The following is a 42925-nucleotide window of genomic DNA, read 5'->3' as shown; positions in this document are numbered from 1 at the left end:
ATACTAAACATTGTTACGCTGCCAGCCATCCTAGCCGCCTTTATTTATCATTCCCTTACATCGGGTCTTAATGGATTCTTATTCAGCGGTCAAGGATTTCTAGTAGGGCTAGGATTATTGTTTATTCCTTTTTTAATGGGAGGAATTGGAGCTGGTGACGTAAAGCTGCTCGCTGCCATTGGTACATGGAAGGGAACGATGTTTGTTCTATATACAGGTATATACGGGGCAATTGTTGGAGGACTTATTGCAGTAGTTATTTTACTAAAAAGAAGGCAGCTTGGTTTTACAATTAAAAATATGTTGTTTTCATTAGTATTTTTGAGAGGGGTAAGAGGCTCTTTGGAACTTATAGGTGATAAGCATGGGGCTGTTTCAATACCTTATGCGATTCCAATTGCGCTAGGAGCTCTTTTTACCTTTTTAATGGAGACATACTCATGAAATCACAAAAAGGTCAATCGTTAGTTGAATTTGCACTTGTTGTTCCTGTACTTATATTGATACTGTGTGGAATAATCGATTTTGGACTAATTTTGCATGCGCATTTAAAAATAGATCATGCAGGAAGGGAAGCGGCTCGGGCAGCTAGTATAGGAAAAAATGAAGCTGAGATAAAAAGTATAGCAGAATACTATGGGTCGCCAATTGGCTTACAAAAAAGTAATGTTACTGTCCAACTAGATTCAAATAAAAAGGAAGCAAAAATCACAATACATGATTATCAAGTAACTTTTCTTACACCGGTTATAGGGAATATCGTTGGTCCATTAACATTAAAAGAAAATATCACTATTATGAGGATAGAATAACATGATGAGGTTATTAAGCAACTTAAAATTTCGAGATGAAAGTGGTGGTGTTGTAGTTTTAGTTGCTTTATTCATGGTGATACTACTCGGTTTGGCAGGAGTAGCAATAGATGGTGGAAGATTATATTTTGAAAAAAGCAAGCTACAAAAAGCATTGGATGCTGCAGTCCTTGCCGGAGCACACAAACTTGTATTAATAGATCAAAACGAAAGTAAGAAACAAGCAAAAATAGTAGCCAAAGATATTTCACAAGAAAATGGATATGAACTCTCAGATGCAGATATAAAGGATAAAGATGTAGTTCATAAATCACATATAAGAGTAGAGAAAACAGTAACTGTTCCTCTTACTTTTGCAAAAGTAATTGGGATTAATACGGCATCTGTATCGGCCTCTGCAAAAGCGAAGATTGCTGGTCCATTAATATCAGCAAGGGGTATAGCTCCGATTGCAATAGAAAAAAGTGCAGTTCCAACGAAAGCAATACTTACTTGTGGGGAAGAGGAAAATGAGGAAGAGGAAAAAAAATCAGGAAAAAAAAGCCCTGGAAATTGTGGCTTTATTAGAATAGATGGAAATGGGGCACCTATTGTAGAAGAGGGAATAAAAAACGGTAGTAAGAAAAAAGTTTCAGTAGGTGATGAAGTACATCCAGAACCAGGTGTGATGAATGGACCAATTGACAAGGCAGTTGAAACTGCAGTTGACTCTATAATTAACAGTGACAAAGACAAACCTCACTGTCAATCACCTTCTACCGCTGATAACTCCTGTAAACGAGTTATATATGTAGCCCTTATTGAAACATGGGCTGGAGTAAACGGTGCTAGTGATAAAGTTAAAATACTTGGTTTCGCCCCGTTTTGGGTAAAAGAATATGATAATAAAGGTAAAAATAAAAACATAGTAGGACAATTTATTGATGGGATAACTGCTGGGGAAGTAGGGGAACCTAGTGCTGGTTTTAATTATGGTTTATACGGAGTAAAGTTAGTTGAATAGTACGGAGAGGACAAACGGAGGGTTTTTATGAATACAAAAAAAATTTGGCTGTTTGCCATAGTGTTCGGACTTATAGCTGCTGGCATGTTGTATGTAATGGTCTCTGGAAGTCTAGCATCTTCTACTCAGCAGGCAAGTGTCGAGATTTTGGAAGAGGAAGAACCTGAAGAAAAGGAAGAGGTTGTCGTTGCTACTGAAGAAGAAAAAAGAAATGAGATGTTACCATTTTCAGAAGGAAATCGAGCAATTACAGTAGCTGTTTCAGATGCTCAAGGAGTAGCGGGTTTTATTACATCTGGTTCATTTGTTGATATTGTTGCGGTCATGTTAGTTCCTGATGAGTATAAAGATAAACAGCATGATGCGGCAACTCTGCTACTACAAAATGTTAAAGTTTTGGGGATAGGTCATGCTTCCGATGATGAAGAAACTATGAAGCGATATCAAATGGTAACATTTGAAGTAACTCCGAAGGAAGGACTAGTTTTAGGATTTGCCTCTAAATACGAGCTATATTTAATGCTTAGACAAGAAGGGGACAACAAGGTTGAATCTAATCCAGATGAAACACATATCCATGAAGATGACTTACATGTAGGGGTGTTTAGAAGATGACGAATATATACTCGATTTCTAGCCATGATGATGTGTCGTTTAAGCTTGATGAAGTAATCACATACCTGGGATATAAGGTGGATTGGGCTGAAAATGAATCCAAGCTATTGGACGATCTGTCACTAAACGAGAATCATATTGTTTTTTTACCAAAGTCAGCATCCTATGATGTTTATAGCTTGTGTGGAAAAATTTCAGACCGTTTCCCGTTTGTAACAAAAGTATTAGTTTTTCGTTTAGAAGAAGAGCTGGATATGAAGGAGGCCTTAAGAGCGGGTGCCGATGATGTTATTTTTCTTTCTTCTTCAATATCTAAAGTGAAGGAAGATATTAATCTAGCTGTTTCTAGAAACAAGAACATTCTTCACCAGCAAATTGAAACTGTAAAAAATGCTAGAGTCATAACTGTAGCAAGTACAAAGGGAGGAATAGGAAAAACGACAGTTGCTGTTAATCTCGCAGCCTCCTTTGGGAAAAAATTAGAGAAAGTGGCAGTTATTGATCTTGATTTACAATTTGGAGACGTTGCGATGTTTTTGGATGTGAAACCAAAAAGAACTATTTACGATTGGGTAAAAGAGGATAACGTTGGCACACAAATTAAGGATTTTATGACTCACTATAAGGATGGAATTTTCATTCTTTCTGCTCCTCAAAGACCTGAATTTGCAGAAGTAATAACAGGAAATAATATCAGCAAAGCAATAGAAGTATTAAGAAAACAATTTGATGTTGTGATTATTGATGCATCAAGCCATATGGATGAAAATGTGATTGTTGCTTTAGAGAACTCAGACGAGATTTTGGTTATGACTTGTGCAGACCTACCAACATTAAAAAACAGCAAAATGCTAATAGATACTTTAACTTCATTAGATCTTGATGAAAAAGTAAAGGTTGTTTTGAATCGGCAGATGAAGGTAAAGGGGATAACGATAAATACTGTTAATAAAGTAGTTGGCAGGGGAATTTTCACAGCACTTCCTGTAATGGAAAAGCTGATGATTACAGCAGTAAATGAAGGAAAGCCAGTCGTATACTCAAACCCCAGAACAAAAGTGGCAAAGAGAATTTTTCAAATGGCAGAAACACTTGTGAACCCTGAGAACAGTTCTGGTATCAATAAACAAAAGGTGAAACGTATGGTCCACGCAGGGGGGCATGCATAATGTCTTTATTAAATCGTTTGGGTGGAGATCACCTGGTAATACAAGAAAGGAAAGAGTTGGGGATTAGATCAGCAAGTACTATGAGAAATTTAAACGATTTTGAAATTCGTCTTCACAACTTTCTTGTCGATGAAATCAAGAAGCCTGTAAATGAAGGGGAAGAAATAGAGGTATTAATCGAAAAACTTGCTGATGAATTTTTCTTAAAAGAAGGGGAGCATCTAACGTTTGAGGAAAAGAAGCAAATCATGCATGATATCCCCCATGAACTAACTGGATATGGACCGATCTCCCCTCTTCTTGCGGATCCTCACGTTACAGAGGTAATGGTGAATGGGCCGAGCGATGTTTATATAGAAGTAAAAGGAAAAATTAAAAAAACAGCCGTACAGTTTCGGGATAATTTACACGTACTTCGAGTCATCGAAAAAATCGTGGCACCGCTTGGACGGCGAATTGATGAAAGTGTTCCATTAGTTGATGCAAGACTTCCAGACGGTTCCCGTGTCAATGCGATTATCCCGCCACTTGTACTCAATGGGCCAACATTGACCATTCGGAAATTTTCAGAGACACCATTTACCATTTACGATTTATTGCGAATGGGTACATTAAATGAAAATATGGCAGAATTTCTGAAAGCCGCAGTAGAGTCAAAGCTTAATATTTTCATTAGTGGCGGAACAGGTTCTGGGAAAACAAGTACATTAAACGTTCTTTCTTCTTTTATTCCGCGCGATGAAAGAATTGTGACTATCGAGGATGCGGCAGAATTAAAGCTTTCACAAGATCACGTCGTTTCATTAGAATCCAGGCCGCATAATATTGAGGGACAGGGTGAAGTTACGATTCGTGATCTTGTCCGAAATTCACTGCGTATGCGACCAGACCGAATAATTGTCGGAGAGGTTCGAAGTGCAGAGGCATTAGATATGCTTCAAGCCATGAACACTGGTCATGATGGAAGTCTGGGGACGGGTCACGCAAACTCGCCAAGGGATTTGTTAGCCAGACTTGAAACGATGGTATTAATGGCAGGGTTTGACTTACCCGTACGAGCAATTCGTGAACAAATAGCAGGTGCCCTCGATTTAATTGTTCAACAAGCAAGATTAAAAGATGGCTCAAGAAAAATCATCCGTATTACCGAAGTGTTAGGACTTGAAGGAGATACAATCGTTCTTCAGGATCTTTTCGTTTACAATGAACAGAAAAATATCGTTAGCGGCAGAATTGAAGGGAATTTCTCATCGACAGGAATTCGTCCACATTGTTCCGATCTGTTTGAGCTAGCAGGGCATAATATACAAAAACTCATTAAGGAGGAATGGGTATGAATCATTCCATCCATCTTCTCATTTTTGTTGCGTTTATTTTTTGCACTGTTTTCTTCAAGCTTATCCTATCCCTCATCTTTGAAAAGGAAAAATATGAAAAGCGATTAATAAAGTATGTGGGTGCTTTAAACCTGGATGAAAAGCACAAGAAGCAACACGCAAAACAAAGTCAAAAAAATTCCGTCATTAAATTAATGGCCAAAGGGATAGAAACAGCAATCAATCTGTCGAAACATGAAAATCTTCTTCTTCAATCAGGGGTAAAGCTTTCTCAAGGAGAATTATTCATTGGGAGAATAGTAACAGCCTTACTATGTATGACTATTGGATTCTTATATGAGATACACTTTTTATTTATCATTGTCGCTGGAGGACTGGGATTATACATACCTGTGTGGTATGTGAAGCAAAAACGGAAAAAGCGTCTGCAAAGATGTTCAGAACAACTTGGGCTGGCGCTCGGTACGATGGCAAATTCACTGCGGGCAGGCTTCAGCTTTATGCAGGCAATGAAAATGGTTGCGAAGGAAATTGAGGATCCACTTGGACCTGAATTTCTAAAGGCTTTGCAGGATATTAATTACGGAATCACTGTCGAGGAGGCATTTGATAGTTTATTGAAAAGGCTGCCCGATAAAGAGCTAGAAATTGTTCTGAATACATTAATTATTCAGCGTTCTAGCGGCGGTAACTTAGCCTTTCTGTTAGAAACAATGCAAGAGACAATCATTGACCGATCAAGAGTAAAGGATGAAGTGAAAGCATTAACTGCTCAAGGAAGGATGTCATCAGTCATTATCACACTTTTACCAATAGCACTTGCATTTTATATTAAGGTAGTAAATCCGGAATATTTTCAAATGCTATTTTCTCATCCATTAGGATGGGCTATGGTCATAATCGGTTCTATGAATATTCTTCTTGGGTGGATTTTTATTAAAAAAATTGTGCACATTGAGGTGTAAAATGTGATCACTTTATACTTTGTTCTATTTAGTTCACTATTTTTTATACTTGTCGTTGGGGCTAGTTTAAGCCTTTTATTTAAAAGGGAAATTGTGATACAAAGAAGAACAGCCCACTATTTAGGTATTGAAGAAGGGAGATTAAAGCTTCAAAAAAAGAAGAATCAAGGTGATAATAAAATCCGTTTACTACTGAAAAAGTTCAGTGATAAAGTAAAAGTTGTTATTGATCAAAAAATTCCTTCTTCAAGAAAAAAAGAATTAGAAAAAAGACTGCGGGAAGCTGGGTATCCCCTTAAATTGTCACCCATTGATTTTAGGTTTCTTCAGTTTTTAATTGGGAGTGTTTTGTTTTTTGTTATATATGTTTTATTAGGAAAAGCCGATGCGAATATTTTCTCAACCACTTTATTAGCGGGTGTTGTCGCGGCTTTAGGTATGTATTATCCTTCCTTTTATTTAAGCGTCATTATAAAAAAACGCAGGTTTAAGATTCAAAAAATGATGCCTGACTTTTTTGATATGGTTAACCTGTCAATTGAAGCAGGAATGGGACTAGATGCATCATTGATTAAGGTATGCAACCAAACAAAGGGACCTCTTTCAGAAGAGTTTCTGCAAACGATAGAAGATATGAAACTAGGTAAATCCAGAAGAGAAGCATTTGCAGATTTGAGAAGCAGAGTCCCTGTACCTCAATTTCAAAGTATCATCACTTCTTTAATCCAAGCGGACCTGTTAGGTGTTGGAATGGCAAAGATCCTACGTCAGCTTACAGAAAGAATCAGGGAGCAGCGAACACAATTAGCACGTGAACAAGCAATGAAAGCCCCAGTTAAAATGATCTTTCCAATGATGCTGTTCATATTTCCGGCGATTTTTATTGTTTTATTAGGGCCGTTGGTTATTTATTTTATTCAAAGCGGGTTATAAAGGGAAAGGCAGGTGTTTGCTATGATTCCACAAAAACATTGCAACCGGAACACACCCGCATTCACGTTTTTAGCCTATTTCACTTCTTCTTGATTTCGCGGAAAATAAACCTATCTCAGAGTCTTTAATAATGCTTAAAAAAGAGATTTATACAGTTTTTTTGCAGGTACTAAATGTACAAAATCACATCTAATCCAGGCTAGAAAAAAGAAAACTCATGGCGTGCCAGCGTACTATTTCAAAAAAACCTCTCCCATCGTCATTTGGTGGGAGAAGTTTTTTTGTCTAACCACTATTGACTTGAAAGTAAATACTTATCTAGATGATCTTGTTCTTTTTTTGTAAAGACTGTGGAAGAATCAACCCAATACTTATGCCCAACTCCTCATACATAAACATCTGCTAGCCCAGCTAGTTGGTTTGAAAAATATTCTGGAAATAAGAATAAAAATAATTGATTCCATGTAAGTACCCTTAATAAAATCACATCTAATCCAGGCTATGAAACAGAGTGAAACAAGAAAATTTGTCAGCGTGCCGGATATCGACTTAATTCCGATAAATATTATTAATAAAGACATCAAAAAATAAGTCATCATGAAAAAGGAGCGTATTTAATGAAAAAAAAATTGTTCATTACCATTCTTTTATTAATTCCATTATTCTCCTTTCAAATAATTACGGAAGCATCCACTAACAGTCGAGAAGCATATGAAAAAACAGGGCGTGTTATTTGGGAAGTAAACACAAAGGAAAAGTTAGTTGCCATTACTTTCGATGATGGGCCTCATCCTATTTTGACTCCACAAATACTTGATATATTGGCAAAACATGATGCTAAAGCCACCTTTTTTGTAGCTGGTAATAAAGTAGTCAGATTTCCTGATCTTTTAAAAAGAGAAGTGAAAGAGGGACATGAAATTGCTAATCATACTTTCCACCATATATATGGAAATATAACCCCGGAAAAACTATCATCCGAATTAGAAGAAACAGATAAAATAATTAAGCAATTCACTGGGTTAAAGTCTTCACTTTATCGACCTGTAGGAGGTTTTTATAATGATGTAATAATTAATACTGCTTTTATTTACGGTAAAACGGTCGTATTATGGTCATGGGATCAAGATTCCCGAGATTGGGCAAATCCTCCGGCAAATCGAATGTACAATTACATTAAAAAGGGAGTAAAGCCAGGTAATATCATTCTTTTTCATGATTGGCACGGTAGTGAATATACTCAAACCTGTTCTACAGTTAAAGCATTAGATGACATTTTGGATTATTTAGACAAGAACGGGTATAAAAGTGTAACTGTATCTGAATTGCTCTACCGTTCAACACAACTCATTCCAGAATCTTTCGAAATCTATCCTACAAAAAAAGATAAAAATTCTCAAATTGATTTAATGTTTTAAATGGTTAATCTCGCATAAAAGTATCTAGCTTAGCAGCCAAGTCGGAAGGTAAACTTGGAGTTGGCTCTAGAAAGAATAAAAGTGCTCCTATCTTTTGCTGAGAGCACTTTTTGTGTCTAGTATTTTTACAATTTCCTCAACAGCTAAATCAGTATCATCTGCTTCAATGTGATGAAACGCTCCTTCATAGTCGAGTTGTTTGTGGGCATACCGAGGATCGTAATAATCTTCTAACAAAATTTGAATGACTAACTTATAGTTTTGATTTCTAGCTGCCTCATTTAAAGCAGCTATGGTGTCTGAATTCTTTATTCGCTTATAAATATACGTTAACCGCTCCATTAGATTATCGTGAAACCACTGTTCATGTTGATAGGGCTTCACATACTCACGATAAATCCGCTCGATTCGTGATGATAATGACGCTTGAAGGTTAATATTAAACCCTTGATGTTTTTTGTTCAGCAATTCATCAGGCTGAACGACCTTACCGACCCGTTTACTTTCGGCTTCTACTAAGAAAAATGGAGAGTCCTTTATTTCCCTTAATGTTTGAAAGAGCAGGGAGTCAAAGGTTTTCTGATTATGGCCCTCGAATAAGCCAAATGATCCGAAGATGGAGCCGCGATGGCAGGCGGCTGCCTCTAAATCAATGACAGGCATGCCTTTTTCCTTTAACTTTTTCAGTACTTCAGTTTTTCCTACTCCTGTCATGCCGTGTATGGTTACTGCCCGAGGAGGAATTAGTCCAGGTGTTTCCTCTAATATATATTGCCGGTAGGCCCGATATCCCCCGACTAATCGAGGAATGGATATTCCTGCAAAGGATAGAAAGGTAGCAACCGATTTACTGCGCATTCCGCCTCTCCAGCAATAAACAACGGGTTGTTTCCCTTCGTCAATTAATGCTTTAATCTGTCCTAAAATAGAAGGGAGCTTTGGAGAAACGATCTCCATCGCCCGCCACTTTGCCGTATCTGACCCTTCCTGTTTATAAATAGTTCCGATCATCGCTCGTTCTTCATTCGTAAATAAAGGGACATTGACTGCACCAGGAATTTTGAAGTCGTCATATTCACCAGATGATCTCACATCAACTGGAACAGCATACTTTAATTCAAGAAGCTGAGCTACACTGATTTCTCTCATATTTGATTTCCTCCGAGTCTGCATCTATAAAAATATTTTATCCATTAATTTGCAAAATGAAAAGGCGTTGTTAAATATTGGCTCAGCAAATAAATAAAAGCAGCCTCTACCGGCTGCTTAAGCGATTACTTGTTTTTCCTCAAATTCCCAAGCTCTTCTGCCAAAGCCTGCATTTCGTTCGGACTGAAGCTGTTCTTTTTCATGACGAGATCATAAATATCCTTTAATTCCTCATACATTTCCTCGTCAAAATGGGAAGGCTTGATTGCTCCAAAGTTTAAAACCTTTAATTTTTCTTTAATTTTTTCAATCATGTATTCCACATTTTCTACTGATTTCTGTGCTAAGTCCACCCTAATTCCTCCTCAATAAGTATGCCTCTGCCTTAGTCTATCAAGTATTCCCATCTTTCCATGTTATGAAATAAAAGTCAACCATAATTGGAGCACTATAGAATATTTCAATGTAAGTGTTTTTCCGGTTCACTATCAAAAATGCTAACATAAGGTTCTTCAATGTTAGCGTTTATCCATTCCCCCTTAAAAATGCTAACATTGAGCTCTTCAATGTAAGTGTTTTTTTCGTTTCACTCCCAAAATGCTAACATGAAGTAGTTCTTCAATGATATATATAGTTGCACAACAACAAAATATGAAAGAAAATGTTGTCAAGGAGGATGTTACATAATGATTAACGTATTATTTGTTTGTTTAGGAAATATTTGCCGTTCGCCTATGGCGGAAGCAATGTTTCGTGATTTAGTAAAAAGGGAAGGGTTAGAACATACCATCCATGTTGATTCAGCGGGTACAGGCGATTGGCATATTGGTCAGCCGCCGCATGAAGGGACAAGAAAAATCTTAGAAAAATATAATATTCCTGCTGCGGGGCTGAAAGCGAGACAATTTCAGACGAATGATTTTCAAGATTTCAATTACATCATCGCGATGGATGCTTCTAATGTTCAAAACATTGAAAAGCTGAAAAGCCAGGAAACAGATGCCCGAGTCATAAAGTTGCTGGATTTAGTTCAAGAGGCAACAGATAAAAATGTTCCTGACCCATATTTTACGGGGAACTTTGAAGAGGTGTACGAGCTTATCGGAAAAGGCTGTGAACAATTGTTAAAAGAATTGCGTAAAGACCATAATATATAAGAAAGTGAGTGTGACTAGAATGGGGAAGTCGTTATTTTGGAAAGGCGTATTATACGGAGCGCTTGCAGGTGGTGCTTTAAGCCTGCTTGATCGGAGTACCCGAGAATCTGTTACAGCTAATTGTAAAAAAGCAACGAAAGAAGTTTCATACTATGTAAAAAATCCTGGACAAGCTATAAGTGAGATTAAGGACATGACCAATCAAATTCAATCAACGTTTGAACAGGTTAGCTCAGAGGTTTCTTTTATTATGGAAAAAGTGGATGAATTAAAGGAATCGACAACTGATGTAGTGGAGCTTATGGGAGATACAAAGCAAGCTTTTTTTGAAAAAGATGAGGTTGAGGAGAGTACTAAAATTGTGAATTAATACTCTTAAGAGGTGATGGGATGGGACGAGCCTTTTCGAATTTGTTTTCGCAAATAAAGAAAAGAGTGATGGTAGATGATTTATTTGGGCTCTCGGCACAATTAGCCTACTTCTTCCTATTATCTCTATTTCCTTTACTTCTTTTCTTAGTATCGCTGCTTCCTTATTTGCCAATTACCCAAGAAGATATTCTTGCAGTTATTCGTGATTTTGCGCCAAAGGATAGTATGCAACTAATCGAAACTAACATTAGTGCGCTTTCGAAAAAAAACGGGGGGCTGCTTTCCTTTGGAATTATTGCAACGATTTGGTCAGCATCCAATGGGATCAATGCGATCGTTCGTGCTTTTAATAAAGCCTACGAAGTTAAAGAAACCCGCCATTTTCTTGTAGCAAGAGGGATGGCTATTCTTTTTACTTTTGCCATGCTGTTTGTCTTTGTTATTGCTTTATTGCTTCCGGTTTTCGGGAAAATTATTGGTGTTTATTTATTTGCTAAATTTGGCTTATCCGATGAGTTTATGACCATTTGGAATACGCTACGCTGGCTTGTGAGTTCAATCATCCTCTTCATTGTTTTTACTGGCTTATACTGGATTGCACCAAATACAAAGCTAAAATGTATTACAGTTATACCAGGTGCCATTTTTGCAACGGTGGGATGGGAGCTGTCTTCCTTGGCTTTTTCCTATTATGTGAGCAATTTTGGTAATTACTCAGCCACTTATGGGAGTATCGGTGCCATTATTGTCCTGATGATCTGGTTTTACTTAACTGGAATCATCATTATTCTAGGTGGAGAAATCAATGCTGTATACAGTAAATACAAAAAGGAAGATTGCTAATAGTTTCCTTTAATAAATTTTGGGTAACTTCAAAGAATAAGACAGGGGAAATAATATTGGTCTTTAAAAAGGAGGCTTATATTTATGTCTAAGAAATCGAAGAAGGACGGCGGAACAAAGCAAAAAGGTAAGAACAAACCAAAACAGAAAACTTCAGGTTCAGCTAACGGACAAAATGGATATCATTAAGAAAAAAAATCCCGGGGGCGCCCGGGATCTTTCATTTCTATGACTTCAACAGCCTTAAGCTATTTAAGATAACCAAAATCGTGCTTCCTTCATGGGCGATGACACCAAAAGGTAAATCAACAAATTGCAGGAAGTTGGACGCGATTAACAGCATGATGACTGTTATTGAGAAAATAACATTTTGCTTAATGATTCCATTCATTTTTCTTGAAAGCTTGATGGCTTCTGCAATGCGGGGAAGATCATTTTTCATCAGGACGACATCCGCTGTTTCCAGCGCCACATCTGTCCCTTCACCCATCGCAATTCCGATATTAGCTGTTGCCAATGCGGGTGCATCGTTTATTCCGTCTCCAACCATCCCAACTGTTCCGTATGTTTCTTGGAGTTTTTTTAGATGCTCGACCTTATTTTCCGGCAAGCATTCAGCTATATAATCATGAACATGGGAATCCTTCGCGATAGCCATTCCCGTGTTTTTGCTATCACCTGTAAGCATAATTGTGTAGATGCCCTGGTTTTTTAATTGATCGATCGCCATTCTAGTTTCTTCGCGGACTACATCCTGCAGAGCAATAATGGCTGCAATAACGCCTTCTTTTTGTACGAAAACAACCGTTTTCCCCTCACTGGCCATTTTCCCTGCGGCCCCATTACTAAAGCTTTGTGCCCCATCAATTCCAACAAAAGCGGCTTTCCCAATTTTCCATTCTTCCCCGTCAATATTGGCTTTTACTCCCCAGCCGGTAACATCCTCAATACTCTCCGGACTGATAAGGGATTCAGATAAATGACCCTTTGCATATTTCACTATGGCATTAGCCAATGGATGTGTTGAGTGACTTTCAATAGAAGCAGCTTTAATTAAAATTTCTTCCTTGGAAAGCCCTTCAGCTACAACCACATCTGTCACTTCTGGTTTTCCCTTTGTAAGGGTGCCTGTTTTGTCAAACGCAATGGCTTTTACATGACTTAAATTTTCTAAATGAACGCCGCCTTTAAAAAGAATTCCGTGTCTCGCCCCATTTGAAATGGCTGACAGGGTGGCAGGCATAATAGAAGCAACAAGGGCACATGGTGAAGCAACAACAAGTAAAATCATGGCCCGATAAAAGCTTTCTGTCCAGCTCCATCCTAAAAGGAAATGGGGGACAAACATCATCAGAACAACAACGGCTAATACAATTTTTACATAAGTGCCTTCAAAACGTTCAATGAACAGCTGAGAAGGAGATTTTTCACTTTGAGCAGATTGTACAAGCTGAATGATCTTTTGAAAAAGAGTGTCACTGTTTGGTTTTGTAATTTCCACGGTAATCGAACCATTTAAATTAACTGTGCCAGCAAAGACGGCATCTTCATTTCCTTTCGTAACAGGAATTGACTCACCAGTAATTGCTGATTCATCGATAGTAGATTGGCCTTTTATAATTTTTCCATCGGAAGGAACACGTTCTCCTGGCTTAACAAGAATTTGATCGCCAATACGCAATTGCGATACATGGATTTTTTCCTCTATGCCACGATTAACCCGCAAAGCTTCCTCAGGCTGAATCTCCATTAATGCGGAAATCTCCTTATGGCTTTTGTTCATTGTATACGTTTCAAGAGCACCGCTTACTGCAAAAATAAAGATAAGAATGGCACCCTCCGTCCAATAGCCAATAATAGCCGACCCGATCGCCGCAAAAACCATTAGCATTTCCACATTCAGCTCTTTATTTGCAATGGTTTCTTCGATTCCCTCTTTTGCTTTTGCAAACCCGCCGATAATAAAAGCGAGGATGTATGCTGCAACTGATGGGGCTGCGAGCTCATTTCGATCCAATATCCATCCAGCAGCAATGAGTACACCGCTAAAAAGAGCAGCCATTAATTCAGCATGTGGTTTTATTTTTTCTATAAGGCTTTCATTTTTGCTAACCGGACTTTCTAGTAGTGCTTTCACTTCAGTACTCATTTTTTTCCTCCCCTTAATGATATTATTTTTCAATTGGGCGCTTCTAATTGAGAAAAATAATCAACATCAATACCCCTATAAAACAACGAAAGCTGCCGCCTCAAAGGCGACAGCACAAAACTTAAATTGTAGTGTAATGTTGTTTTCTAGTGTTATTCATAGTTTACTATATAGGGTATGAAATGGGAAGGAATATGTTCCTTTTTTTATAATAATTATTAATTTATTATTATTTTACTTACTGAGAATAAGATTCCTTCTCAGAGGCCACTTGTTTTTGCCCAAAAATGACGACCGTTAAGAATATGAGGAACAGCATCATGCTTATAATATGAAAGAAGCTGAAAGACTTAAAATGCTGGATGAAAACTCCGCCAAGAAATGGTCCCGCCAAGCTTCCGATGCTAAATGCTACACCGCAAAGTAAATTTCCTGTTGGCAGCATATTTTTCGGTGTTAAATCAGCCATGTAACTGATCCCTAAGGAAAAAGTGGAGCCGACAACCATCCCAGCAATGAATAAGCAAATCGTTAATCCAATCATCATCTCTTCTAGAAAACTAGCCGTCATAAAGCTTAAACATCCAGTAAAAAGGATAATCATTAATATATTTCTTCTGCCATACTTGTCGCTTAATAATCCAAGCGGCAATTGAAATACGATAGCGCCAATCGCAAATGCTGTTAAGAGCATGGAAACATTCGTAACCTCAAGTCCAATTCTCAGCCCATAAACAGGAAAGCTTCCATTTATAGATGATTCAAGAAATCCATAACCAAATGCAGGGAGAAAGGCAACCCAGCCGTATTTGATTGCTTTATTAAATCTCTTCATTGTTTCTTTAAACGAATTTACTTCAATCGTTTGCTCTGGGAAATCGTTTTTTAAGATAAATAAAAATACCCATGCAATGAGGCAAAGTATTGATGAAACAATAAAAGGAAGAGCTTCATTAATATTAATCAATGGTGCCATCATAGGACCTACCGCGAAGCCCGCTCCAAAAAACAAGCCATATAAGGAAATATTGCGGCCTCTTTTATGCTCTGGTGAAAAAGAAGTGATCCATGTCTGTGTTCCGAAATGCAAAGCATGGTCGCCAATTCCAATCATTAGACGAAGGAAAAACCAGAACCAAAAGGATTTCCAAACAGGGAATAGCATGAGAGAAACAATAACAATCAATCCGCCATAAAGAATGACTGGTTTATACCCATACCTTCTTAACGGGTATTCCATAAAAGGGGACACAAGTAAAATTCCGATGTACAGCCCAGTTGCATTTAATCCGTTTAAGCTCGAAGAAACTCCTTCATTTTCAAAGATAATGGCTATTAACGGAAGCAGCATACCTTGGCTAAAACCCGAGATTGCAACAATACTAACTAAAATCCAAAAACGCATATTTTCTTTTTTCATTTTTTCAAAACCTCAACTTTTGGACAGAAATTCCTGCATAAAATTAATAAATAAAGACTCAATAATGATGGTATATGCAATCAGAGTTCTTGGCAATAAAAATCATTTTTTTCATTCTTTTGGGAAAGATATGGTGACGCGCTTTTTGTTTTCGGGAAAGTCAGCCTATAGATTTTCAATATATCGGTCGGTATCCAGATATATCGGTTAGTTTGATGATTATATCGGTCAGAAACCTAAATATATCGGTCGGTGCCAAATAATTAGGTCAGTTTACATTCTTATTTGAAGGGATGAGTTATAAGAATGAACAAAATTTTTTCCGCACTTGTATTTATCGGTGTGCCTCTATCTGTCATTGGTACACTTATGCATTGGTCCAGTATTTTAATGTTTATTATTTATTGCGTGACGATTATTGCTCTTGCAAGCTTTATGGGGAGGGCTACTGAGAGCCTTGCGATTGTTGCAGGTCCGAGAATAGGAGGCTTGCTGAATGCCACGTTTGGAAATGCTGTTGAATTAATTATCTCGATATTTGCTCTTAGGGAGGGCTTAGTTGGAGTAGTGCTTGCTTCCTTAACAGGATCAGTGCTTGGAAACCTTCTTTTAGTCGCTGGTTTATCATTTTTTATAGGGGGCTTAAAATATAAACGTCAGACCTTCAATGTGTATGATGCAAGACATAATTCAGGATTGCTTATGTTTGGAGTGATTGTGGCATTTGTCATCCCAGAAATATTTTCAATGACGATGTCAGAGAGCGATACACTTAATTTCAGTGTAGGTATTTCGATTATATTAATTGTTTTATATTTAGCAGCATTATTTTTCAAGCTAGTTACCCATCGCGGTGTTTATCAGACAGAAAATGTGAATGAAGATAGACATGGCGAGGAAGAGCCTGAGTGGGGAAAGGGAAAAGCGCTGCTTATTCTTGCTCTTGCAACCATTGCTGTTGCCTATGTATCTGAAAATTTAGTACACACATTTCAGGCAGTCGGTGAAACCTTTGGCTGGACAGAATTATTTATTGGGGTTGTGATTGTTGCTATAGTAGGGAATGCTGCAGAGCATGCTTCAGCTATTATTATGGCTTACAAAAATAAAATGGATATTGCTGTTGAGATAGCTGTAGGGTCAACCTTACAAGTGGCGATGTTCGTTGCACCATTGCTTGTATTAATTTCTTTAATGTTCCCAGTATCGATGCCGTTAGTTTTTTCGATGCCAGAGCTAATTACAATGGTGACCTCTGCACTCCTCATGATCATTATTTCAAATGATGGGGAAACCAATTGGTTTGAAGGAGCTACTTTACTTGCAGCCTATTTAATAATGGGGATAGGGTTTTATTTATTATAGGAAAACATAAAAACGACTCTGAAATGACTCCAGAGTCGTTTTAAAGTTCAATTATTTTTCGCAAAAGGATGTAAATCTACTCGCTTTTTAGGAATTTACCACCAGCCTTTATATTGTTACTGGACCATAAAACCTTTATTTTGGAATGATGAAACTTTAATAAACTGTCATCCTCCTTTTTAGTAGCGAATCGACTTAGCGGCCCTCCTTTTATTTGAAAGTAAGTTTATTATACATCGGATTTTGATACTTGTAAATATTCAGATTATTAAATCGATATTACGAATTTGTTTTTTGTATTGCAATCACTCATGGGGGTTCTGATAAAAATTTTTTTTCAAAATGGATAATATACTTGAACTCCGAAAAAACTATAAACAAACGAAAGAGATAGTGAGTTGAAAGGAGTCTCACCATGAAAAAATACATGTCAATCTTTATCATAGGTCTAATATTTATGCTATCTTTTCAGAACGAAGCCGCGGGTTTAATGGATGAGAAAAAAACGAATCAACCCCAAAAAATAATAGCAATTCCAAACTCTGTTTTGACCATCACAAAGGAAAATACGTATCCAAACCCGGCACAGCATATGCCCAAACTGGAGCCAAGTGAATTAACACAAAGTTTAATTGAAACGTCTAAAGTTAAAATTGAAAATCCAGATTTAATCCGGATGTTAAATGAGACGACTGTTAATAGCACCCCATTTGCAATCGGGTATCGGGCGATCATATACCTTGGACAATGGCCGTTAAATTATGAGTCATCCGAAACTTCCCCGAATTGGGAGTATCAAAAGATTAACACCAATTACTTCGATAACCGGGGGGGAATTGCGCCCTATCAGATTCACTACGTTCAAGAAGCTCAGAAAGTGGTCAGAGGCGGCCTAACTGCAAAGGTACCAAGCACAGAAGATGTCAAAAAAATGATGCTCTTAAAGGCAATGGATAAATCTGGCCTGCCACTTTCCTTTGAAACAATAATCGGAGCTGGAACAAAAAAGGATCATAAATACAATATCCCGCCAAAAAGATTGGGCTATCTATACGGCTACGCCCCAGCAATTAACGAAAAAGGAAAGGTCACTTACGGGGAAGTCTATTTAATGCTAAAAGGAAATAAGAAAATGATTATTATTAAAAATGTAACATCCCAAGGAGTCGGTGCATGGATTCCAATTCAGGATCACATGTCCTTCGGATTTGTAGCATCAGAGCGGCCGAGATAAAAAAGTGTAATTGAAAACCTGCAGGGGATGGATGCATTTGGCAAATTCCCTGCAGGTTTCCTTGTGTTATTATAGAGTCTTGAAGTGTTATATGGCGCCCATCGATTCGGAAACTTTTAGTCGAAGGTCGTTAAGAGGGGGTCATAACGCCCTTCGATATGGAAACCCATGGTTGAAGGTCGTTAAGAGAGGCTTAAAACGCCCTTCGATACAGAAAACCATGGTCTAAGGTCGTTAAGAAGGGTCCACAACTCCCTTTGATACGGAAAACTATGGTCGAAGGTCGTTAAGAGGGTGTCATAACGCCTTTCGATTCGGAAACCTCTGGTCGAAGGTCCTTAAAAGAGGTTCATAACGTCCTTCGATACAGAAACCCATAGTCGAATGGCGATATGAGCCCTTCAAGCCCCACATTGCCGACCTGATCCCTACTAAAGCCGAGACAACTGACTAGTCAAATTCGTAAAATTAATATCCTTGTAGTAACTATTTTTTACCAGTACATTAGGTCCTAGGCAGCGTACTTCAGGACAGTGGCAATTTAATGATCGGGCTAAATCGGTATCAAGCCATTTGTCGAAAATGTCCGAGAGTTGATCAGTTTGGACATTCCCCAGTGCCGGAGTATCACCAAAATCCGTCACAATGACATCTCCCGTAAAAATATTAATGTTCAATCGGGAACGGCCATCTGGATCATTTCGAACTGTAACATTTTTCGCAGCATATAAGCGTGTCAACAACTCCAAATCCTTTTCATTGCCACTGCAAGCGTAAAAAGGCAAGGTACCAAACAACATCCAAGTATTTTCATCTCGAATGTCCAATAAATGATGAATCGCGGAACGAATCTCATCTAAAGTCAGCGTTTCTAAATTGGATGCAAAATCAGATGGATACATTGGATGAATTTCATGGCGCTGGCATTTCATATCCTCCACAATTTGCTTGTGAATTTTCTCGAGGTAAGGCAGGGTCCGCTTGTTTAACATCGTTTCGGCTGAAACCATAACACCAGCTTTAACTAATTCCTGACTATTTTCAATCATGCGTATAAAAAGCTTCTGTCTTTGCTCGTAAGTTGGCTTCCGTTCCATCATGGCAAAGCCACCTTCAATAAATTCTTCCTCCGTACCCCAATTGTGCGAAATATGTAGGACATCTAAGTAGGGGATGATTTCCTCATATCTAGCTAATTCCAGCGTTAAATTGGAGTTGATTTGCGTTTTGACCCCACGATTATGTGCGTATCGAAGTAAGGGGACTACATATTCCTCCACGGATTTCCTCGACAGCATTGGTTCTCCGCCTGTAATGCTTAGAGCCCTCAAATGTGGAACCTCTTCAAGCCTTCTAAGTAATATATCAACGGGAAGTCCTTCAGGATCCTTTGGCTGTAAAGTATATCCAACTGCACAATGCTCACAGCGCATATTACATAAAACTGTTGTTGTAAATTCAATATTGGAAAGAGTAAGCTTTCCAAACTCATCCATATCCCGATAGGCTTCCCATTGATCGTTTGCAGGTTTTACCTGCAGCATATTTTTAATCATTTTGCTCTCCTTTAAAATAAAATCCATTATCATTCTAAAATAAAATGCTCTTATGTCAAAGATAAGCTTACAACTTATAAGAAATGCCTAAAAGAGTAGATTCGTTTTTTTATAAAAATAAATTGACGGAATGCCTAGGACAGTTTATTATATACCATATTAACGACTATTTAACGACAATTAAAAATAGTCGAAAAATTGGTTTTGTTTGGAAAAACGATAAAAAAGGGAGATGACGTTTGGTCTTGCCATTATTCCGCTATTGGTAATGATTGTGGTCATGGCAATAGCGGTAGTTGTATTAGAACAAGGGCCGCATATTCCGCTTATTGTGGGAACCTCAACTGCTGCTATTGTAGCATGGCGTGTAGGATTCAAATGGGATGAAATTGAAGAGATGATGTATAAGGGGATACGTCTAGCTCTTCCTGCAGTCATTATTATTATGCTAGTAGGTTTAACGATTGGTGCTTGGATAGGCGGCGGAATCGTTGCGACTATGATTTATTATGGGTTAAAAATTATTACACCATCTCTATTTCTTGTAGCTATCTGTGTTATTTGCTGTATCGTTTCATTGGCAATTGGAAGCTCCTGGTCCACAATGGGTACGATTGGGGTTGCGGGAATGGGAATTGGCTTAAGTATGGGAATTCCTGCTCCAATGATTGCGGGTGCAATCATTTCTGGCGCTTATTTCGGAGATAAAATGTCACCGCTTTCAGACACGACTAACTTAGCGGCAGGTTTAACTGACACGGATTTATTTGTCCATATTAAACATATGCTTTACACAACGATCCCAGGGATCACGATTGCTTTAATCGTTTATGCTATTATGGGAAGAAAATTTGCGGCTGGAGCCATGGATGCACAAAGCATTGATCAAACGATTCAGGTTCTTCAGGACAGTTTTGTTATTTCTCCATTCCTATTAATAGTTCCTGTTCTCGTTATTGTTCTCGTTGCTAAAAAAGTTCCAGCCATACCGGCTCTTATTATTGGTATCTTGCTAGGTTTCCTAGCTCAGATTTTTGTACAAGGCGGAAATGTTGCCGATGCGGTCGCTGCTTTACAAAGCGGATTCCTCATTGACACTGGCAATGAAATGGTTGACAATCTCTTTAACCGAGGCGGTTTAGATGAAATGATGTATACTGTTTCAATGACAATTGTGGCGATGACATTTGGAGGAATTTTAGAAAATACAGGTATGCTTCAAGCGATTGTGAACCAATTATTAAAGCTTGCAAAATCTGCAAAGAGCTTAGTAGCTTCAACAGTTGTATCATGTTTTGCAACAAATGTTTCTTGTTCAGAGCAGTATATTTCAATCGTTATCCCATCTCGCATGTTTGCAAAAGCTTATCGTGATAAAGGCTTGCATTCTAAAAACTTATCCCGTGCACTGGAGGATGGGGGAACGCTAACCTCTGTGTTTGTTCCATGGAATACTTGCGGTGTATTCATCCTTGCAACACTTGGTGTTCATACATTTGAATATGCTCCATACGCAATCTTAAACTTTGTTGTTCCAATTCTCTCAATCATCTTTGCATATACTGGTTTCTCTATTGTAAAGCTAACTGATAAGGAAAAGCTTGAGCAGCAGAAAAAAGATGAACTAGTAATGAAGGCGTAACATAAAAAAGGAAGGTTCCTTAACAGAACTTTCCTTTTTTCCTTAAAAATAAATCGGGATATTCAGTTTATATAGAGCTCGCGGACGGCCCTGTTGATAGGTCATCTCCTCACCGACAATCTGAATGTACCCATGGTCAGTTAGCTTTTTTATCATTCTTTCAGCTGTACGCCTAGTGACTTGAAGAAAATCTGCCAGATCAGCTGAAGTAAACTGATGAATGTCCTTGGAAAACTTAATGATTTTTGAGAGGTTGGCAGGGCTTAATTTTGCTTTTTGTGCGATAAGGTATAAATCAGGGTGATCATTTACGAGTTTTTGCTGTTTATGCAATTGTGGGAAAGGGCCAAGAAGATCCTTTTTTTCTGTTAAAATAAAACAACAGTTGCTATTCTCATTTTTCTCGGCAAAACCTAAAGCAATTAGGGCATTTTTTTCAGCTTCCTTCATGGTCGCACCATAGCCAAAGCCAATGGCATTACCATCCGTTTTAGAAAATAATTGATTGAGGTCTTCATGTCTCATCGACTCTATGTCTCCTCTAGTGCTGTACAAGACAAACTGAGAATCATTTAATTGCTGAACAGTTGCATAAATCTCGTGTGCAAATGTATCAAGATTTTTCCGTTGTTGTTCATTTAGTGAATCAACGGATATATAGCCGACAGCCACTTGTGAAGCTTGGCTTTTCACATACTCAGCCTTTGCCTTCGCATCCTGTAGACCGCGAATCAAGGCAGTCTTTGGATCAGCCATCCGATTGGCAGGAACGCCTTGAAGGATTAATTGGTTATAAACAACATGTACACTTGTAATCGCTAAATCAATTTCCCCTTGCTTCCACAATAAGTGATGAAAGGAAACAAGCTGTTCAAAGTCATACGGTTCTTGCAGTAAAATATCCTCATAATCTCTAACATGCAAGGGGCTTGTCTTAATATCAACTGCATCCAGGACGTTGGAAACAATGGAAGCATCAAATAAATCAATTGAAATTCGATCCAATGAAATCTTCTTATGGTATAATGCAGCAAGCAGCGTTGAGGCGACCGTCATTTCATCCTGTGCTAAATAGAGGATAGGGATCGGCAATTGTTCATGATACTTTTGGGAAAATAAATAGGGCAATGTACCGGATAGGAAGACAACGTCACATGGCTTAATTTGTTTAATTAAGTACTCAGCTTCCTGTGGCTGTTTATAAATATACCCCTCTAATTCAATATTTGGGACTTGTTCCGAAACAGATTGAATCTGTTCGAAAAATTCAGCTGAACCTATGACAGCGATTTTTGTTTGCATGTTTCACCTCTTGAAGGGGGATTTTATTTTTTATAATTAACGACTGTTTAACGACAACTATAACAAATTATTTGAAAATTTTAAACGAAAAAGGAGAAAAATTTTATGAAAATAACCGCTATCCATCTTTATGCTATTCATTTACCGCTGCATGTACCCTTTGTTGTCAGCTATCACACTTACAATGATATGCCTTCTGTTATTGTTAAAATTGAAACAGACGAAGGAATTGTTGGATACGGGGAAGGTGTAGCAGATGAGCACGTGACTGGGGAATCGTTAGAGGGTGTTTACACCATTATTAAAAATACACTTGCACCTGTTCTTATTGGCCAAAACCCAATGGAAATCGAAAAAATTCACGACATAATGAATAAATCGATATACGGAGCTCCAACGGCTAAAGCAGCTATTGATATTGCTTGCTTTGATATTATGGGCAAAAAAATACAGCAGCCGGTTTATCAGCTGATTGGCGGACGTTATCATGATGAGTTCCCAATTACACATGTGTTAAGCATTGCCGAACCTGAACATATGGCAAGTGAAGCTGCATCCATGCTTGAGCAAGGCTATCGTTCTTTTAAAATGAAGGTGGGCACAGATGTCAGGAAGGATGTTGAGCGTATTCAAGCTGTCCGTGAGAAGGTTGGGGATGATATCGCCATTCGAGTCGATGTGAACCAAGGCTGGAGAAATAGTGCCAACACTCTTGTCGCATTAAATCAATTGCGCGATTGCCATTTAGATTGGGTAGAACAGCCGGTTGTGGCTGATGATATAGATGGGATGGTTGAAATAAACGCGAAAACAACAGTTGCTCTCATGATTGATGAAGGCTTAAAGGGACAGCGAGAAATGCTCGAGATCATCCAAAAGCGTGCAGCCCACAAAGTCAATATTAAATTGATGAAGTGCGGCGGCATTTATCCCGCGGTCAAACTTGCACACCAGGCAGAGTTAGCTGGAATTGAGTGCCAGATTGGATCTATGGTCGAATCATCTGTCGGCTCTGCTGCAGGCTTCCATGTTGCTTTTTCTAAAAAAGTCATCACAAGTGTTGAGCTTACAGGGCCATTAAAATTTTCAAAGGATATCGGCAATCTTCATTACGATGTTCCATTTATCCGCTTAACTGAGAAACCGGGGTTAGGTGTAGATATAAATGAAGAAGTATTGAATGAATTAACCGTCTTACAGGATGTTGTTCGCTAGGAGTGGTGTTTAGGTGATGCATATATATGAAGGAACGTTAATTAAGGAAGGCCAAAAGATCCCCTTTGTTGTCCAGCCTTTAACGATGGCGGATGTAGCAAGGATTTTGAATGTACAGGATCAAGTCATTTCACATCTAAATGGGAAAAATACTCTTCAGCCACTGACGGAAGAAGAGTTTCGATATATTTTAGAGGGCAATGGAATGATGATTGGGGCATTTGTTGATGGAGAACTAATTGCTTTTCGAGCTTTATTAGTTCCTGTTATGGATGAAGAGCACTTAGGGATAGATATTGGCCTTAGTGAATCTGAGCTGCCAAAAGTTATTTATCAGGAAATCTCAAATGTCCTACCTGATTATCGCGGGAATCAGCTGCAAAAAACGTTGGCTGGGCTGATTATGAAGGAATTATCTAAGGATGATCATGGCTATCGATATGTTTGCTGTACCGTGGCTCCATTCAATATTCCAAGCTTAAAGGATAAATTCTCACAAGGCATGCGGATAGCTTCATTGAAGGAGAAATACGGCGGCAGCCTGCGTTATATTTTTGTGAAGGATTTAGTGGAGATTATTGAGCCTGATTGGAGCGAGAGCTTGTTTATTCCAATGGGGGATACGCAAGCACAACAAATAAAGCTTTCTGAAGGCTGGAGAGGAACTCGGATGGAAGTGCGGAATGGGGAGCTTTCGGTGGAGTATCGTCGGGCTAAATGAGGGTGAGTGTGTTTTATACGCCCATCGTGAAGAATAAATGGTGTAGAAGGTAGTTAAGAAGGTTTTAAAACGCCCATCGTAAGGAAAAATGTAGTCAAATGTAGTTAAGAGGGCTTTATAACGCCCTTCATGAAGAAAAAATGCAGTCGAAAGTAGTTAAGAGAGCTTTATAACGCCCTTCGTGAAGAAAAAATGCATTGGAATGTAGTTAAGAAGGGTTTATAACGCTCTTCGTGAAGAAAAAATGCAGTGGAAAGTAGTTAAGAGAGCTTTATAACTCCCTTCGTGAAGAAACAATGCAATCGAATGTAGTTAAGAAGGCTTTATAACGCCCATCGTGAATGAAAAACGCAGTTGAAGGTAGTTAAGAAGGGTTTAAAACGCTCTTCGTGAAGAAAAAATGCAGTCGAAGGTAGTTAAGAAGGGTTTTTAACTCCCTTCGTAAAGAAAAATGTAGTCGAAGGTAGTTAAGGATGAACGTCTTTCATGTATCCAAACGAAAGAGGTCAAATTTTATTTAACCAAACAATTGATCATAATATAAATATTCAATTTGCGAAAAGAGGAGTTTTTCGGTAGTATGTTATCGTTACGAAAGGAGAGAACATTTTGGGAAGTCCGATACAAGATAAAAACAACCAAGTAGTATTTTTAAAACAGCGGTTAAATATGTTTCTTGACGTTCTAGATGCTATTGAGCCAGAAGAAGCAGATATTGATGATATCGACCGTCTGATAGAAATCATTGACGACATTGAATCGAAATGCCGCGAATTCAATAATCGTGATTAAAAAAGAGCCTTAGTGGCTCTTTTTATTTTGGAATCCATTTAGTATGGTCACCTTTTCCTCAATCAGAATGAGTGCTTTATCTTTAATTACCTCCATTTTAGGAGTATAATATAGAAGGCAATTATTATTATTTTTAAAAAATATATATGCGCTCTAAGGGGAAGGGGAACGAGGATGAATATCGAAAAGTTTCAAGAGAGTATGTATCAGCTAATTGTTGAAACATCAACAAGGCTTCCAAAAGACGTACGTCGTGCAATTCAGGCTGCGAAGGAAAATGAAAGTGCTGGAACTAGATCAGCTATGAGTTTAGCGACTATCACGAATAATATTAAAATGGCTGATGATAATGTTTCACCAATCTGTCAGGATACAGGTCTTCCAACCTTTAAAATTAAAACGCCTGTTGGTGCAAACCAGCTTGAAATGAAAGAAGCAATTAGAAATGCGATTGTACAAGCTACGAAGGATGGAAAGCTTCGTCCGAATTCAGTTGACTCGCTAACAGGGGATAATAGCGGGGACAACCTAGGATTAGGTGTTCCAGTTATTAAATTTGATCAATGGGAAAATGATTATATCGATGCCCGCCTTATTTTAAAAGGGGGCGGCTGTGAAAATAAAAATATTCAATACAGCTTGCCTTGTGAGCTTGAAGGACTTGGTCGTGCAGGCCGTGATCTCGATGGCATTCGTAAATGTATCATGCATTCGGTTTACCAAGCACAAGGACAAGGGTGTAGCGCTGGCTTTATCGGCGTTGGTATTGGCGGAGATCGTTCTTCAGGATATGATCTTGCTAAGGAACAGTTATTCCGTTCAAACGATGATGTAAATCCAAATGAAGATCTTCGCAAAGTTGAAGAATATGTCATGGAGAATGCCAACAAGCTTGGAATCGGTACAATGGGCTTTGGCGGAGAGACAACCCTATTAGGCTGTAAAATTGGTGTGATGAACCGTATTCCTGCCAGCTTCTTTGTTTCTGTAGCCTATAACTGCTGGGCATTCCGCCGTTTAGGTGTTGCTGTAAATGCTGAAACTGGTGAAATCAACGAATGGATGTATCAAGAAGGCGAAAACATCGATTTCGCTGCAACTGAGGCTGAAAAAGAAACAGCGGCAGCTGCCGAGACAAAAGCTGAAGTGATTACTTTACAAGCTCCTATTACAGAAGAACAAATTCGCAACTTAAAAGTTGGAGATGTCGTTCAAATTAACGGCAGAATGTACACTGGCCGTGACGCGATCCATCACCACTTAATGTCACATGACGCACCAGTTGATTTAAATGGCCAAGTTATTTACCACTGTGGTCCTGTTATGCTGAAAGATGCTGAAGGAAAGTGGCATGTGAAGGCAGCGGGTCCAACAACAAGTATTCGTGAGGAGCCATACCAAGGCGATATCATGAAGAAATTTGGCATCCGCGCGGTGATCGGAAAAGGCGGAATGGGTCCGAAAACTTTGGCAGCTCTTCAAGAACATGGCGGTGTGTACTTAAACGCAATCGGCGGTGCGGCTCAATATTATGCGGATTGTATTAAGGATGTTGAAGGCGTTGATTTGATGGAATTTGGTATTCCTGAAGCAATGTGGCATTTAAAAGTTGAAGGATTTACTGCTGTAGTCACAATGGATTCACACGGAAACAGTTTGCATGCGGATGTTGATAAATCATCTTTAGAGAAGTTGGCTCAATTTAAAGAGCGCGTATTTTAATATTGTTTGGCTCTAGTCATTGAAATGGCTAGGGCTTTTTTTATGGAGTTTATTGGCATGGTTTGGCGCGAATGTTTTGCCTGCCTGCACAAACAATAAGAAAAAATAAAAGAGGAGTGCAGAGATGAAATCACTTAGACATTTGCTCATATTAAGTGCCATTTTCTTGTTTTTTTCATCAACAGCCTATGCCAATTACGCCAACTCTCCTATTCATTGGGGATTTAAAAAGGGCTCAAATGAGCAGCCAGCCGATGCAGGTAAAGGTTTAGATGATATGCTAGAACGGCTGGGTGCCTACTACAAAGGAGATACAACGAAAAAAGAAATTTATTTAACCTTTGATAATGGCTATGAAAATGGCTATACAGAAAAAGTTTTAAACGTATTGAAAAAGGAAAAGGTGCCAGCAGCATTTTTCATTACGGGGCATTATTTAAAAACTGCACCTGATCTAGTCAAACGAATGGCCAACGAAGGTCATATTATCGGCAACCATTCCTGGCATCATCCTGATATGACAACTATTAGTGACGAGAAAATTGCTAAGGAATTGGAAATGGTACGGGAGGGGACGGAACAACTAACAGGAATAAAAACGATGGCATATTTGCGCCCACCCCGCGGCATTTTTAGCGAACGAACGATTAAAGTGGCTAAACAGCATGGCTATACTCACATCTTCTGGTCCTTAGCTTTTAAAGATTGGGTGGTCGATCAGCAAAAAGGCTGGCAATATTCCTACGACAACATCATGAAACAAATTCATCCAGGGGCCATTCTGCTGCTTCACACCGTATCTAAAGACAATGCCGATGCACTGGAAAAAGCGATACAAGATTTGAAAAAGCGGGGCTACACGTTTAAAAGCTTGGATGATTTGATGATGAGTATAGGCATGGAGGAGAGAATGCTATATTGAAGAATTTTTGGGTAGTGGCCGATATATTGGTAGAACTAACCGATATAATCAAAAAGTGACCGATATATTGGTGGAACTGACCGATAAACATCAGCATTGGCTGATATATTTATTAATTAGACCCAATAATGGGTCTTTTTATGTTTCCAAGATACAGCTTTAGTCAAAGCATAAGAAAAAATGCTATAATGACGGAAAAATGGTTAAAGGACGGATCATTCTTGGAAACAATACAAATAAAAGGCCCTTACAATTTTGATCTTGTACTGGACAGGCTTTCCATCGACCCGCTTAATCAAGTGGATATAGTCAATCGATCGGTAAAAGTGCCACTGCTGATTGAAGATGAACCGATTGTGGCAATAGTAAAAGCAAATGGAACAACTTTAGCCCCCGAATTCTTGATTGATGGGACAGAGGGCAAATATAAGGAAAAAGCCGATAAAAGATTAGCGGAAATTTTTCAATGGCTTACTCCACTTGAAATGATTGGCCAACATTTCAAGAATACGGACCTTAAAGAGATCTTTGAACAACACTATGGCACACCCATTGTTCTCGATTTTTCACCGTATAACTGTCTATTAAAATGCATTATCCACCAGCAGCTGAATATGTCCTTTGCCCATACTTTAACAGAGCGGTTTGTCAAAACTTTCGGATTTGAAAAAGAGGGCGTATTAAGAAATTATATGTATCAAAATGGAGTTCCCTACGATACGAATGTGTACTCTTTATTAAATGTATAAACAGGCACTCAGATAAGAGGAGATTCAAATGTTAAATGTTATCAATCTTAACTTAGACCCAAACCGAAGAGCTATTATTATTTCAGATATACACGCAAATCTTTTGTTATTTAAAAGGCTGTTAGAAAAGGTTCATTACGATAAAGACGATTACCTCTTTATAAATGGAGACCTTTGTGAAAAAGGAGAAAACAGTTTAGAGATCGTTCGCTATGTAAAGAAGATGACTGAGCAATCATCGAATGTTTTTGTCACGAAAGGGAACTGCGATATTTTACACCGTTATGTATTTATGGGGAATGAAAAAATTCTCAACTATATGAAGGCAAGAAAAAATTCTATCTTAAATGAAATGCTGGAGCAGGGGAAACAGTCTTTAACGCATTTTAATCAAATTCAGCAGCTTGCTCAATATTATGAAACTCATTTTAAAGAAGAACTGAACTGGCTGGAATCTTTGCCTGTGGCTATTGAAACAGAAAACTTCATTTTGATCCATGCTGGTATTGAGGACCGGGCCGATTGGGAAGAAACAGATGAAAACTTCGCTTTATCTGTCGATTCTTTTTTTGATAGAGGACATCAGGCTAAGAAAACCGTCATAGTCGGACATTGGCCAGTCGTTAATTATCGTTTTCATTCCGAGAGCTCTAACAATCCAATGATTGATTTTGAGAAAAAAATCATTGCCATTGATGGTGGCAATCAGATTAAAAGGGATGGACAATTGAATGCCCTTATTTTCGAGAATAATCAATTTTCGTTTGAGTTTGTTGACGAGCTTCATGAGAAAAGGAAAGTTAAAAAAGACTACTTAGATCAGACAGGTCGTGTTGGAACAGTCACCTATCCCAATTATGAAATGAGTATTATTCACAGAGAACCTTACTTTACACTTTGCAGGAATATTAAACTTGGGGTTGAGCAATGGGTGAAAAATGAGTATTTAGTTGAAAATGATGAGGGTGTGTGCTGTAAAAATGATTTAAGCACTACATTTTTATCGGTCCGATATGGTGAAGTTGTGAAGGTGCTCAATGCTAAAGTATCTGGTTATACACTAGTCAAAAAAAAGAACGGTTTAGTTGGATGGGTGCCAATTGAAGTGGATGGAATGGAATTGCTGACAGGTGACTTCAAGGCAGAATAAAGCAGGAGAGTCATTTCTGCCTGCTTTATTCATACAATTCATTGCTTCATGGCTTTAATGCCCTTTTTTAAATCAATAATGGCTTGTAAGTGCATCCCTTCATGGAAGATGGTTCGAATTAAAACCTGTTCAATTGTTTGCATGCCTAATTCGGTTGGTTTATACTCAACCTCTAAACGATTGCCATATGCCTCTTTTATATCGGCAGGCTGAGATTTAAGCATCCGTTTTACATCTCCTAAAGAAGGAGTTTCCGCACTAAAGTCAGCCGGAGACGTACCGAATCCAAACCACTTATTAAATTCATCGGGTACAACGGTTTTTTCCTTCGTGACCGCTTGAATCCAAAGATATTGATCAAGGAAAATATGTCCAAGATTCCAGCGAATATTATTGTTATAGCCCTTTGGAATGACTTCGGCTTCCTCTATTGTTACATTCTCCACTGCATCCAATATTTCATTTCGATAGCTTTCTAATTGTCGAAATAATACTTCATGACGTTGATTCATTTAATCTAGCCCCCTTTTTAATTTAAAAATTCGATGAGCACATGTTGTTTCCTGCAAATAATTATATTTTTTAGACAACTCTATGTAAAATAAGTGTAAGAATAAATACTATTTCTAATAGGGGAGGAATTTATCATGACATTCCAGCCGAACATTCTTGTTTTTACCCGTGATAAGGCAGAGGCCGAAGCTTATGCTGACTACATTCGTAATTTTGGATTTTCTTCAGTGAAGGCTGCTGCAACCTTTGAGGAAGTGGAAAGGTACTTGCCAGATACGGAGGTCATTTTGGGATGGAAGTTTCCCACTCAAGTCCTAAATCAGCCAATTGCATCAAATGTCCGCTGGTTTCAATCGATGGGGGCAGGGGTCAATGATTTGGTTGCAGACAAGACAATACCGAACAAAATCCAATTAACCCGTATCGTTGATCAATTCGGAACTTATATTTCAGAATATGTTTTTACATACCTTTTGAACATCGTGAAAGACGTCTCCCGTATGAACAAATCACAAGTGGAACGGAAATGGGATCCATTCATTTCGGAATCCTTGGCAAACAAAACCATCGGGGTGGCTGGACTCGGATCGATTGGGGCTGAAATTGTGCGCAAAGCTCGTGCCTTTGATATGAATGTACACGGATTAAGTTTTAGCGGAAAACAAGCTTCATTAGTGGACCGCCACTATACTCCAGAAAGCTGGGGTGAGTTTGTAAAAGACCTTGATTATTTGGTAACAATTCTTCCTTTAACAGAAGCCACACATCATATCATAGATCGTGACCTTCTACTAACGATGAAGCCGAATGCTTGCCTTGTCAACGTTGGCCGAGGAGCACTGATAAAAGAAGAGGATTTAGTTAACGTTATGCAATCAGGTCATCTTCGTGCCGCCATTCTCGATGTATTCGAGAAAGAGCCGTTGCCGAAGGACCATGCCTTCTGGTCAATGCCAAATGTGTACGTTACATCCCATCTATCAGGACCGAGTACCGTTAATGGAGTTTGCAGTTTTTTTGCAGCAAATCTAAAGCGATTTATAAATGAACAGCCTTTACATGGATTAGTAGACCGTGAGCAAGGGTATTAAAGCAAGATAGATGGGCACACTCTAAAATGAATTAAGTTATAAATAATCATTTTCAAGGAGTGTTAACGTGAAAAGGAAAATTCAGCAGGAAACTCCAGTGATTGCAGAAGGCATCGACACGGAAGATGAACTAATGGAAGACGCGACACCAAGTGAAGTAGCAAAAGGCGAGTATACAAAAGTTATCACAGTATCTTTAGATGAAAACGATCCAAGCTAGTGCTAACACCCTTAATCGCGGTGTTTCTTCAAGACCTAATTCAGGCCTATCAATTGATTGAAGAAGAAATACTGAAAGATATATACGACTGGCATGTTTGTATAGTGAGACAAAATCAAAAAAGCCCATTCCTTAAAAAGTTATTAGGGAATCGGCTTTTTTAAGTTGAAAATCTACTTAGCTTCATTTTTGTCATTTTATCTTTTGATGTATTATCCTTTAGCTATTGGACAATTTATAAATAATCACAAACTGGAGGGATATTATTGAAAAAAGAAGATGAAGAAATATCAGAAGGTTTAAATCAAATATTTGAAATCATTAATGCTAAAGGTGACACAGAAGAGTTAAATGAAAATGTTCAAACACCTGATAACCAATCAAATGAAAATAAATAATTTTTGAGGATTTTTTATCCTCTATTTTCAACCTTTTTACATCAATACTTTATTTTAACCTCTAGTTTTAGAAGTATCCTACTACGTTCGTAAAAAGAATCCTCCATTTATTTTTAAATCGCCATCCGTTCACTTCATACTCTTATATTCAACTTATTCTGCAGTGGTAGCAGTGTCAGTCACACCCGAAATTGTCGAAAGAATACACTAGTCTCGACATTTAATAATCAAAATTCAACATTTATCAAGGGGCCTGTCACTGCTTTATTGATTTAAGTGACTCTTCCTATAACCATACGTAAAGTAAATGACAAGACCGAGAATTAGCCAAACAGCGAAACCTTTCCATGTAAATGCTGAAAGCTGCAGCATTAAATAAACACAAAAGATCACTGCTAAAGCTGGAATAACAGGTACCCAGGGTGTTTTAAATCCACGTTTGAGATCTGGTCGCGTTTTACGAAGTACAGCAACACCAAGAGAAACAGCTGTGAAAGCAAATAATGTACCTATACTTGTCAGTTCAGCTAATTTATCAAGGGGAACTAGGCCGGCAAGAGTGGCAACCAATATTCCTGTTACCCAAGTGCTTTTTAAAGGAACTTTTGTTTTTGGATGAACAGCAGACAAAGCTTTTGGCAGAAGTCCATCTCTGCTAATTGAATAGAACAGACGTGATTGTCCAAACATCATGACGATTAAGACTGTCGTAATTCCAACAATGGCTCCAAGAGAAATAAAACCTGCTGCCCAATCTTGATTAATATATTGCAATCCAAAAGCTACTGGATCTTTCACATTTAGCAAATCAAACGGTACCATCCCAGTAAGAACTAAAGAGACGGCGATATACAAAATTGTACAAACTGCTAATGATGAAATAATCCCGATTGGAAGATTACGCTGAGGATTTTTTACTTCTTCGGCAGCAGTAGATACCGCGTCAAAGCCAAAGTAGGCGAACACGACAACTGCCGCTCCAGTAACGACTCCAGAAAATCCAAACGGCATAAACGGAGTCCAGTTATCCGGTTCAACGTACCAAGCCCCAATAATAATGAATAGAAGTACGACAGCCACCTTAACAACAACCATTGTGGCATTAAATTTAGCAGATTCTTTTACTCCTCTAGAAAGTAATAAAGTAACTAAAAGGACGATAATAACAGCTGGTAAATCGATGATTGTACCTTTTGAGGGATCAAAGGCGTAAGTTAAGGCTGTTGGTAAATGAATTCCAAACCCTGCTAATAACCCTTGGAAATACCCTGACCATCCACTTGCCACCGCGGAGGAGGCGAGTCCATATTCGAGAACTAAATCCCAACCTAAAATCCAAGCAAGTAATTCACCAAAAGCGACATAACTATATGTGTAAGCACTCCCGGATGCTGGAATCATCGAGGCAAATTCCGAATAGCATAATGCTGCAAATACACACGCTAAACCCGCAATAATAAAAGATAGGATTAAGGCAGGGCCAGCATATTTGGCTGCGGCAACTCCTGTCAAAACGAATACTCCTGTTCCAATTATAGCCCCAACCCCAAGCATGGTTAGATCTAGAGCCCCAAGTACCCTTTTGAGTGAATTGTTAGAAAGTTCATTGCCTATCGATTTTTTACGAAATAAATCCATGTTTTTCTCCTGTTATTCATGTCGATTTTTGTCGAAATGACAAAATAATATTTAGGTGCTAATTTATTACTTGTAAAGATTGAAAATTTTAGAACGCGTAAAACAATCCTAATAAGGCCTAAAATTAAATTACTTTAATCTTTTTTCGCATAGGCATTTTAAGGATCCGGTTTAGAAACAGGATAAATGGGAAGATTCATTCCTCTAGGGATAGTATCTGCAGATATTCTTTATTTAAATCCTAATTTCTCACTTATGAAACTGAGAGATTGGGATTTTTTTTGCTGACTGATATACAATCCCAAGTATTAATTCGTTATGAACAAATGGGTGGACATTCCATAAATTCATAATTTTACTATTATTGGGACTAGTTGTACTAAAGGGAGATTACCCGTCATATACTTCGAATGAATATGATTAGGAGGGGATAAGTTTGGAGTTTCATCAACTGTATGATCCAATGGGGAATGCCTTTCTTTCTACACTATTAGCTGCAATCCCAATATTGACTTTGTTGTATTTGCTCGCATTGCATCCTCATAAGGATAAGCTGGGGAGAAGGCATTATGGAATTGCTGCACCAAAAGCAGCTCTCATTGCTGGGATCGTCACTGTTATAATGGCAATATGGTTAGTAGACATGCCTGTGTCTTCAACATTAGCAGCTTTTGGATATGGATCCTTCTTTGGCATGATGCCGATCGGCTGGATTATAGTTGCCGCAATGTTTTTGTATACGATTACATTGGTGACTGGTCAATTTGATATTGTAAAATTTTCTGTTTTAAATTTATCATCAGACAGACGCATTCAAACACTTCTCATCGCTTTTTCCTTCGGGGCTTTTATCGAAGGGGCGGCTGGTTTTGGTACTCCAGTAGCCATAGCTGGTGCGCTGATGGTAGGTCTTGGGTTTCGTCCTATAGTAGCAGCAATTCTTTGTTTAATCGCTAACACGGCCCCTGTTGCTTTCGGAGCTGTAGGGTCGCCGATTATTACCTTAGCAGCTGTGACTGGACTTCCTGAAATGGCCTTGTCTGCAATGGCTGGGCGCCAACTGCCTTTCTTCTCCGTTATTGTGCCATTCTGGCTGATTGCTACAATGGTTTTCATGCACAAAGGAAAGTGGAAGCAGGTAATGGAAATCTGGCCAGCAATCCTTGTTACGGGTGTTACTTTTGCAATTACCCAGTTTGCTGTTTCTAACTACGTTGGGCCGATGCTAGTTGATATTATTGGTGGTCTTGTCGCTATTTTTGCATTAATTCTACTTCTTAAAGTATGGCAGCCAAAAAATAAATTTTATTTGCCTGGTGAAGAGGAAGAAATGAAATCCCTAGAAAATCAGGAAACAAAGTATAGTTCAGGACAAGTGGCAAAGGCATGGGCTCCTTGGGCATTCCTTACACTTTTCGTATTCATGTGGGGACTGCCACAATGGAAGAGCTTCCTGAATTCTTTGAACTTCTTTGGTCTTAAGTCATTTTATAGTATTCCGGTGCCTTTTTTGGATCAGCTCGTATTCCGAAGTCCGCCACTTGCAAAGGAATCTATACCAGAAGCGGCTCTTTATAACTTAAACTGGCTATCTGCAGCAGGAACAGGCGTGTTTTTTGCCGCATTGCTAAGCGGTTTGTTCCTCCGAATGAGCAAAGAACAATGGAAACAGTCTGTTGTAAGAACAGCACAAAGAATGAAAACCCCATTAATAACGATAGCGTTAGTACTAGGCTTAGGTTTTACAACGCGATATTCCGGCTTAGACGCCATCCTAGGATTAGCTTTTACTAAAACTGGTGTGTTATATCCGTTCTTTGCTGCCATGCTCGGTTGGCTTGGGGTATTTCTGACTGGCAGTGACACCTCTTCGAATGCATTATTTGGGAGTATGCAACGAATTACTGCTGACCAGCTAGGACTAGATCCGGTGCTAATCGCAGCGTCCAACTCAACCGGTGGGGTCATGGGGAAAATGATTGACGCTCAAAGCATAGTTGTAGCAACAGCAGCTTGTTATGAGAATCGAGTCGAAGGCGCAAATGCTGTAGGACCGATATTTCGGGCAGTCTTTTTCCACAGTTTAGCTTTAGCCGCATTAATGGGAATTTTAGTCATGCTGCAAGCATATGTATTCCCATGGATGATACCGGCGTATACTTTATAATTTACTAAAATTATATATCAGGTAATAACGGAGCTATCATAAGGCTTTATTGTTGTAAGAATGGACGTTTTTAAAAGACGTCCATTTTATTTTTTTGCCGAAACCTTTAACTGTACGGTACGTCTATTCACATATAGGAGATGGATACGAATGAAAAAATACATTGTACTATTATTATTCTCATTTATCTTATTTGGCTGTACTCAAAAGAGTGATGTGAAAGGCGAAGCTGATATGAAAGGGAGCATTCTTGAAATCGATAAAGATGTTAGGCGAATTTTAGTTGAAGATTATGAGAAGGGGTTAGTATGGGTTACATTGAATGAAACCGATAATATGAAAGAATTGCAAGTTTATCAAGAGGTTGCAATCTGGATTGAGGGTGCCATTGCTGAATCCTATCCGGGTCAAGCAAAAGCATTACATGTTGAAATCATTCGGCCAAAGGAAGTTGAATAAACCACCTGAGAGGTAATTATGAAAAAAGTTATTCTGCTTAGTGTTTTCATTTCTCAAGCCATATTTTTTATTCTCATTCCAGTATGGCTTGAACTAACAAACCATTTGCATCCACTTGCAGTTGGGATAGTTTGGTTTGTTATTTCTTTCTTAACTTTATTTATTGTTTGCTTGTTACTTAATGAAAGAGTCTATGTATCACAAAGTGTCCTCCATGGTCTTATATTTTTCTATACTATCGGACTGTTAATCCTATTATTTTTCCGGCCCAATGGGACAAATTATGGTGCGGTCAATATGATGCCTTTTATGACCATTCGCCTTTATTTATTTGGGAATGCTGATTTTTTAATTGCCTTTTATAATTTGAGCGCGAATATCGGGTTATTTATTCCATTTGGCGTGTATTACGGTTTTATAAAAAAGAGTGCCTCGATTAAACAGCTTTTATTTTTCACAATTTGTTTGATTAGTATAATAGAAGGACTGCAGTTTGTATCAAAAAGAGGGAGCTTAGATATTGACGACCTTCTATTAAATACAGTGGGTGTTTGTCTTGGCTATTACCTTCTCCCGCTTTTTCGTAAAGTCCTGTTAATTAAATAAATGATCACACATGGTTGTTCCAATTAATGATTTTGTCATTGGCGGGGCAACCATTTTTATTTTGTGCATTTTGATTTCTTGAACATACAAGAATGATAAAAGAAAATTTTATACTTTCAAAAAATTAAGTTGTCATTTTGAACAAAGTGTAATAGAATAACTTAAAATCATTAAACATAGTATTTATATAGGAATTAAATGAATTGACGATTTTTGTCTTTTTAAGGGGGATAGAGGGCTTGGTTGAACCGATTTTTATTCAAGTGGAAAATGTGAGCAAAGCCTTTAAGAATAAAGAGCAAACTGTACATGTTTTAAATAGTGTGACCTTTGGGATTAACAGAGGAGAGATGATCTCAATTTTGGGAGAAAGCGGATGTGGGAAGAGTACGTTGCTTAATATTATCGGGGGATTCGAAAAGCCCGATGAAGGAAAGGTTATCATCGATGGAAATCAAGTGGCCCAGCCAAATAGAAAATGTATTATGCTTTTTCAAAATTATGGTCTTTTACCATGGAGATCTGTTTTGAAAAATGTAGAGCTTGGGTTAGAAGGCGAGAAAATGGGGGTTAAGGAGCGGAAAGAGAGAGCACGCACATATTTGAACTTGGTCGGTTTAGGGGATAAAGTTGATCTATTTCCGCATGAGCTTTCAGGGGGAATGCAGCAAAGGGTTGCGATAGCACGAGCTCTTGCCAACCAGCCAGAATTGATTTTAATGGATGAGCCCTTTGCCGCTTTAGATACATTTAATCGCTATTATCTGCAGGATGAGCTTCTTCGAATTCAAGAGCAAGAGAAGACGACCATTATCCTTGTCACGCATGATATTGATGAAGCGATCTATTTATCAGACAGAGTGATTATGATGAAAGCTAATCCAGGTGAAATAAATAAAGAGTTAACGATAACTCTTTCAAAGCCTAGAGATCGAAGTCATGGGGACTTTCAGCAATATCGAAGGACAATATTTGAGGAATTCCACTTTAACCGACCTGCACCTTCAATTGAGTTTAATATTTAAATATTTTTTAGATAAGCTTTGTTAATAAATATAGTTTGTGATAGAAACCGCCCAATGCGTGCATTAGGCAAGTAATCAAAATATAGCTGTATATAAAGAGGAGGGATACGATGAAAAGTTATAAAAAGCTTTTATCCTTATTGATCATTTCAATGCTCGCGGTGAGCTTGGCTGCTTGTGGGTCTAACCCATCATCAGCAGGGAAATCCGCGAATGAAGAAAAGCGAGTAGTGAAAATTGGCTATTTGCCGATTACTCATGCGGTTCCTTTGTATTTAGAAAATGAACAGGATTCGTTTAAAAACTTTAAATTGGAGCTTGTTAAGTTTGGTTCATGGCCGGAGTTAATGGATGCCCTTAATACAGGCCGTATAGATGGTGCTTCTGTTCTTGTGACTCTTGCTTTGAAGGCGAAGGAGCAAGGAATTGATTTGAAAGCTGTGGCGCTTGGCCATAGAGATGGAAATGTATTAGTTGCAGCTAATGATATTAACAGTGTTGAGGATTTGAAAGGGAAGAACTTTGCAATCCCTCATAAGTTTTCTACTCATAATATATTGCTCTATCAAATGCTTAAACAGGCTGGGCTGAAATATGAAGATGTTAAGGCTGTTGAACTGCCACCTGCCGAAATGCCGGCAGCCCTATCAGAAGGGAGAGTTTCAGGATATGTAGTTGCTGAACCGTTTGGAGCAGTCTCGGTAGCTATTAAGAAAGGAAAGGTTCTTTATCAGGATACTGATATTTGGGAGGATTCAATTGACTGTGCACTAGTTTTAAGAAATGACTTTATTCAAAAGGAAAATGAAGTGGCTCAGGAATTTGTCAATGAGTATGTAAAAGCAGGCGAATTAGCTGAGAAAAAAGATGATCACACGCTGACAGCCTCTTCTAAATATATGAAGGTTGATAAAGAGGTGATGGATCTTTCATTCCAATGGATTTCTTACGATGATTTAAGAGTAAATAAAAGCAGCTATGATGAATTAACAAAAAGTTTAGTAGAAATGGGTTTATCAGAAAATCCGCCTTCCTATGAGGAGTTTGTCGATAATTCATTATTTGATAAGGCGAAGTGATGAAATGGGAAGTGTAAAAAAACTCTCAAATGTCATAGTTGGTTTTGTGCTTCTGATTGCTGCCTGGCAACTAACGATTAGTATCGGGAATTATGATGAAGCCCTACTGCCGCCGCCTCTTAAAGTGTGGGAGGGAATTGTGTCACTCATAAAGGACGGTTCATTCTTTGTCCACCTGCAGGTAAGCATGATGAGATTTTTAATTGGTTATTTATCGGCAGTTATTATTGCTGTTATTTTGGGGCTGATTTTTGGAAGGGTTTTAGCACTGTGGAATATCCTAGATCCAGTTGTACAGGTTTTAAGGCCAGTCTCACCAATAGCATGGTCGCCTTTTATTGTTTTGTGGTTCGGGATTGGTGATATTCCAGCCATCGTGATTATTTTCATTGCTGCATTCTTCCCTGTCTTACTATCAACCGTTTCAGCGGTAAGGAAAGTGGATCCAACTTATCTGAAAATTGCTCAGAATTTTGAAATAAGGAAATCGCATTTACTTATTAAAATTATTCTTCCCGCCGCATTTCCTTTCATAGCAAATGGCTTGCATATTGCCTTAGGAACTGCCTGGATATTCCTTGTTGCTGGTGAAATGGTGGGAGCTCAGTCAGGATTAGGCTACTTAATAGTGGATGCAAGAAATTCAATGAACTTAGATTTAGTGCTGGCCGGTATTATTTTTATTGGGGTTTGCGGACTTTTGCTTGATAAGGCAATTGGCTTATTTGAGAAATGGGTAGATAAGCAATGGGGAAGGGCGAACCAATAGCATAGTAAGAAAGTTAGCAGGTAAGTTTATCTAACTTAATAATATTTAGTGATTTACAGCTCATAATAAATTTTTTAACTATATCCTTGAGGAGGAAAAAACATGGCTCTATATCTTGTTGAATCTATTTTGAATGAGGCAGTAAAAACAAAGGAAGCTTTTGAGGCTAAAGTTTCTGAGGTACAGGAAACAGTTAGTGGAAAAAATACGAGTTTAATTGAAGTTCAAGTTTCAAAAGAGTTCTCAAGATCTTTCTTCATATTTGAAGGTGAAGACCGAAATGCGATTACTGATAGTTTAAGAGAACTAGGAATATCAGTTTCTCTTATTAAGCCAGTACGTCTAGTTGGTCAGGAATTGGCGAAGGTTAAGGAGCAGAAGGAAAAAGTAAATTATTTAGTCGAGTGGAATCTCCCGGAAAATTTGACTATGGAACAATATCTAGATAGGAAGACGACAAATTCCGTTCATTATGCAGAGGTTCCAGAGGTTTCTTTTTCCAGAACTTATGTATGTGAAGATATGACGAAATGCCTGTGCTTTTATGATGCACCGGATGAAGGAACAGTAAAAAAAGCGCGTGAAGCGGTTAAAGCTCCAATTGACACAATAACTGAGCTTTCATAAAAATGAAAGGAAAACCTCCTTTATGGAGGTTTTCTTAATAAGAAGATTAAATTGTATTAAAGGTGAAGTTCCTGCCTTGATTTTTCTAAAGAAAGGGGAAGGCTGCTTATATGAATTTTGAAAGTTTGCTGCAAACACAACTGAAACCGCTAGTCAGAAAGATAGATTCAGAAGCCTACTACCCAGAAGATTTCCTAAAGGCTATTGGCAAAGAGGGACTCCTTAGTTCGAAGGATTTGCCGAAGGGAGAAAGACTATCACGAGAAGTGTATTTGGTGAAAGAAACGGCTAAGGTATGTATGACGACAGCTTTTAATTTATGGTGTCATTTAGCTTCTTTAACTTATATCCGAAACACTGATAATCCATTTCTAAAACATGAAATTCTTCCTTGTCTTGAAAACGGGGAATTATTAGGCGGCACTGGCTTATCAAATCCGATGAAATATTATGCAGGTCTTGAGTCTTTACATTTGAAGGCAAAAAAGTCGCAAGATGGTTATTTCGTTTCTGGGAATTTACCTGCTGTTTCTAACTTAGGAAAAGACCATTGGTTTGGAATTATCGCTGAGGTAGACGAACACCAACGAATCATGGCTTTCGTCCCGTGCGCAGCGGAAGGATTAACTCTAAAGGAAAAACGAGAGTATATGGGGGTAAACGGAAGTGCCACCTATTCCTGTGCGTTTAATGATGTAAGGATACGAGAAGAGTGGATAATTGCTGAACGAGCAGATGAATTTATCCTTAATATTCGATCGGCTTTTGTTCTATATCAAATTCCTCTGGGATTAGGAGTGACGGAGACATCGATTAAGTCTATTCAAAAGGTTTGCAACAAGCAGGGTAGGTGTAATCAGTATTTAGATATCCAAACAGATGAACTTCAAATGAAATTAAATGAAATTACTGAAAAAACATTCCGAATTGCTGAAAGTCATAATCTTTCTGAGAAATGGAATGAGTTATTGCAGCTAAGGCTTGATACTGTAAATCTAACATTAAAATCCGTACACGCATGCATGCTTCATCAAGGTGGAGCGGGGTACTTGAAAAATAGTGATCCAGCAAGAAGGCTAAGAGAATCCTATTTCCTTGTTAATTTAACCCCAACAGTTAAGCATCTACAAAAGATGATTCAGAAGAACATCACTTACCCCCTTTAAATTTATTTAATAGAGGAAAATTTCAGTTATAAAACCGAGTAATCATATTCGAATTATAGAGCTCGGTATTGTGTGCTAAATTACCTACTATAGAAAAGAAAATGGGTTATGAGAAAAATATTGGTAATACGGTCAAAAAAACCCCCTGATGTTTCGAATTACTCTTGAGTAATTCGAATTTATTATAGAGAGAGATACGGGGGAAAAGAAACATTGAACACAATTTCAATTAAACGAAAGCAGAGAATTGCCGAAGTACGCAAGCAAAGAATAAAAGCTCGTAATAAAAAAGTGATCATAACTACAGCTGCTGGAGCAATTACAGCTATTATCTTATTAAACGGCAAATCAGAAGCATATAGCTCAACTTATACAGTTAAACCAAAAGATAACTTATATAATCTTTCTAAAAAGTATCAAGTGAGTGTAGAGCAGTTAATGGAAGTAAATGGTCTAGTAACAGAAAAAATTACTGTAGGCCAACACCTTCTTTTACCTAATCAACACACAGAAGAAGCCTTTGTTTCATATAAAGTCCAAAAAGGGGATACGATATACTCTCTTGCTAAACAGTATGAAATATCTATAAATGATTTGAAAAAGAAAAATAATATGAGTTCTGACAAAATAATTGTTGGAGAAAAACTCTTATTGCCACTAGAAGCTAAAAGCGATGTAGAAAGTATCTATACGGCTGTACCTGGAGATACGTTATGGGGAATAGCTAAACGCTTTGGGGTGACAGCTAAAGAACTTGCTGGTGCAAATGGGCTTAGTAAGGAAATGGTTCTAATTGGACAGAAACTGAATATTCCTGGGTCTGTTCAATCTGCTAAAGTGGAAGTGGTTGGAGCTGCTGATAGTTTTACAGTAGAATTTACTGAACAAGGAAAACCTCTTGTTTTACAAGTGCCCTATGGAACAGCTTCAGATTATCAGAAGAAATCTGGTCAGAAAGTGCATGTTATCCATAAAAATGGATCAGTAATATCAATATATTAAAATATTGTGTGAAAAAGTATATGCCGCTCTTTTTAAGGAGAGCGGTTTTAAATTATTTACACTTTCTTGGATATAAGATGAAGGAACCGTTAGCTATAAGTCTCGTTTCAAATTCTTATGTAAGATATTGTTTTTTTTCTTTATAAAATAATTTTAATATAATTGTTGACACATAGAAAATATAATAGTAATATAAGGTTCTCGCTACGAAATACAGGCGAGGAGATAAAAAAAGAATTTATATATAACGTTTTAACTGTTGACAAATACAGATGAAATTGTTAATATAAAATTCTGTCGCAAACGCGATGAAAAATTATTTTAAAAAAGTGTTTGACATTGTAAAGATAAACTGATATAGTATTATCTTGTCAGCAACATTAGTTCTTTGAAAACTGAACGAACAAAAACGTCAACGTTTTAGTCTTTTTATCAAAAAAGACATTTATGAGC

41 protein-coding genes and 1 pseudogene are annotated in these 42925 nt (G+C 38.1%); 34 read left to right on the top strand and 8 right to left on the bottom strand.

Features of this window, described 5'->3' with window-relative positions; genetic code table 11:
- The 9 genes from V7149_RS18690 to V7149_RS18650 all read left to right on the top strand — a co-directional run.
- On the top strand, positions 1-444 hold a 444-nt coding region (locus V7149_RS18690), incomplete at its 5' end, for an A24 family peptidase (RefSeq protein ID WP_335347108.1).
- On the top strand, positions 441-812 hold the full coding sequence (locus tag V7149_RS18685; protein ID WP_335347107.1) for a TadE/TadG family type IV pilus assembly protein: 372 nt from the start codon (positions 441-443) through the stop codon (positions 810-812). The genes V7149_RS18690 and V7149_RS18685, both read left to right, overlap by 4 nt.
- 1 nt (position 813) lies before the next feature.
- On the top strand, positions 814-1815 hold the full coding sequence (locus V7149_RS18680) for a Tad domain-containing protein (RefSeq protein WP_335347106.1): 1002 nt from the start codon (positions 814-816) through the stop codon (positions 1813-1815).
- A 27-nt stretch (positions 1816-1842) separates the two neighbouring features.
- The gene (gene cpaB, locus V7149_RS18675; protein WP_335347105.1) at positions 1843-2430 is read left to right on the top strand and encodes a Flp pilus assembly protein CpaB; all 588 of its coding nucleotides are present in this window, start codon (positions 1843-1845) and stop codon (positions 2428-2430) included.
- Complete coding sequence (locus tag V7149_RS18670; RefSeq protein WP_335347104.1) at positions 2427-3599, top strand: AAA family ATPase; 1173 nt, start codon at positions 2427-2429, stop codon at positions 3597-3599. The genes cpaB and V7149_RS18670 overlap by 4 nt, the downstream gene beginning before the upstream one ends.
- Positions 3599-4936, top strand: coding sequence for a CpaF family protein (locus tag V7149_RS18665; protein WP_335347103.1), 1338 nt, complete (start codon positions 3599-3601; stop codon positions 4934-4936). The genes V7149_RS18670 and V7149_RS18665 overlap by 1 nt, the downstream gene beginning before the upstream one ends.
- A complete protein-coding gene (locus V7149_RS18660; RefSeq protein ID WP_335347102.1) occupies positions 4933-5901 on the top strand; it encodes a type II secretion system F family protein in 969 nt (322 codons plus the stop codon). Before V7149_RS18665 ends, V7149_RS18660 begins: the two co-directional genes overlap by 4 nt.
- Positions 5902-5904: 3 nt before the next feature.
- Positions 5905-6834, top strand: a complete 930-nt coding sequence (locus V7149_RS18655) for a type II secretion system F family protein (protein ID WP_335347101.1) — start codon at positions 5905-5907, stop codon at positions 6832-6834.
- Positions 6835-7451: 617 nt separating this feature from the next.
- The gene (locus V7149_RS18650) at positions 7452-8252 is read left to right on the top strand and encodes a polysaccharide deacetylase family protein (protein WP_335347100.1); all 801 of its coding nucleotides are present in this window, start codon (positions 7452-7454) and stop codon (positions 8250-8252) included.
- Between the two features lie 87 nt (positions 8253-8339).
- On the opposite strand, the gene mnmH is transcribed toward V7149_RS18650, so the two are convergent.
- Positions 8340-9401, bottom strand: coding sequence for a tRNA 2-selenouridine(34) synthase MnmH (gene mnmH, locus V7149_RS18645; RefSeq protein WP_335347099.1), 1062 nt, complete (start codon positions 9399-9401; stop codon positions 8340-8342).
- Between the two features lie 125 nt (positions 9402-9526).
- On the bottom strand, positions 9527-9754 hold the full coding sequence (locus tag V7149_RS18640) for a DUF1128 domain-containing protein (protein WP_315667691.1): 228 nt from the start codon (positions 9752-9754) through the stop codon (positions 9527-9529).
- A 333-nt stretch (positions 9755-10087) separates the two neighbouring features.
- Here V7149_RS18640 and V7149_RS18635 point away from each other — a divergent pair, with 333 nt between their 5' ends.
- The 3 genes from V7149_RS18635 to V7149_RS18625 are packed head-to-tail and all read left to right on the top strand — an operon-like array spanning position 10088 to position 11773.
- Positions 10088-10558 carry a low molecular weight protein-tyrosine-phosphatase gene (locus V7149_RS18635; protein WP_335347098.1) on the top strand — a complete coding sequence of 157 codons (471 nt, stop codon included), beginning with the start codon at positions 10088-10090 and terminating at the stop codon, positions 10556-10558.
- A 19-nt stretch (positions 10559-10577) separates the two neighbouring features.
- Positions 10578-10928 (top strand): YtxH domain-containing protein, encoded by a 351-nt coding sequence (locus V7149_RS18630; RefSeq protein WP_335347097.1) that lies wholly within the window; start codon positions 10578-10580, stop codon positions 10926-10928.
- Between the two features lie 20 nt (positions 10929-10948).
- Positions 10949-11773: a YihY/virulence factor BrkB family protein gene (locus V7149_RS18625; RefSeq protein ID WP_335347096.1), complete on the top strand. Its 825-nt coding sequence runs from the start codon at positions 10949-10951 to the stop codon at positions 11771-11773.
- A gap of 226 nt (positions 11774-11999) precedes the next feature.
- Here V7149_RS18625 and V7149_RS18620 read toward each other — a convergent pair whose 3' ends face one another.
- Entirely contained in the window at positions 12000-13922 is a 1923-nt protein-coding gene (locus V7149_RS18620; RefSeq protein WP_335347095.1) for a heavy metal translocating P-type ATPase, read from the bottom strand.
- Positions 13923-14160: 238 nt separating this feature from the next.
- Positions 14161-15342 (bottom strand): MFS transporter, encoded by a 1182-nt coding sequence (locus V7149_RS18615; protein ID WP_335347094.1) that lies wholly within the window; start codon positions 15340-15342, stop codon positions 14161-14163.
- A 306-nt stretch (positions 15343-15648) separates the two neighbouring features.
- Here V7149_RS18615 and cax point away from each other — a divergent pair, with 306 nt between their 5' ends.
- Both cax and V7149_RS18605 read left to right on the top strand, forming a co-directional pair.
- Entirely contained in the window at positions 15649-16707 is a 1059-nt protein-coding gene (cax, locus tag V7149_RS18610; protein ID WP_335347093.1) for a calcium/proton exchanger, read from the top strand.
- Positions 16708-17122: 415 nt separating this feature from the next.
- Complete coding sequence (locus V7149_RS18605; protein ID WP_335347092.1) at positions 17123-17941, top strand: YfkD famly protein; 819 nt, start codon at positions 17123-17125, stop codon at positions 17939-17941.
- Between the two features lie 431 nt (positions 17942-18372).
- Here V7149_RS18605 and yfkAB read toward each other — a convergent pair whose 3' ends face one another.
- Complete coding sequence (gene yfkAB, locus V7149_RS18600; RefSeq protein WP_335347091.1) at positions 18373-19497, bottom strand: radical SAM/CxCxxxxC motif protein YfkAB; 1125 nt, start codon at positions 19495-19497, stop codon at positions 18373-18375.
- A 232-nt stretch (positions 19498-19729) separates the two neighbouring features.
- Between yfkAB and nhaC the strand changes: the two genes are divergently transcribed.
- The gene (gene nhaC / locus V7149_RS18595; protein WP_335347090.1) at positions 19730-21139 is read left to right on the top strand and encodes a Na+/H+ antiporter NhaC; all 1410 of its coding nucleotides are present in this window, start codon (positions 19730-19732) and stop codon (positions 21137-21139) included.
- A 42-nt stretch (positions 21140-21181) separates the two neighbouring features.
- On the opposite strand, the gene V7149_RS18590 is transcribed toward nhaC, so the two are convergent.
- The gene (locus V7149_RS18590) at positions 21182-22441 is read right to left on the bottom strand and encodes an HTH domain-containing protein (protein WP_335347089.1); all 1260 of its coding nucleotides are present in this window, start codon (positions 22439-22441) and stop codon (positions 21182-21184) included.
- A gap of 105 nt (positions 22442-22546) precedes the next feature.
- Here V7149_RS18590 and V7149_RS18585 point away from each other — a divergent pair, with 105 nt between their 5' ends.
- From V7149_RS18585 to V7149_RS18555, 7 genes and pseudogenes are all read left to right on the top strand, one after another.
- On the top strand, positions 22547-23656 hold the full coding sequence (locus V7149_RS18585; RefSeq protein ID WP_335347088.1) for a mandelate racemase/muconate lactonizing enzyme family protein: 1110 nt from the start codon (positions 22547-22549) through the stop codon (positions 23654-23656).
- 13 nt (positions 23657-23669) lie between these two features.
- Entirely contained in the window at positions 23670-24377 is a 708-nt protein-coding gene (locus V7149_RS18580; RefSeq protein ID WP_335347087.1) for a GNAT family N-acetyltransferase, read from the top strand.
- A gap of 609 nt (positions 24378-24986) precedes the next feature.
- Positions 24987-25169 (top strand): SE1561 family protein, encoded by a 183-nt coding sequence (locus V7149_RS18575; RefSeq protein ID WP_335347086.1) that lies wholly within the window; start codon positions 24987-24989, stop codon positions 25167-25169.
- A gap of 174 nt (positions 25170-25343) precedes the next feature.
- Positions 25344-26891, top strand: coding sequence for a fumarate hydratase (locus V7149_RS18570; protein WP_335347085.1), 1548 nt, complete (start codon positions 25344-25346; stop codon positions 26889-26891).
- 124 nt (positions 26892-27015) lie between these two features.
- Complete coding sequence (pdaA, locus tag V7149_RS18565) at positions 27016-27813, top strand: delta-lactam-biosynthetic de-N-acetylase (RefSeq protein ID WP_335347084.1); 798 nt, start codon at positions 27016-27018, stop codon at positions 27811-27813.
- A 659-nt stretch (positions 27814-28472) separates the two neighbouring features.
- Positions 28473-28562, top strand: a pseudogene (locus V7149_RS26580) (GNAT family N-acetyltransferase); the annotation flags it as partial.
- Between the two features lie 28 nt (positions 28563-28590).
- The gene (locus V7149_RS18555) at positions 28591-29712 is read left to right on the top strand and encodes a metallophosphoesterase (protein ID WP_335347082.1); all 1122 of its coding nucleotides are present in this window, start codon (positions 28591-28593) and stop codon (positions 29710-29712) included.
- Between the two features lie 38 nt (positions 29713-29750).
- Here V7149_RS18555 and V7149_RS18550 read toward each other — a convergent pair whose 3' ends face one another.
- Positions 29751-30224 (bottom strand): DinB family protein, encoded by a 474-nt coding sequence (locus V7149_RS18550; RefSeq protein WP_335347081.1) that lies wholly within the window; start codon positions 30222-30224, stop codon positions 29751-29753.
- Between the two features lie 135 nt (positions 30225-30359).
- Between V7149_RS18550 and V7149_RS18545 the strand changes: the two genes are divergently transcribed.
- The 3 genes from V7149_RS18545 (at position 30360) to V7149_RS18535 (ending at position 31934) form a co-directional block, all read left to right on the top strand.
- Positions 30360-31316 carry a D-2-hydroxyacid dehydrogenase gene (locus tag V7149_RS18545; protein ID WP_335347080.1) on the top strand — a complete coding sequence of 319 codons (957 nt, stop codon included), beginning with the start codon at positions 30360-30362 and terminating at the stop codon, positions 31314-31316.
- A gap of 67 nt (positions 31317-31383) precedes the next feature.
- Positions 31384-31536 (top strand): hypothetical protein, encoded by a 153-nt coding sequence (locus tag V7149_RS18540; RefSeq protein WP_335347079.1) that lies wholly within the window; start codon positions 31384-31386, stop codon positions 31534-31536.
- Between the two features lie 266 nt (positions 31537-31802).
- On the top strand, positions 31803-31934 hold the full coding sequence (locus V7149_RS18535) for a hypothetical protein (protein ID WP_335347078.1): 132 nt from the start codon (positions 31803-31805) through the stop codon (positions 31932-31934).
- Positions 31935-32198: 264 nt separating this feature from the next.
- On the opposite strand, the gene V7149_RS18530 is transcribed toward V7149_RS18535, so the two are convergent.
- On the bottom strand, positions 32199-33572 hold the full coding sequence (locus tag V7149_RS18530; protein WP_335347077.1) for an amino acid permease: 1374 nt from the start codon (positions 33570-33572) through the stop codon (positions 32199-32201).
- Positions 33573-34008: 436 nt separating this feature from the next.
- Here V7149_RS18530 and V7149_RS18525 point away from each other — a divergent pair, with 436 nt between their 5' ends.
- From V7149_RS18525 to V7149_RS18485, 9 genes are all read left to right on the top strand, one after another.
- Entirely contained in the window at positions 34009-35739 is a 1731-nt protein-coding gene (locus V7149_RS18525) for an L-lactate permease (RefSeq protein ID WP_335347076.1), read from the top strand.
- Positions 35740-35889: 150 nt separating this feature from the next.
- Positions 35890-36198, top strand: a complete 309-nt coding sequence (locus V7149_RS18520; RefSeq protein WP_335347075.1) for a DUF3221 domain-containing protein — start codon at positions 35890-35892, stop codon at positions 36196-36198.
- An 18-nt stretch (positions 36199-36216) separates the two neighbouring features.
- A complete protein-coding gene (locus tag V7149_RS18515; protein WP_335347074.1) occupies positions 36217-36804 on the top strand; it encodes a VanZ family protein in 588 nt (195 codons plus the stop codon).
- Between the two features lie 239 nt (positions 36805-37043).
- Positions 37044-37829 (top strand): ABC transporter ATP-binding protein, encoded by a 786-nt coding sequence (locus tag V7149_RS18510; RefSeq protein ID WP_335347073.1) that lies wholly within the window; start codon positions 37044-37046, stop codon positions 37827-37829.
- 110 nt (positions 37830-37939) lie between these two features.
- On the top strand, positions 37940-38908 hold the full coding sequence (locus V7149_RS18505) for an ABC transporter substrate-binding protein (protein ID WP_335347072.1): 969 nt from the start codon (positions 37940-37942) through the stop codon (positions 38906-38908).
- Between the two features lie 4 nt (positions 38909-38912).
- The gene (locus tag V7149_RS18500; RefSeq protein ID WP_335347071.1) at positions 38913-39677 is read left to right on the top strand and encodes an ABC transporter permease; all 765 of its coding nucleotides are present in this window, start codon (positions 38913-38915) and stop codon (positions 39675-39677) included.
- 102 nt (positions 39678-39779) lie between these two features.
- A complete protein-coding gene (locus V7149_RS18495) occupies positions 39780-40304 on the top strand; it encodes a DUF4242 domain-containing protein (RefSeq protein ID WP_335347070.1) in 525 nt (174 codons plus the stop codon).
- A gap of 110 nt (positions 40305-40414) precedes the next feature.
- Positions 40415-41470 carry an acyl-CoA dehydrogenase gene (locus tag V7149_RS18490; RefSeq protein ID WP_335347069.1) on the top strand — a complete coding sequence of 352 codons (1056 nt, stop codon included), beginning with the start codon at positions 40415-40417 and terminating at the stop codon, positions 41468-41470.
- Positions 41471-41683: 213 nt separating this feature from the next.
- Positions 41684-42472: a LysM peptidoglycan-binding domain-containing protein gene (locus V7149_RS18485; protein WP_335347068.1), complete on the top strand. Its 789-nt coding sequence runs from the start codon at positions 41684-41686 to the stop codon at positions 42470-42472.
- Positions 42473-42925: the final 453 nt, after the last annotated feature.

The organism is Bacillus sp. JJ1503 (genome assembly GCF_036965125.1).
Lineage (GTDB): Bacteria > Bacillota > Bacilli > Bacillales > Cytobacillaceae > Cytobacillus.
The sequence above is the reverse complement of the archived record's forward strand: the minus strand, read 5'-3'. Positions and strand labels throughout refer to the sequence as shown.

Coding starts and splice junctions, on each gene's coding strand:
- V7149_RS18685 (WP_335347107.1), top strand. CDS start 441: ATGAAATCACAAAAAGGTCAATCGTTAGTTGAATTTGCACTTGTTGTT.
- cpaB (WP_335347105.1), top strand. CDS start 1,843: ATGAATACAAAAAAAATTTGGCTGTTTGCCATAGTGTTCGGACTTATA.
- V7149_RS18555 (WP_335347082.1), top strand. CDS start 28,591: ATGTTAAATGTTATCAATCTTAACTTAGACCCAAACCGAAGAGCTATT.
- V7149_RS18530 (WP_335347077.1), bottom strand. CDS start 33,572: ATGGATTTATTTCGTAAAAAATCGATAGGCAATGAACTTTCTAACAAT.
- V7149_RS18550 (WP_335347081.1), bottom strand. CDS start 30,224: ATGAATCAACGTCATGAAGTATTATTTCGACAATTAGAAAGCTATCGA.
- V7149_RS18495 (WP_335347070.1), top strand. CDS start 39,780: ATGGCTCTATATCTTGTTGAATCTATTTTGAATGAGGCAGTAAAAACA.
- V7149_RS18625 (WP_335347096.1), top strand. CDS start 10,949: ATGGGACGAGCCTTTTCGAATTTGTTTTCGCAAATAAAGAAAAGAGTG.
- pdaA (WP_335347084.1), top strand. CDS start 27,016: ATGAAATCACTTAGACATTTGCTCATATTAAGTGCCATTTTCTTGTTT.
- V7149_RS18545 (WP_335347080.1), top strand. CDS start 30,360: ATGACATTCCAGCCGAACATTCTTGTTTTTACCCGTGATAAGGCAGAG.
- V7149_RS18520 (WP_335347075.1), top strand. CDS start 35,890: ATGAAAAAATACATTGTACTATTATTATTCTCATTTATCTTATTTGGC.
- V7149_RS18635 (WP_335347098.1), top strand. CDS start 10,088: ATGATTAACGTATTATTTGTTTGTTTAGGAAATATTTGCCGTTCGCCT.
- V7149_RS18620 (WP_335347095.1), bottom strand. CDS start 13,922: ATGAGTACTGAAGTGAAAGCACTACTAGAAAGTCCGGTTAGCAAAAAT.
- V7149_RS18630 (WP_335347097.1), top strand. CDS start 10,578: ATGGGGAAGTCGTTATTTTGGAAAGGCGTATTATACGGAGCGCTTGCA.
- V7149_RS18500 (WP_335347071.1), top strand. CDS start 38,913: ATGGGAAGTGTAAAAAAACTCTCAAATGTCATAGTTGGTTTTGTGCTT.
- V7149_RS18505 (WP_335347072.1), top strand. CDS start 37,940: ATGAAAAGTTATAAAAAGCTTTTATCCTTATTGATCATTTCAATGCTC.
- V7149_RS18515 (WP_335347074.1), top strand. CDS start 36,217: ATGAAAAAAGTTATTCTGCTTAGTGTTTTCATTTCTCAAGCCATATTT.
- V7149_RS18585 (WP_335347088.1), top strand. CDS start 22,547: ATGAAAATAACCGCTATCCATCTTTATGCTATTCATTTACCGCTGCAT.
- V7149_RS18570 (WP_335347085.1), top strand. CDS start 25,344: ATGAATATCGAAAAGTTTCAAGAGAGTATGTATCAGCTAATTGTTGAA.
- mnmH (WP_335347099.1), bottom strand. CDS start 9,401: ATGAGAGAAATCAGTGTAGCTCAGCTTCTTGAATTAAAGTATGCTGTT.
- V7149_RS18615 (WP_335347094.1), bottom strand. CDS start 15,342: ATGAAAAAAGAAAATATGCGTTTTTGGATTTTAGTTAGTATTGTTGCA.
- V7149_RS18490 (WP_335347069.1), top strand. CDS start 40,415: ATGAATTTTGAAAGTTTGCTGCAAACACAACTGAAACCGCTAGTCAGA.
- V7149_RS18605 (WP_335347092.1), top strand. CDS start 17,123: ATGAAAAAATACATGTCAATCTTTATCATAGGTCTAATATTTATGCTA.
- V7149_RS18650 (WP_335347100.1), top strand. CDS start 7,452: ATGAAAAAAAAATTGTTCATTACCATTCTTTTATTAATTCCATTATTC.
- V7149_RS18665 (WP_335347103.1), top strand. CDS start 3,599: ATGTCTTTATTAAATCGTTTGGGTGGAGATCACCTGGTAATACAAGAA.
- nhaC (WP_335347090.1), top strand. CDS start 19,730: ATGACGTTTGGTCTTGCCATTATTCCGCTATTGGTAATGATTGTGGTC.
- cax (WP_335347093.1), top strand. CDS start 15,649: ATGAACAAAATTTTTTCCGCACTTGTATTTATCGGTGTGCCTCTATCT.
- yfkAB (WP_335347091.1), bottom strand. CDS start 19,497: ATGATTAAAAATATGCTGCAGGTAAAACCTGCAAACGATCAATGGGAA.
- V7149_RS18670 (WP_335347104.1), top strand. CDS start 2,427: ATGACGAATATATACTCGATTTCTAGCCATGATGATGTGTCGTTTAAG.
- V7149_RS18660 (WP_335347102.1), top strand. CDS start 4,933: ATGAATCATTCCATCCATCTTCTCATTTTTGTTGCGTTTATTTTTTGC.
- V7149_RS18680 (WP_335347106.1), top strand. CDS start 814: ATGATGAGGTTATTAAGCAACTTAAAATTTCGAGATGAAAGTGGTGGT.
- V7149_RS18590 (WP_335347089.1), bottom strand. CDS start 22,441: ATGCAAACAAAAATCGCTGTCATAGGTTCAGCTGAATTTTTCGAACAG.